Raw genomic sequence first — 41,193 nt, 5'->3', positions numbered from 1 at the left:
GTGGTGGCGAGGGGGATGCCACCGGCGAGGGCGCGGGGGCCGGGCTGGCGGCAGGGCTGGGTTTGGCGCTGCCCCCGCCATCGCCGCCACCGGGGAGCTTCACTTCGATCCAGTCCCGTCCACACTGGATCTGGATCGTGCCGTACGGTGTGAAGGTGTATTCGATCGACATTCCGCGTCCCTCCTCAGGCACTGGAAGTCACGGGGATCCCGGCCGCCGGGGTCCCCTGACACAGCCTGTCGCAGAATATCACCTTCGTTTGCAAATGCCCATCCAGGGCGGCCGGCGGCCCCCCCAGCCAACGGAAGCGGGTTCTCGACCGTTACAGGGGCTTCACGCGCGCGGCCTGGGCCAGGGCCTGCAGCTTCATGGTGTCGGCCGCGTAGAAGCGCGCGGCCTCCGGCAGCGACATGCGGGGTGGCACACGCCCGCCGACGGCCCGCACGGCCTGGCCCACGTCCGCGCTGCCCAGCGCCTCCACGACGACGCGGTGCAGGCGCGCGCTGAGGTCTTCATCCATCGCGGCGGGCACGAGCACGCCCACCCAGATGCTGGGATGGCCCACGTCGGGCGCCAGCCGGCTTTCGTCGAAGGTCGCGGCGGTGGGGAACCGGTCCAGCCGCTGCGCGGACAACACACCCAGCACCTTCATGCGGCCATCGGCCACCAGGCTGCCCAGCAAGGCGTCCACGGGCAGCACCGTGAAATCGATGGCGCCGCTGCGCAGATCGGCCAGCATGGGCATGCCGCCGCGGTAAGGCACGTGCGTGGCCTGGATGCCAGCGCTGGACAACAGCCGCTCCGTCACGAGGTGGAACAGCGAGCCCTGCCCCGTGCTGCCATAGCTCATGGGCCGCTCGCCACCCTGGCGCGCCAGGGCCACGAGCTCGTCCAGGTTGTTGGCCGGCAGGTCGGTGCGCGCGTACAGCGCCAGCGGCGAATCGTTGACCAGGCCCAGCAGGCGAAAGTCTGAGGGCTTGTAGCGGACGGCGCGCAGCGTGAGCGGCGCCAGCACGGTCTCGGAGGGCGACCCGATGAAGAGCGTGGAGCCGTCGCGCGCGGCCGCCAGCAGGCGGTTGGCGGCGATGGAGCCACTGGCGCCGGTGACGTTCTCTACCACCGCGGCGCGCCCGAGCCCCCGGCCCAGCGCGGGGGCCACGGCGCGGGCGAAGGCATCGGTCACGCCGCCGGCGGGTTGCGCCACCAGCACGGTGAGCGGGTGCGCGCGCGCCTGAGCCACCCCGCGCGGCATCGCGGCGAGCGAAGCCGCCCCCATGCCCGAAAGAGCGAATGCGCGGCGCGAAAGGTTCATGGGGAATGGCGTGCAAAAATGGCTACGAGCATTATGGATGGCAACCCAACATGAAGAAGCCCAAGAACGGCCCGTCAGCGCCTGCGGCTCCCCAGAAACGGCCGACGCAGCGCGACATTGCGCAGGCCACCGGCCTGTCGCAAACCTCCGTGTCCCTGGTGCTCAACGGCGTGGAGCCGTCCACCGTGTCGGCGGAGGCGCGCGAACGCATCCAGGAAGCGGCCAGGCGGCTCGGCTACGTGCCCAACCGCATGGCCCGCAACCTGCAGTCCGCGCGCACGCTCACGCTGGCCTGCATCGTTCCCGACATCACGAACCCGACCTATCCGGCCCTGATCCGCGGCTTCCAGTCCGCCGCCGATGCGGCGGGCTACGACACCATGATCTTCGACACCGACGGCACGCCCGAGCGCGAGCAGCGGGCGCTGCAATGGCTGTCGCAGGGGCATGTGGACGGCGTGATGGCAGTGTTCTTCCACGTGCAGGAAACCGAGCTGCTGAAGGCCACGCGGGGACGCCTGGCCGTGGTGCAGATCGAAAGCCAGGCGCACAAACCATCGCGCACCATCGACAAGCTCTACATCAACAACGCGGCGGCGGCGCAGGCCATGACGCAGACCCTGATCGACAAGGGCCACCGGCGCATCGCCCTGCTGTCCGCCCCGCTGGGCCCGGGCGCGCAGCGGCAGCGCGGCTTTCGGGCCGCCATGCGGCAGGCGGGGCTGACGGCCCGCACCATCGCCGCCGACGACTTCACCCAGGCCGCCGGTGCGCGCGCGATGGTGGCCGAACTGGCGGGCGGCGACTTCCGCTGCAGCGCCGTCTTCGCCGCCAACGACCTGCTGGCCATCGGCGCCATGTCGGCCCTGCGCGCGGCGGGGCGGCGCATTCCCGAGGACGTGGCCGTGGCGGGCTTCGATGACATTCCCGCGGCCCAGTTGCTGCAGCCGCCCTTGACCACGGTGCGCCGATCCGAGCTGTCGATCGGCCGCATGGCCGCCGAGCTGCTCATCGGCCGGCTGAACGGTGCCGAGGCGGCCGAGGGGGGCCGCAATGTCGAATTGCCTTTCGAACTCGTGCTGCGCGACTCGGCCTGAGGCCGGCGTCAACCACGAGGAAATTTCTGCAGATCGGCCACCATCAGGCCCGTGAACTCTTCGGTCATTCGAGAGCGGCTGACGTGCTGCGGGTAAGCCATCAGCACCTGCACAGGGCAACGCGGCGCGAGGGGCGCCACGTGCAAGTCCCGCGCGAACACCGAAGCCACATAGGGGTTCACGATGCCGATGCCCGCCCCCTCGGCGGCCATCAGGCAGATGGTGAACGAGTAGCTGGTGGCCACCCGCGCGGCGACGTCCACCCCGTGCGCCTGCAGCAGGCGCTGGACCTGGACCTGCGATTCGTCGTCGGCGTTCAGGGTGAGCAAGGATTGCCCTTTCAGGTCGCGCACATGCACGCGCGGCCGCTGGGCCAGCGCATGGCCCGGCGGCATCACGCACACCATCGGGGCCTGATGCAGCACGGTGCCGTCCAGCTCGGGGTGGGCCTGGGCGGCCGTGGACAGCACGGCGTCGAAGTTCCCGTGCAGCAGGCCCTCGCGCAGCTGGTGGGCGCTGGTGGTCTGCAGGTCCACATGCGCGTGCGGGTGGCGCCGGCAGAACTCGCCGATGACGCGCGGCAGAACACTGAGGCCCAGCGCGGGCGTGCAGCCGATGCGCAGCGAACCGGAGCCGGACTTGCGCAGCTGGGCCACATGCTGCTCCACCCGGTCCAGGCCCAGGAACTGGCGCTGCACGAAATCGAACAGCTCCCTCGCCTCCTTGGTGGGCACCAACCGGCCCTTGGTGTGGTCGAACAACTTGAGGCCGGTGGCCATGCCGACCTGGGACAACAGGCGGCTGACCGAGGGCTGGGTGGTGTTGAGCACGGCGGCCGCGGCCGTGGTGGTGCCGGTCTGCATGACGGCGCGGAAGGCTTCGATTTCGCGGAAATTGAGGGGTCTTGGCATGGCGGGGCGTCAGATCCACCCTATACCAGCAGTGCATAGGGTGCTCGCAAGAATGAATTATTCGGAATGATGCCCGATCCCTAGACTTTCTCCCAGGCCCCACCCCGAGGGCCCTCACAGGAGCACCATCCATGACCACCCGCATTCCCCGCCGCACCCTCGCCGCCGCCGGCCTGGCGGCCCTGGCCCTCGGCCCGCTGGCCGGCACCGCCGGGGCACAGGACTTCCCGAACCGCCCCATCCGCATCATCGTGCCGTTCACGGCCGGCGGCAGTTCCGACGTGCAGGGGCGGCTGCTAGCCGACCACCTGGGCAAGCTCTACAAGCAGTCCGTGGTCGTGGAAAACCGGCCCGGTGCCGGCGGACACATCGGCGGCAAGGCGGTGGTCGACGCGCCCCCCGATGGCTACACGCTGATGCTCGGCTCCATTGGCCTGCATGCCACCTATGGCGTGTACAGGAAGCTGCCCTACAACCCCGCCACCGACTTCAAGGTGCTGACCATCCTGGCGGAAATGCCGCATGTGGTGGTGGCCAATGAAGCGCTGGCCGTGACGGACCTGAAGTCGCTGATCGCCCTGGGCCGCAAGTCGCCCGACGCGCTCAACTTCGGCTCGGCGGGCGTGGGGTCGTCCGTGCACATGATCGGCGAGCTGTTCAAGGCCTCGGCCGAGATGCCCATGACCCACGTCGCCTACAAGGGGAGTTCCGCCGCGTTGAACGACCTGATGGGCGGGCAGATCCAGCTCATGTTCGAAAACCCGCCCACCGTGCTGGCCCATGTGCGCAACGGCCGGCTGAAGGCGCTGGCTGTCACGGGCAAGACCCGTTCCCCGGCCCTGCCCGACGTGCCCACCGTGGCGGAAGCCGCCATCCCGGGGTTTCTCGCGACCTCCTGGACCACGGTGGCCGTCGGTGCCCAGGTGCCGGATGCGCTGGCGAACAAGCTGAGCAACGACATCCGGGCCATCGTCTCCTCGCCGGCGTTCACGCAGGCGCTGGCCGCGCAAGGCATGACGCCCGTGGCCAACACCCGCGAGGCGGCCACCCGCTTCGTCGCGGCCGAGAAACAGCGCTGGGACGGCATCATCGACAAAGCGAAGCTGGTGGCCGAATGACGAGCCATCCGCAGGCACCCTGCGCGGTGCGCCGGGTCGGATCGACCGACCAGCATTACTTTTTTGGCTACTACAACAAGAGCAACTGGCACCGCGGCGGCCGCTACCTGCTGGCGCAGCAGGTGCCGTTCAAGGACGCACCGCTCACGCCCACGCTGGAGGCCGGGATCGGCTATTTCGATCTGCAGGAGGGGGCGCGATTCCGCGAGCTCGATCGCACCCGCGCCTGGAACTGGCAGATGGGCAGCCAGCTGCAATGGCTGGACGGCCTGGGCGGGCGCCAGCTGATCTACAACGTGAGGACCACTGACGCTGACGCCCGCTACCCCCACTTCGGCGCCATCATCCTCGATGCCGACACCGGCGAGCGGCGCAGCCTGCCGCTGCCGGTCTACGTCGTGGCGCCGGACAGCCGCTACGCCCTGTGCGTGGACTACCGCCGGCTCTACCTCACCCACGAGACCATCGGCTACAGCGAGCCGGGCGCCCCCTTCGAACTGCCACGGGCCCCGGCCGAGGATGGCATCCACCGCATGGATCTGGCGACGGGCGAATCGCGCCTGCTGGTGAGCTACCGGCAGCTGCGCGACTTCCATCCGAAGCCATCGATGGACAAGGCCATCCACTGGGTCAGCCACATCGAGGTCAATCCCTCGTCCACGCGCGTGCTCTTCCTGCACCGCTGGACCGAGCGGATCAAGGACGAGACCTGCTTCCTCCACCGCCTGATCACCATGAACCCCGACGGCAGCGGCATGCGGCTGCTGGAGTGCTCGGACCACCCGCTGCCGCAACTGGACGAAGCCTTCGACCCCAGCGCCGTGGGCACCTTCGACTACGAGAAGTCCGAGTACCAGATCTCGCACCCGCTGTGGCGCAACGACCGCCAGGTCATCGTGTGGGGGCCGCATGCCGGCGAGATCCACTACCACCTGTACGACGACGCCGAGGGCGGTGCGGTGCAGGTGGTCGGGCGCGACGTGCTGACGGAGAACGGCCACATGACCTTCTCGCCGGTGGACGACCGCTGGTTGTTGAGCGACACCTACCCGGACGCGCGCACGCACGAGCGGATCCTGTTCCTCTACGACATGCAGACCGGCGCGCGCCACGACCTGGGCTCGTTCCACGCGGACCCGGCCCTGAGCAAGGAGAACCGCTGCGACCTGCATCCGCGCTGGAGCCGGGACGGCCGCCAGGTCTGCATCGACTCGGTGCACGGGGAAGGTCGGCAGATGTACATCGTGGACGTCGGTCACCTGACGGGGGTGGGCCCAGACCGGTGAGGGTGTGCCTTGTGTCCGATCCGTGTCCGGACAATAATATACGATGTATAAATAAGGACACCGAATGACCACCGCACACGTTTTCATCGCCACCAGCCTGGACGGCTTCATCGCGCGCCAGGACGGCGACATCGACTGGCTGCTGCAACGCGACGATCCCGCCGAGGACCACGGCTACACCGCGTTCATCGCCGACAAGGAGATGATCGTGATGGGCCGGGGCAGCTTCGAAAAGGCACTGAGCTTCGACACCTGGCCCTACGACCGGCCCGTCATGGTGCTCTCCAGGCAGTTGGCTGACGCGCCCGTGCCCGAAGCGCTGAAGGGCAAGGTCCGCTTCTCCAGCCTCGCGCCCCGGGACGCGATGGAGCACCTGGCCGAGCAGAACGTGCGCCGGGTCTATGTGGATGGAGGGCAGGTGGTGCAGTCCTTCCTGCGCGAGGGTTTGATCGCCGACATGGTGGTCACCACGGTCCCTGTGCTGATCGGGTCGGGAAGGCCGCTGTTCGGCGCGTTGGCACAGGACGTGGCCTGGCGCCTGGTGGCCAGCCGCAGCTTTCCTTCCGGCCTGGTGCAATCCACCTACCGGCTCGCCCCATGAACCGACCACGGGGGCGCCCGGCCCAGGGGACGGGGGTGGCCCGCGACGACATCCTGACGGCGGCGCTGGCGCTGCTGGATGAAAGCGGTGGGCAAGGCTTGACGATGCGCGCCCTGGCCACGCGGCTGGGCGTCACGCCGATGAGCCTCTACCACCACGTGGAGAACCACGCCGGGCTGCTGCGGGCGCTGTCGGATCGCGTGTATGCCGAGGTGCTGGAGGGTGCGCCAGGGCTGGCCGCCCCTCGGGCAGACCTGCAGGCGATCCTGACCCGCTACCACGGCGCCGTGGGCCGCCATCCGCAACTGACACTGGCCATCTTCGCCACGCCGGAGGCCTTTGCCGGGGTGACGCGCCAGATCACCGATCGCCTGGGCCTGCTGCTGGCGCAGATCACGGCCGAGCCCGACCTGTGGCGCGACGTGCTGGTGGACCATGCCCATGGCAGCGGCCTGGCCCTGGCCTCGGCCCACGGCGATCCGAAGCGGGCCCAGGCCCTGCAGGCGGACTACCGACTGGCCCTCGACCGCCTGCTGGACCGTTTGACGGCGCCCTGACGGCGCCGGGCTCAATCGAAGGTCACCGTCGCCCTCAGCTCGTCCCTGGCTTCCCGGATCGCGGCCAGGTGCGCGGCCCGAAAGGCTTCCATCGACATCCGCTCCGCGCGCACCGACAGGCTCACCGCGGCGATCGTCTTGTCCGAGATGCTGGAGATCGGCACCGCGATGGAGCGCACGCCCAGCTCCAGCTCTTCGTCGCACTCGGCCCATCCGAAGGTCCGGCAATGCTCCACCTGGCCCGTCGCGGAGGCGATGTCCTGCACCGTCTTCGGTGTCCAGGGGTCCAGGGGGGTGGTCGCGAGGTAGCTCACCACGTCCTCGCGGGGCAGCGTCGACAGCACCGCCCGACCCAGCGCGGAGCAGAAAGCCGGCAGGCGCGACCCGATGCCCAGCCCGGTCGACAGCGTGCGCCGGCCCGTGGACCTGGCAATGATGAGGACCTCGTGGTCCAGCAGCAAGCCCAGCGAGGCGGACTGGCGCGTGCGATCGGCCAGCTTGTCGAGCACCGGCTGCGCCACCTGGGGCGCCGGTCTCGACATGAGGTACGACCTGGCCAGCAGCAAGGTGCGCGGCGCCACCCAGAAGCGTTTGCCATCGCTGTGCAGGTAGTCGAGTTCGTGCAGCGTCAGCAGAAGCCGGCGCGCCGTGGCCGGTGTGTAACCCGTCAGGCGCGCCACTTCGGACAGGTTCAGCTTGGCGTGCTTGCGCTCGAAGCAGAGCAGGACCTTCAGTCCCTTCTCCAGGGACGCGATGAAATCGCGCGGGTGCGATCGTTGGGCGTCGGTCATGGTCGCATTATTGCGCAATGCGCAAAACCGCATTGCTTCGGAACGGCCCTGTCGACAGAATTCGCTGGCTGTTCCGATGCCTCGCCCGACCAGGTGGGCACGGGGCAGGCTCCCCCAACTTTCAGAGCGCCCAACCATGATCAAGAGACGACAACTTCTAGGCATCGCGCCGCTGCTGGCGGTCCCCCTCCTCGCGCGTGCGAACGACTATCCCCGCATGCCCATCAACCTGGTGACGCCGCTGGCCGCGGGCGATGCGGCGGACCGGGCCGCGCGCCTGATGGGGCAGGAGCTTTCGAGGTTGCTGGGCACCGCGGTGACGGTGGCGAACCGCCCCGGTGCCGGCGGTTCCCTGGGCACCCAATCCGTCATCCGCGCGCCCAAGGACGGCTACACCCTGCTCTACGCGCAGAACAGCCCGCTGACCATCCGGCGCGTGATCGAACCGGATGCCGCCAACTACGATCCCTTGAAGGACCTCGTGCCTCTGGCCTTGACCACCCGCAGCCCTTCGGTGCTGGTGACCTACAAGGACGCGCCCTTCAAGACCGTGAAGGAAATGATCGAGCAGGCGCCCAAGAGCGCCCACGGCATCCGCATCGGCAACGCCGGTCCCGGCTCCGTCGGCGAGATCAGCGTGCAGTTGATGAACGCGGCCACCGGCGCCTCGCTGAGTTCCGTGAACTACAAGGGCGCGGCACCCGCCGTCACCGACCTGCTCGGCGGCCACATCGATGCCGTCGTTCTGGCGCTGGGTGCGGTCAGCGCCCACATGCGCACCGGCGCGCTGCGCGCCCTGGCCATCTCTTCGCCCTTCCCCGAGTTCCCCAACGTGCCCACGCTGCGCCAGGCGGGCTACAAGGCCGACCTTCTGGGCGTGTGGTTCGGTTTCTTCATGCCCGCCGGCGTTCCCAAGGACGTGCTCGACAAGATCGTCCCCGCCCTGGAAGAGGTCGCCCGCAACGCCAGCATCTCGGCGCAGCTGCTGCCGGCGGGGATCGTGCAGGAATGGGGCTCCGCCAGGGCCCTTTCCGAAGAAATCACCAACGAGTACCGGGCCGTCAGCGAGTTGCTCGGCCCGGCGTCCAAGAACACCAAATGAAAGCGGTTGTGATGTCAAAGGGTATTCATGTGGCCATCGTGGGCGGTGGCATCGGCGGTCTCGCCGCCGCGGTCGCGTTGCGCCATCGGGGGATCAGCGTCGCGGTGTACGAACAGTCGGGCGTGTTGCGAGAGGTCGGTGCGGGCATCTTCATCTACCCCAACAGCCTGAGGCAACTGGAGCGCATGGGCCTGGGCGATGCCCTCGCCCGCGTGGGCGCCAAGGTCGGCGCCGGGTCCGAGTACTACCGCATGGACGGCACGGTCGTGGGCAAGATCCTGACCACAGACTCCAGTGGCTGGAGCGGCATGTACGGCATGCACAGGGCCGACATCCTGAAGGTGCTGGCCGACGCGCTCCCACCCAGCTCGATCCACACCGGCCATCGGTGCGTCGACTTCAGCCAGGACGAGCACGGCGCCCGCCTGGTCTTCGAGAACGGCCATGTGGCGAACGCCGATGTGGTGATCGCCGCCGACGGCATCAACTCGGTCTTGCAGAAGCACGTCGTCGAGCCGTCCGCCCCAGAGTACGCCGGCTTCCGGGCGTACCGGGGCCTGATCTCCGCGGACAAGCTCCCCGAGTGGCGGCGCGAGGCGCACCAGGTCTGGATGGGCGATGGCAAGCACTTCATGGTGTTTCCCGTCCGCGGTGGCGAACTGGTGAACTACGTCGGCTTCGTGCCGACGACCAGCGAGACCGCCGAGTCCTGGTCCGCCATCGGCGACCGCGACGAACTCGCCGCCTCGTTCACCGGCTGGGATCCCCGCGTGACCGGCCTGCTGGACAAGGTGGAGACCTGCTTCTGGTGGGGCCTCTACGACCGCAAGCCGCTGGGCCAATGGGTGAACGGACGCCTGGCACTGCTGGGCGATGCCGCCCACCCCATGCTGCCCCACCTGGGCCAGGGCGCGAACCAGGCCATCGAAGACGGCACGGCCTTGGCCGTTCTGCTGCAGACCTGCGCCGAAGGCCGCTCCGTGAAGGACGCGCTCAAGCGCTACGAGGCGCTGCGCCGCCCGCGCACGTCCATGGTGCAGGCGGAGGCCCGCAAGAACGGCATGCGCTACGACTCCAAGTACGCGGACCTGGGCCAGCGCGATCGGGAGATCGCGAACTCCGCCACGCTGCGCAAATCGCTCTACGACCACGACATCGAGAAGGAAGCCCTCGAGTCCCTGAGCCACGATGGGGTGTCGGCCTGAGCACCCAGGCGTCGCATCGCCGCCTCCATTCGGGGGCGGCGTTGGCGACGACGCTTACTCCCACTCGATGGTCGCTGGCGGTTTGGAGCTCACGTCGTAGGTCACGCGGTTGATGCCGCGCACCTCGTTGATGATGCGGCCGCTGACCTTCTTGAGCAGCGCGTAGGGCAGCTCGGCCCAGTCGGCGGTCATGAAGTCGCTGGTCTGCACCGCGCGCAGCGCCACCACGTAGTCGTAGGTGCGGCCATCGCCCATCACGCCCACGCTCTTGACCGGCAGGAACACGGTGAAGGCCTGGCTGGTGAGCTCGTACCAGGTCTTGCCGCTGTGCGGGTCGACGGTGGAGCGCAGTTCCTCGATGAAGATGGCGTCGGCCCGGCGCAGCAGGTCGGCGTAATCCTTCTTGACTTCGCCCAGGATGCGCACGCCCAGGCCCGGCCCCGGGAACGGGTGGCGGTAGACCATGTCGTGCGGCAGGCCCAGCGCCACGCCCAATTCGCGCACCTCGTCCTTGAACAGGTCGCGCAGGGGTTCGAGCAGTTTCAGGCCCAGTTGCTCGGGCAGGCCACCCACGTTGTGGTGGCTCTTGATGGTCACGGCCTTCTTGCTCTTGGCCCCACCGGATTCGATCACATCCGGGTAAATAGTGCCTTGTGCCAACCACTTGGCGCCTTTTGTTGAAGCACCACTTGAAATGAGTTTGGCGGCTTCCGCCTTGAACACCTCGACGAATTCGCGGCCGATGATCTTGCGCTTGGCCTCCGGATCGCTCACGCCGGCGAGGTGGCCGAGGAACTGGTCGGCCGCGTCCACCCGGATCACCTTGGCGTGCAGCTTGCCGACGAACATGTCCATCACCATGTCCCCTTCGTTCAGGCGCAGCAGGCCGTGGTCGACGAAGACGCAGGTGAGCTGGTCGCCGATGGCGCGGTGGATCAGCGCAGCCGCCACGGAGGAATCGACGCCGCCGGACAGGCCCAGAATGACCTCTTCGTCGCCCACCTGCTGGCGGATTTTCTCCACCGCCTCGGCGATGTGGTCGCGCATCACCCAGTCGGGGTTGGTGCCGCAGATCTCGAGCACGAAGCGCTCCAGCAGCGCCCGGCCCTGCACGGTGTGCGTGACCTCGGGGTGGAACTGCACCGCGTAGAAGCGGCGCTCCTCGTCGGCCATGCCGGCGATCGGGCAGCTCGCCGTGCTGGCCATGAGCTTGAAGCCCGGGGGCAGCTCGGTGACCTTGTCGCCGTGGCTCATCCACACCTTGAGCATGCCGTGGCCTTCGGGGGTGGTGAAGTCGGCGATGTTCTTGAGCAGCGCCGTGTGGCCCCGGGCGCGCACTTCGGCGTAGCCGAACTCGCGCGTGTGCGAGCCTTCCACCTTGCCACCCAGCTGCTGCGCCATGGTCTGCATGCCGTAGCAGATGCCCAGCACGGGAATGCCCAGCTCGTACACCGCCTCGGGCGCCTTGTCGTCCACCTCGTACACGCTGGCGTGGCTGCCGGAGAGGATCACGCCCTTGAGCTGGCCGTCGGCGGCGAACTCGCGCACCCACTCGCTGCTGACGTCGCAGGGGTGCACTTCGCAGTACACGTGGGCTTCGCGCACGCGGCGGGCAATCAGCTGGGTGACCTGGGAACCGAAATCGAGGATGAGGATTTTCTGGTGCTGCATGGGGTGTAGGTGGGTGCGGCGAGAAAAAGAAAAAGGCCGTCTCGCTGGACGGCCTGCTGGGCGGTGGGTTTCACTCCGCCCGGTAGTTCGGGGCTTCCTTGGTGATCTGCACGTCGTGCACGTGGCTTTCGCGGATGCCGGCCGAGGTGATCTCGACGAATTCGGCCTTGTCGCGCATGTCCTCGATGCTCGGGCAACCGCAGTAGCCCATGGCCGCGCGCAGGCCGCCGGCCATCTGGAAGATGATGGAGACCACCGAGCCCTTGTAGGGCACACGGCCTTCGATGCCCTCGGGCACCAGCTTGTCGGCATTGGGGTTGCCGGTGCTGCTTTCCTGGAAGTAGCGGTCGGCGCTGCCCTGCTGCATGGCGCCGATCGAGCCCATGCCGCGGTAGCTCTTGTAGCTGCGGCCCTGGTACAGCACGATCTCGCCCGGCGCCTCTTCGGTGCCGGCGAACATGCCGCCCATCATCACGGTGTTGGCGCCGGCCGCGATGGCCTTGGCGATGTCACCGCTGTAGCGGATGCCGCCGTCGGCGATCATCGGCACGCCAGTGCCCCGCAACGCGGTGGCCACGTTGTCGATCGCCATGATCTGCGGCACGCCCACGCCGGCCACGATGCGGGTGGTGCAGATCGAGCCCGGGCCGATGCCGACCTTGACCGCGTCGGCACCGGCTTCCACCAGGGCCAGCGCGGCGGCGCCGGTGGCGATGTTGCCGCCGATCACGTCGATCTGCGGGTAGTTCTGCTTGACCCAGCGCACGCGGTCGAGCACGCCCTTGCTGTGGCCGTGGGCGGTGTCGACCACGATGGCGTCCACGCCGGCCTTGACCAGCGCTTCCACACGTTCCTCGGTGCCCTCGCCCACGCCCACCGCCGCGCCCACGCGCAGGCGGCCGGCGGCGTCGCGCGCGGCGTTGGGGAAGTTGAGCTGCTTGGTGATGTCCTTCACCGTGATCAGGCCCTTGAGCTCGAAGGCGTCGTTCACCAGCAGCAGGCGTTCCAGCTTGTGCTTGTTGAGCAGTTTCTTGGCCTCGGCGGGCGTGGTGCCGTCGGGCATGGTGACCAGGCGCTCGCGCGGCGTCATGATCTCGCTCACCGGCAGGTCGTAGCGGGTCTCGAAGCGCAGGTCGCGGCCGGTGACGATGCCCACCACCTTGCCGGCATCGACCACCGGGAAGCCGGAGACGCCCAGGTCGTCCGAGAGCTTCATGACCTGGCGGATCGTGGTCTGGGGAGAAATCACCACCGGGTCGCGCAGCACGCCCGATTCGTAGCGCTTGACCTTGGCCACGTGGGCCGCCTGTTCCTGCGCCGTGAGGTTCTTGTGCACGATGCCGATGCCGCCTTCCTGGGCGATCGCGATCGCCAGACGGGCTTCGGTGACGGTGTCCATGGCCGCGGAGACCAGGGGCAGGTTCAGCTGGATGTTGCGGGAAAACTGGGTGGCAAGCGAGGCGTCCTTGGGCAGGACCTGGGAGTACGCTGGCACCAGCAACACGTCGTCGAAGGTGAGCGCTTTGCCGAGGAGGCGCATGGGTAAAGCTCCAAAAGCGTCGATTGTAGCCGGCCGACCTTCGGGCAAACCCGCACACCCCGTCCCACCCCGGGTACCGCTCAGGCTCGAAAAGCTACCGCTCCTGCGGCTTGTGGCCGATAAAACCGCAGATGCCACCATGCGCGCAGGGGCCCGCCGCTAAACTCCGCCAATGCCTCAAAAACGCCCTTCGAAGCCGTCCTGGCGAGCCCCTCTGGCGGCGGGATTCCTGCTGCTGGCCTGCTCGATCGCCTCCGCGCAATGGGTCTGGAAGGAAGGTGATCGCAAGGTGTTCAGCGACACCGCGCCCCCCGCCAGCGTGCCCGACAAGAACATCCTCAAGCGCCCCGGCGGCGGCAGCGCCCCGATGCCCGCGCCGGCCGCGGTCGCGCCCGCCAGCACCGAGACCGGCGCAGCGTCCCCCGCGGGTGCGGCGCCTCAGGCGGCAGCCCCTCAACTGCCCACGGTCGACAAGGAACTCGAGGCCAAGAAGAAACAGACCGAACAGACCGAGGCCGCGCGCCAGAAGGCCGAGGAGCAGCGCGTCGCGCAGGCGCGCACCGAGAGTTGCAACCGCGCCAAACAGGCCAAGGCCACCCTGGATTCCGGCGTGCGCCTGGCCACCACCAACGCCAAGGGCGAGCGCGAGATCATGGACGACAAGGCCCGCACCGCCGAGGCCAAGCGGCTGGATGACGTGATGCGCGGCAACTGCGGGCCGATGCCCAAGTCCGGCCCTCAGTAACCGGCCTTCGACCCCGGGCGCCGGCGGGCGAACAGCCCCGTGGAGCGCGCGCCCTGCCCCATGAAGCGTTCGCGGCGCGCCACCTTCGGGTCCACCCGCAACCCACGCACCACCTCCACCCGATCACCCTCGCGCAACACTCGGTCCCAACCGGCCTTGCGCCCCCAGATGCCGAGCGCCAGCGGTTCGGCCTCGATGTCGGGAAAGCGCCGCAGCCAACCCGCCTGATCGAGCGCCTGGCGCAGCGTGCACCCCTCGGGCACATCGAGCACCTCTTCCACCACCTCGCGGGGTGCCGGAGCGTGCATCAGTGTGATCTTCATGGGGTGGTGATCAGTCCGCGCCGTACACCTGGTCGGCCCGCTTCACGAAAGCGTCCACCAGGCTGCCGGCGATCTTGTCGAACACCGGGCCGACCAGGGCCGCCAGGGCCGAACTGGCGAAGCCGTAGCTCAGCTTGAAATCGACCTTGCAGGCACGCTGGTCACCCTCACCCAGAGGGGTGAACTCCCACACGCCATCAAGCTGGGAGAATGGCCCGTCGACCAGCTCCATGTGCACCCTGCGGTCGGCCTCGTGCGTGTTGCGGGTGGTGAAGCTCTGGCGCAGGCCGCTGATGGCGATGCCCACGCGGGCCACCATGCCCGCCTCGTTTTTTTCCAGCACCTGGCCCTGATCGCACCAGGGCAGGAACTCGGGGTAACGCTCGATATCGGTGACCAGCGCGAACATTTCGTGTGCGCTGTGCCAGAGCAAAACGGACTTGTGAATGGTTTTCATACAATCCAACTCATTGTATTGGCCTGAAACGGCCGCACCTTCCGCTTCATGTCCACCAAAAGCAGCAAAGAATCTTCCACCAAAGGCGTTGACAGCCGCATCGCCGAGAACCGCAAGGCGCTCTTCAACTACGCGATCGAAGAACGCTTCGAAGCGGGCATGGTGCTGGAAGGCTGGGAGGTCAAGGCCCTGCGCGAGGGCAAGGTGCAGCTCACCGACGGTTATGTGGTGATCCGCGAGGGCGAGATGTTCCTCATCGGCTGCCAGATCAACCCGCTGCACACCGCCTCCTCCCACGTGAGCCCGGACGCGGTGCGGACCAAGAAGCTGCTGCTGCACAAGGAGCAGATCCGCCGCCTGGTCGGCAAGGTCGAACAGAAGGGCTATGCCCTGGTGCCGTTGAACCTGCACTGGAAGACCGGCAAGGTGAAATGCGAGATCGCGCTGGGCAGGGGCAAGGCCGAACACGACAAACGCGACACCATCAAGGACCGCGAAGGCAAGCGCGAGGTCGAGCGTGCGATGAAGTCGCGCAGCCGCTGAGGTTTTTTCGTGGCGCGGGAATAAACCCGCCACAGCCGGCGTTCATCCCTGTGCAGAGCCTGTCTGCCCATACCTTCAACGGAGAACGCCATGAAATTCCTGATTCCCCTGACCCTGGCAGCGGCCCTGCTGGGTGGCTGCGCCTCGATGTCGTCCGCCCCGGCCCCTGCCATGGCCAGCGATGGCGTGCTGGTCGGCCCCAACCGCATGACCCTCTACACCTTCGACCGCGACGTGGCGGGCAGTGGCAAGTCGGTCTGCAACGGGCCCTGCGCCACCAACTGGCCGCCGCTGATGGCCGGTGGAAACGACAAGGGCAACGGCGACTACACCGTCATCACGCGCGACGACGGCCAGAAGCAGTGGGCCCTGAAGGGCAAGCCGCTGTACTACTGGGCCAAGGACACCAAGCCCGGCGACAAGACCGGTGACGGCTTCAACAACGTCTGGCGCGTGGCCAAGCCCTGAGCCGCCCCCAGCCCACCACGGCCACTGCCACGCCGAGACATGAGACGCGCCGAGCTGATCGACCAGATTCCCGGTCTGCGCCGCTATGCGCGCGCGCTCACCGGCGACCCCTGGGCGGCCGATGACCTGGTGCAGGACACGCTGGAGCGGGCCTGCGCCAAGTGGCGGCTCTGGACGGTCGGTACGGATCTGCGGGCCTGGCTCTTCACGCTCATGCACAACCTGCACGTCAGCGGCCTGCGCCGGGTGCAACGCCGCGAAGGCAGCGGCCTGCCGGTGGACCCGGACGACGTGGCGGCCGAGCTGGTGGCGCCCGACGCCGCGCAGGACCTGGCCATGGACCTGCAGCGCTGCCTGCTGCGCCTGCCCGAAGAACAGCGCGTGGTGTTGCTGCTGGTGAGCCTGGAGGACATGAGCTACGAGCAGGTGGCCCGCATCACCGGGAGCCCGATCGGCACCGTCATGTCGCGGCTCTCGCGCGCCCGCACCCGCCTGCAGGCGCTGATGAACGCGGCGGCCCAGAGCGTGCCGCCCGATGCCTACGCTCCTCCCCATCTGAGGCGGCTGAAATAGCACCGCCCGCAAAGCCATGGACACCCCCCTCACCCAGCCGCTGACCGACGCCGAGATCAATCGCCTGCTCGATGGCGAGGTGCAGGGTGCCGAGCGGGACGCGCTGTTGCAACGGCTGCAGGGCGATCCGCACGGCCGCGAGCGCCTGGCCCACTGGCAGACCCAGCGCGACGCCATCCGACAGTTGCATACCGACCTGCTGCAGGCACCCGTGCCGCCCGGCATGCGGGAAGCCGCGCACCGCGCCAGCGATGCACAGGCCCGCGTGTCCGGCTGGTGGCGCTGGGGCGGCATGGCGGCCGGCATCGTGCTGGCCTTCGGCGTCGGTCGTTTGTCGAACCACGAATGGCCGAGCGGGCCCGCGCCAGGTTCTGCCCCCTTGGCCACCCTGCCCGCCTTCGCGCGCGACGCATCGGTCGCCCACGCGGTGTACTCCCCCGAGAAGCGGCACCCTGTGGAGGTGGGCGCGGTGGATCAGGAGCACCTGGTGCAATGGCTGTCGCGCCGCACCGGCAAGGCGCTCAAGGTGCCGCGCCTCGATGCCTTGGGCTACGAACTCGTGGGTGGCCGCCTGCTGCCGGGCGACGTGGGTGCGCGCGCGCAGTTCATGTTCCAGAACGCCCAGGGCGTGCGCATCACCTTGTATCTTGGCGCCCTCGCCCCCACCACGGAACCTGCCGAGGCCAGCGGCGAAACCGCCTTCCGCTTCGCGCAGGAGGGCCCGGTGCCCGGCTTCTACTGGGTGGACCAGGGGTTCGGCTACGCCCTGAGTGGGCCGCTGAGCCGCGACGCACTCATGGCCTTGGCCGAGGCGGTGTACCGCCAGCTCTAAGCTGCGGCCTCAGCCCAACCGCCGCAGCGGGTGCTCGTCCACCGGCCAGGGGCTCTCGAAGAAAGCCGCGACCTCCGCTGGCGTCACGTCTTCGATGCGGGCCGGGTTCCACCGAGGCGCATGGTCCTTGTCCACCGCCAGGGCGCGGATGCCTTCCACCGTTTCGCTGGCGGCGCCGGGGCGCAGGTGGAAACAGCGATGCACCATGTCGCGCTCCATGCGCAGGTCGTCGGCCAGGCCCATGCCGCGCGCGCGTCGGATCTGGTCGAGCACCACGTGCAGCATCAAGGGCGAGCGCTGGCGCAGGGTGGTGGCGGTCTGGCGGGCCCAGTCGCTGTCGGTCGCTTCGAGCGCGGCGATGATCTTCGGGACATCGGGCAGGCCGAAGATCCGGTCCACCTCTTTCGCCGGCCACGGGGCGGGCGCTGCGGTGGTGCTGAGGTGGCTCGTGCACCAGCGTTCCACCGACGCGCCGTTTTCGAACGGCGTGCGCTCGAGCGAGGCCCACAGGCCGGGCAAGCGGCCGGCGTCGATGAAGCCATCGGCCAGGCCCGCCGTGATGGCCTCGCGGCCGGTCAGCACCAGGCCCGTGAGCGCCAGGTACTCGCCCAGGCGGCCCGCGCAGCGGCTCAGGAAGTAGCCCCCGCCCACATCGGGAAACAGGCCGATGTTGGTTTCGGGCATGGCCAGCTTGCTGCGCTCGGTGACGATGCGCAGGCTCGCGCCCTGGCTGATGCCCATGCCACCGCCCATCACGATGCCGTCCATCAGCGCGATGTAGGGCTTGGGGTAGGTGTGGATGAGGTGGTTGAGCGCGTACTCCTCGGTGAAGAAGTCTTCCAGCGCTGCATCACCGGCCAGGGCCGCCTGGTGGAAGAAGCGGATGTCGCCGCCCGCGCAGAACGCGCCGAACGGGCCTTCCTTGTTGACCCCGCGCACCACCACCGCGAGCACCGCGTCATCGTCGCGCCAGGCCTGCAAGGTCTGCGTGAGGCTGCGAAGCATGTCGAGCGAGAGCGCGTTGAGGGCCTTGGGGCGGTTCAGGGTGATGCAGCCCACGCGCCCCCGGATTTCGGCAACGACATGGGTTTCGGGTGTCAGAGAAGTCATCTTTGTTCTTCCGGTCAGTCGATCATTGTGGCTGTTTGTCCACCGTCTGGATACGCGGGGTGCCAGCGCGCGAACGCCAGCCAAGCAGTTCATTGAGCACCAGCGCGCCAATGACCAGCGAGCCGCCGGTCAGCACCTCGGGGCCGGGCACTTCGCCCGCGCCGGCCCACGCCAGCAGGATGCCGAAGATCACCTCCAGCAGCGCGAGCAACGACACCTCGGGCGCCTTGAGCGAACGGGCGCACACGACGGCCAGCGCGCAGGGAATGGCCAGCTGCACCAGGCCAAGCAGGGCCAGCCAGGCCACGTCGGTGCCCGTGGCCTCGAATGGCAGCGCCAGGGGCAGCGTCGCCAGCGAGGACAGGAGGCCACCCAGCAGCACCGAGGGCACGAGGTCGATCTTTTCGCCATGGGTCTGGCCGCGTTGCACCACGGTCCAGTTGATGGCAGCGGCCACCGGCACGCACAGTGCCGCCAGGGAGCCGGCCACCAGGCCACCGGTCTGCGTGGCGGGGTCGCTGAAGGCTTGCAGGAACTGGCTGCCGTACATGTACACGATGCCCGCGCCGGCCGCCACGATGGCCAGCCAGGTGCGCAGCGCGAGCCGCTGGCCGAGCACCGCGCGCGCCACCAGCGCGGTGAACAGCGGGCCCACCGACATGATGATGAGCACGTTGGCCACGGTGGTGAAGGTCAGCGCCAGCATGAAGGCGGTGAACATCACGCTCCAGCAGACGCCCGAGATCCAGAACGCCTTGGAGCGCGCCAGCACGCCCCAATGGCGTTCGAGCACTCCCTGCTGCCCGGGGTCGTCGGCGATCTGCCCCGCCGCGCGGTCGGCGGCGCGCCACCAGGGCAGGATCACCAGCAGCGACAGCGTGGTGAAGGCGCTGCGCCAGAACGTGACCTCGAAGCGCGCCGCCGATTCGAGCTGGCGCGAGACCACCCCCGCGATCGACCACATCAGGGTCACCACGATCATCATGAACACCGCCTGGGTGTGCGTCAGGCGACTGAGGGCACGAAAGGGCATGGTCTGTTCGTAAAAAAGGCCGCGTCCCGGGAGACAACGGCCTGTGCGGAGCGATCAGCCTTCGCGGCTGGCGCGCTTGCGGTCGTGCTCCTTCAGGTGGCGCTTGCGCAGGCGGATGCTCTTGGGCGTGATCTCCACCAGCTCGTCGTCCTCGATGAACTCCACGCCGTACTCCAGCGTGCACTCGATGGGCGGCGTGATCTTGATCGCGTCTTCCTTGCCGCTGACACGGAAGTTGGTCAGCTGCTTGGTGCGCGTGGCATTCACCACCAGGTCGTTGTCGCGGTTGTGGATGCCGACGATCATGCCTTCGTACACCGGGTCGCCAGCGCGCACGAACATGCGGCCGCGGTCGTCCAGCTTGCCCAGGGCGTAGGTGAAGATTTCACCGTCGTCCATGGAGATCAGCACGCCGTTCTTGCGGCTGGCGATGTCGCCCTTGTGCGGCTCGTAGCCGTCGAAGATGTTGGCGATCAGGCCCGAACCGCGCGTCAGGTTCAGGAACTCGTTGGTGAAACCGATCAGGCCACGGGCCGGGATGCGGTACTCCAGGCGCACGCGGCCGCGGCCATCGGGTTCCATGTTCACCAGCTCGCCCTTGCGCTCGCCCAGGGCCTGCATCACGCCGCCCTGGTGCTGCTCTTCGATGTCGGCCGTCACCATTTCGATCGGCTCGTGGCGCTCGCCGTTGATCTCGCGGAACACCACGCGCGGCTTGGACACGGCCAGTTCGTAGCCTTCGCGGCGCATGTTCTCCAGCAGGATGGTCAGGTGCAGTTCGCCCCGGCCCATCACTTCGAAAATGCCGTCTTCGCTGGTTTCCTTGACGCGCAGCGCGACGTTGCTTTGCAGTTCCTTCTGCAGGCGGTCCCAGACCTGGCGGCTGGTCACGTACTTGCCTTCGCGGCCGGCCAGCGGGCTGGTGTTGACGCAGAAGTTCATGGTCAGCGTCGGCTCGTCGATCTTGAGCATGGGCAGCGGCGCCGGGTTGAGCGGGTCGGTGATGGTCACGCCGATGCCGATGTCGGCAATGCCGTTGATCAGCACGATGTCGCCCGGGCCGGCTTCGGTCACCTGCACGCGGTCCAGACCCTGGAAGGTCAGCACCTGGTTGACGCGGCCCTTGATGGTCTTGCCATCGGGGCCTTCCATCACCGCCACGTCCATGCCGGGCTTGACGATACCGGCGCTGACGCGGCCCACGCCGATGCGGCCCACGAAGGTCGAGAAGTCGAGTGCGGAAATCTGCAGCTGCAGCGGTGCGCTCGGGTCACCCTTCTGCGACGGCACGTGCTTGAGCACGGTGTTGAACAGGGCCGACATGTCCGGGCCCCACTGCTCGCCGGGCGCGCCCTCGACCAGCGAGGTCCAGCCGTTGATGCCCGAGGCGTAGACCACGGGGAAGTCGAGCTGCTCGTCGTTGGCGCCCAGTTTGTCGAACAGGTCGAAGGCGGCGTTGATCACCTTGTCGGGGTTGGCACCCGGCTTGTCCACCTTGTTGACCACCACGATGGGCTTGAGGCCCAGGGCCAGCGCTTTCTTGGTCACGAAGCGCGTCTGCGGCATCGGGCCTTCCTGCGCGTCGATCAGCAGCACCACACCGTCCACCATGGACAGGGCGCGCTCCACCTCACCACCGAAGTCCGCGTGGCCGGGGGTGTCGACGATGTTGATGTGCGTGCCTTCCCAGCTCACCGCGCAGTTCTTGGCCAGGATGGTGATGCCGCGCTCGCGCTCGATGGCGTTGTTGTCCATCACCGTGTCGACCACCTTCTCGTGCTCGGCGAAGGTGCCCGACTGGCGCAGCAGTTGGTCCACCATGGTGGTCTTGCCATGGTCAACGTGGGCAATGATGGCGATGTTGCGGATTTGTTTGCTCATGATGTGAGTTCCGGTGAGGTTTCCAGGATTTGCTGTATTTCGGAGGGGCTCAGCAGTCGCCCCGGGATCAACTCCCCGGCCTGGGTGTGGGCACTGCCCAGCAGCACGGAAGATGGGAGGGAGGATGGGTCGGAAGTCGTGTGGGGCAAGGGACCGAAGACCGCCACGCGGGCGCTGTCAGCCCACCCGCCCCGGCGGCGCACGCCGCTGAGAAAGCGCCCGGCATCGTCGGCGCCGAGCGTGACAGGGTCATGACCTTCCAGCAGGGACTGCACCGGCAGCAGCCGCGCCAGCCGGTCCTCTTCGCTCAAGGCTTCCAGCGCATCCAGTGCGATGCACTGCGAGACGTCAAATGGGCCGGTGGCGATGCGCCGCAGCGCGATGAGATGGCCGCCGCAACCCAGGGCTTCGCCAATGTCTTCACCCAAGGTGCGGATGTAGGTGCCCTTGCTGCAGCGCACCCGCAGGCGCAATTGCGGGGCCTCGCCCTGCAGCTGCATGTCCAGCAGCTCCAGATCGTGGATGACGACGTGGCGCGCTTCGCGCTCCACCGTCTCGCCGTCCCGCGCGTACTCGTAGAGCGCCTTGCCATCCTTCTTCAAGGCACTGTGCATGGGCGGCACCTGGGCAATGGGGCCGGTGAAGCGGTCGAGCACCTCGACCACCTGCCCCACCGTGCAGGTCACCTCGCGCGACTCGATGACGTCGCCCTCGGCATCGCCGGTGCGGGTCTTCACGCCCAGGCGCACGGTGGTCTCGTAGGTCTTGTCCGCGTCCAGGTGGATCTGGCTGAATTTGGTGGCGGCACCGAAACACAGCGGCAACACCCCGCTGGCCAGCGGGTCGAGCGTGCCGGTGTGGCCCGCTTTTTCCGCGCGCAGCAACCACTTGGCCTTCTGCAAAGCCTGGTTGCTGGAGAGACCCAGCGGTTTGTCGAGCAGCAGCACCCCATGCACAGGGCGCCGCTGCACCCGTGTGCGTGGCGCGTGCATGCTCATTCTTCCTTTGAACGAGAAGAAACGGCCTTGGAAATCAAGGCGTTCATGTCGGCCGCGCGCTCGGTGGTGCGGTCGAACACGAAATGCAGCGTCGGCACGGTGTGGATGTGCAGGCGCTTGAACAGGCCATTGCGCAGGAAACCGGCCGCCGCGTTGAGGCCTTGCAGGGTCTCATCGGGGTTGCCGGTCAACAGGCTGAAGAACACCTTGGCGTGCGCGTAGTCGGGCGTGACCTCCACCGCATTGATCGTGACCATGCCCACCCGCGGGTCCTTGAGCTCGCGCGCGATCAGCTCGGCCAGATCCCGCTGGATCTGGTCGGCCACGCGGAAACCGCGGTTGGGGGTGGATGATGCTTTGCGGGGCATGGTTTACAGCGTGCGAGCCACTTCCTTGACTTCGAAGAATTCGAGCTGGTCGCCTTCCTTGATGTCGTTGTAGTTCTTCAGCTTGATACCGCACTCGAAGCCTTCCTTGACTTCGCGCACATCGTCCTTGAGGCGCTTGAGCGTGTCGATCTCGCCGGTGTAGACCACCACGTTGTCGCGCAGCAGGCGGAAATGCGCGCTGCGGGTGACCATGCCGGAAGTGACCATACAGCCAGCGACCGTGCCGATCTTGGAGGCCACGAACACGGTGCGGATCTCGGCCGAGCCGATGACCTCTTCGCGCTTCTCGGGCGCCAGCATGCCGGACATGGCCGCCTTCAGATCGTCCACGGCGTCGTAGATGATGTTGTAGTAGCGCAGGTCCACGTCGTTGCCTTCGGCCAGCTTGCGCGCGCCCACGTCGGCACGCACGTTGAAGCCGATGATCACCGCCTTGGAGGCGATGGCCAGGTTGACGTCCGATTCGCTGATGCCACCGACCCCGGCGAACACCAGCTGCACCTTGACCTCTTCGGTCGAGAGCTTGAGCAGCGAGGCCGACAGCGCTTCCTGCGAACCCTGCACATCGGCCTTGACGATGATGGGCAGCAGCTTGACCTCGCCCGCCGTCATGTCGGAGAACATGTTCTCCAGCTTGGCGGCCTGTTGCTTGGCCAGCTTGGTGTTGCGGAACTTGCCGGCGCGGTAGGTGGCGATTTCGCGCGCACGGCGCTCGTCGGTCATCACCATGAAGTCGTCGCCAGCCTGAGGCACTTCGGACAGGCCCTGGATTTCGACCGGAATCGACGGGCCGGCCGCCTTGATGGGCTTGCCGTTCTCGTCGAGCATGGCGCGCACGCGGCCCGAGGTCTGACCGACCAGGATCACGTCGCCGGTCTTGAGCGTGCCGCTCTGCACCAGCACCGTGGCCACCGCGCCGCGGCCCTTGTCCAGGCGCGCTTCGATCACCAGGCCCTTGGCCATGGTGTCCACCGGCGCCTTGAGCTCCAGCACTTCAGCCTGCAACAGCACCTGTTCAAGCAGCGCGTCCACGCCAGCACCGGTCTTGGCCGACACGCCCACGAACGGGGTGTCACCGCCAAACTCTTCCGGCACCACTTCTTCGGCGATCAGTTCCGAGCGCACCTTCTCGAGGTTGATGCCCGGCTTGTCGATCTTGGTCAAGGCCACGACCATCGGCACACCCGCCGCTTTCGCGTGCTTGATGGCTTCCTTGGTCTGCGGCATGACGCCGTCGTCGGCCGCGCAGACCAGGATCACGATGTCGGTGGCCTGGGCACCACGGGCACGCATGGCGGTGAACGCCTCGTGGCCCGGGGTGTCGAGGAACGAGATCATGCCGCGCTCGGTTTCCACGTGGTACGCACCAATGTGCTGCGTGATACCGCCGGCTTCGCCCGCAGCCACCTTCGCACGGCGGATGTAGTCGAGCAGCGAGGTCTTGCCGTGGTCGACGTGGCCCATGACGGTGACCACCGGCGCGCGAGGCAAGGCCTCGGCGTCCTGTTGCGTGGCTTCCTCGTCGGTGAAGGCCTCTGGATCGTCCAACGCGGCCACGACGGCCTTGTGACCCAGCTCTTCCACCACGATCATGGCGGTGTCCTGATCCAGCGGCTGGTTGATGGTGACCATCTGGCCCAGCTTCATCAACTGCTTGATGACCTCGGACGACTTCAGGCTCATCTTGTGCGCGAGCTCGGCCACGGTGATGGTCTCGGGCACGTGCACTTCGATCACCTTGAACTCGGTCGGTGCCACGAAGCTGCTCTGGCCGGCATCGCGCGAATCGCGGTCGTTGCGACGGCCACGCGGGCCGCCACGCCAGTTGGAACGCCCGGCGCTGGTGTCGCCACGGGTCTTGATTTCCTTCTTCTTGGCCGCGTCGTCCTTCCAGGTGGAGGACAGGTTCTCGGACTTGACTTCCTTCTTGCCCGCGGCACCGCCCGGAGCGGCCGCCGTGGCGCCGGCCGTGGCGGGTGCCTTGCCCGGCGTGCCGGCTGGCTTGTGCAGCGTGCCCTTGATGCCCGCCTTCGGGTCGGCGACAGGCGCCGGCTCCGGCTTCTTGGCCACCAGGGTCCTGGCGGGAGCGGACATCATCGCGCGGATGTTCGCGGCTTCGGCCTCGGCCTTGCGGCGGCGCTCCAGCAAGTCTTGTGCGCGCAGTTCCTCGGCCTTCTTGGCCTCGGCGTTCTTGTCGGCCAGCACGCGGGCAGCGGACTCGCGCTCCAGCGAAGCCGTCTTGGCCTGGGCGTCCTTGCTCGCCTTGGCGGCGGCAGCCTCGTCCACCGACACCGGCGCGGCGGCCTCGGCGGCGACGCGCGCGGCCGCCTCAGCGGCTTCGGCCGCGGCGGCACGCTCCTGCTCGGCCTTGGCCTGGCGGGCTTCCTCGGCCTCGCGGGCCTGGCGCTTCTGCGTCAGTTCTTCTTCCTGGCGGCGCAGCAACTCGGCCTGGCGGCGCGCGTCTTCCTCGCGCCGGGCCAGTTCCTCGGTGTCGATCGCGGGTGCGGCCGGCGCGGCTTCGGCCACGGCCTCGGGCACCGCGACCTCGTCGTCGCGCTTGATGAAGGTGCGCTTCTTGCGCACTTCCACCTGGATGGTGCGGGCGCGCCCGGTCGCATCGGCCTGCTTGATCTCGGAGGTCGATTTCTTGACGAGGGTGATCTTCTTGCGTTCACCGCCCGCCGTGCCGTGGCTGGCCTTGAGGTGGCCGAGCAGCGACTGCTTGTCGGATTCGGTGACCGCATCGGTCCCGGAAGTCTTGGGCACTCCGGCTGCTGTGAGTTGCTCCAGCAGGACGGAAGTGGGCTTGTTCAGCTCGGCAGCCAATTCGGCGACGGTGGTACTGGTCATGGGTTCTTTTCTCCGCTGGGGCCTCCGCTGGTCAGTTCGTGGATTGCGCTTCGTCACCGGTGAACCAGTGCGCGCGTGCCAGCATGATCAGCGCCGTGGCCTCTTCAGGCGTCTGTGCGGTGATGTCGGTGAGTTCGTCGGTGGCCAGGTCGGCCAGCTCGTCGCGGGTGTGAACACCGGCGTCGGCCAACTTGGCGATCAGCTCGGGCGTCACGCCTTCGAGGTCGCGCAGGTCCTGCGAGACTTCCTCGACGCTTTCTTCCCGCGCGATTTCCATCGTCAGCAGGGCGTCCTTGGCGCGCGTGCGCAACTCGTTGACGGTGTCTTCGTCGAAAGATTCGATCTCAAGCATTTCCTGCAGCGGCACGTAGGCCACTTCCTCGAGGCTGGTGAAACCTTCCTCGATCAGGATGTCGGCAATTTCCTGGTCCACGTCCAGCTTGGCCATGAACACCTTGCGAATGCCGTCGGCCTCTTCGGCCTGCTTTTGCGCCGATTCGTCGGCGGTCATGATGTTGATGCGCCAGCCGGTCAGTTCCGAAGCCAGGCGCACGTTCTGGCCGCCACGGCCGATCGCGATCGCGAGGTTTTCCTCGTCGACCACCACGTCCATCGCGTGGCGCTCTTCGTCCACCACGATGGAGACCACGTTGGCCGGGGCCAGCGCGCCGATCACGAACTGCGCCGGGTCTTCCGACCACAGCACGATGTCCACGCGCTCGCCGGCGAGCTCGTTGGTCACGCCGTTGACGCGCGAACCGCGCACACCGACGCAGGTGCCGATGGGGTCGATGCGCTTGTCGAAGCTGTGCACGGCGATCTTGGCGCGCGAACCCGGGTCGCGGGCGCAGGTCTTGATCTCCAGCAGGCCTTGCTCGATCTCGGGCACTTCCTGGCGGAAGAGCTCGATCATGAAGGAAGGTGCCGAGCGCGACAGCAGGATGGGCGCGCCGCGCAGCGTCAGGTCCACTTCCATGATCATGGCGCGCACGCGGTCGCCGGTGCGGAAGTTTTCCTTGGGGATCATCTCGCCGCGCTTGAGGCGGCCTTCAACCCGGCCGCTCTCGACGATCAGGTCGCCCTTGTCCATGCGCTTGACGGTGCCCACGAAGATCTTGTCGCCGCGCGACATGAAGTCGTTGAGCAGCATCTCGCGCTCGGCGTCGCGGATCTTCTGCAGGATCACCTGCTTGGCGGCCATTGCGCCGATGCGTCCGATCGGCACGCTTTCCACCGGCTTCTCGATGTAGTCGCCCTCCTCGATGTCGGCGAGTTCATCGCGCGCATCGCTGAGCATTTCTTCGGCATCCGGGTTCTGCAGGCCGGCCTCATCGGGCACGACCAGCCAGCGGCGGAAAGTTTCGTAGGCGCCGGTGTCCGGGTCCATCGCGACGCGGATGTCGACATCGCCTTTGTAGAGTTTCTTGGTGGCCGAGGCCAGTGCGAGCTCCACGGCGCCGAGCACCACGTCGCGCTCGACGTTCTTCTCGCGGGAGATCGCATCGATCAGCATCAACATTTCGCGGTTCATTTCACTCGCCCACCTTTCCGAATAGCTTTTCCGTAATCACAACGTTTTCTCTCATTCATCGCCCGGCGCAGCGGCCGCGCCAGGGGCCTGCCGGCCCTTGAAATTCACGATCGGCGCGAGCCGCGCCTGCTGGACATCCGCCAGCCCAAAAGCCAGGGCCTGCAGCGGCACGGGCGCGCGCTTCTTGCTCACGCGCTGCCCCGGCTTGGGTTCGGGCGCATCGCTCCAGACCACCTGCCACTGCACACCGTCGTCGGCACGTTCGAGCGTGCCGCGAAATTTCTTGCGGTTCGCCGCCACATCGGTCCCCGTGGCGCCGATCGGCGCCTTCAGGGTCAGGTCCACCACGTGGCCTTCAAACCGCACGTAATCGATCTCGCGCTTAAGCGGGCGATCGATGCCCGGCGAGCCCACTTCGAGGCGCCGGTACTCCAGACCTTCCACTTCCAGCAGGTACTGCAGCTGGCGCGTGACCTTCTCGCAATCTTCCACCGTCACAAAGCGCTCGGCGGGCATCGGCTGCCCCTCCACGGGCGCCTGCCAGGGCCAGTCGATCGTCACGCGCAACAGACCGCCAGCGGAGCGTTCGAGTTCCACCAGGTCAAAGCCCAGTCCGGTGACGGTCTGCTCTACGGTGTCTTGCCAAGCCATTGCGTGTGGTGTCTGCCCAGGGTTCGCCCCCCCGGCGGTCCGTGGGGCCAAAAGCGTTCGGCCAAAAAAAATGGGCCGGTAGTTACCCGCCCATTTGGTCGTGAAGCCAGCATTGTAACGCTTCTGTGCGCTATCTGGCAACCTCGCTCAGATGCCCAGCACCCATTGGATGAGGTTCTTGGCCAGAAAGCCCAACATGCCGAAAGAAAGCACCAGGAAGAGGACAAAAGTACCAAATTTCCCCGCCTTGGACTCGCGCGCGAGGTTGAGCACGATGAACAGCATGTAGAGGATGAAGGCACCGACACCGAAGGTCAGCCCGAACTGCGCGATCTGGCCCTCGGTGAAGCCCAGGACGGTGGCTTCCATCGCTCAGCCCTGCCCGTCCCCGGCGGTCAGATCGCGGTAGGCGTGCCAGCTGGCGTGGCCCATCAGTGGAATGAGCACGATCAGGCCCAGCAGGCCCGACGCCATGCCCAGGCCGGCGAGCAGCGCGATGCACACCGCCCACAGCGTGGCCGGGCCCGGGTGGCTGGCCACGGCGCGCCAGCTGCGGAACACCGCCGCGCTCACCGCCACCGGCCGATCCACCAGCATGGGCAGCGCCACCAGGGTGGACGCGAAGACCGGGGCGGCCAGCAGCGCGCCCAGCAGCAGCCAGACCTCGAACAGGCCGATCTCGCGCACCAGCACCACGTGGCGCAGAAAATCCATCGGCTTGTGAATAGGCACGGGCGACCACAGGGTGATCAGCGCCGCCGAAGTCAGCACCCAGCCGGTGCCCGCCAGCCCCAGCAGCAGACCAAAGCGCACCAGCCGGGCGTCGCCCGAGCGCCAGAGCGCCCACACCTCGGCCATGCCGATGCGCTGCCCGCGTTCCAGCCCCCGGCTGACCGCGTACAGGCCGGTGGCCAGGATGGGCGCGACGATGAGAAAACCCGAGAAGGCGCCGGCCAGCAGCCAGAAGCGATCGCGCGCGATCCACAGCAGCCAGGCGCCGAAGGCGGTGACCAGCAGGCCATGCACCAGACCCGGCACGGGGTTGCGACAGAGGTCGGCCCAGCCCGCCGCCACCCAGCGCGCGGGCGAGGTAAGCGTGACTGGCGACGAAGGCATGCGATCCACATCCATTGAGCGCGTTATAGCCTCAGCGCCCGCGCCAGCGACTGACGCAGATCAAGAACGGTGTGGGTTCAGGCGGCGGCCTGCACCAGTGCGCGCGTGTAGGGGTGCTCGGGCGCCTGCAGGACCCGGTCCACCGGCCCATGCTCCACCACCACACCGTCCTTCATCACCATCACGTCGTGCGCCATGGCGTGGATCACGTCCACGTCGTGCGTGATCAGCAGGTAGCTCAGGCCCCGCTCTCGCTGCAGGCGCTGCAGCAGCGACAGCACCTGCTTCTGCACCGTCACGTCGAGTGCGCTGGTGGGCTCGTCGAGCACCAGCAGTTGCGGATCGACGATCAAGGCACGGGCGATCGCCAGCCGCTGCCGCTGACCGCCCGAGAACTCGTGCGGGTACCGCTGCAGCCAGTCGCTGCCGTGCTCGGGGTCGTCAACCAGTCCTACGTCGGCCAGCGCGGTCACCACCCGCTCGCGCCGCTGAGCCACCGACAGCCCTGGCTGGTGCACCTGCAGGCCCTCGCCCACGATCTGCTCGACGGTCAGGCGCGGCGAGAGCGAGGAAAACGGGTCCTGGAACACCACCTGGACGCGCTGGCGCAGGGCGCGGTCCCGGCCGGCCTTTTTCGCCTGCGTCCAGTCGGTGCCATCGATCTGCAGGCTGCCCTGGTGCGGCAGCAGGCCGAGCGCTGCCAGCGCCAGGGTGGACTTGCCCGAGCCGGACTCGCCGATCACACCCAGCGTCTGCCCCGGGGCGATCACCATGTCGGCGCCGTGCACCGCCACGAACTCGCCCTTTCTGAACCACCCCTTGAAACCTGGCAGCCGCACGGGATAGCTCACGCGCAGACGCTGGGACTTCAACACAGGCGCCGCATCGGCCCGCACCACCGGCTCGGCCACGTCGCGCTCGGGCTTGCTGGCCAGCAGCTTGCGCGTGTAGGGGTGCTGGGGCGCGGCGAACACGTCGCCCACCCCGCCCTGCTCCACCAGGTGGCCACGTTCCATCACGGCCACGCGGTCGGCGAAGCGGCGCACGAGGTTCAGGTCGTGCGTGATCAGCAGCACCGCCATGCCGTGCTGCCGCTGCAGGTCCGCGAGCAGGTCGAGGATCTGCACGCGCAGGGTCACGTCCAGCGCGGTGGTGGGTTCGTCGGCCAGCAGGAGCTTGGGCGCGCTGGCCAGGGCCATGGCGATCATCGCGCGCTGGCGCTGGCCGCCGCTGAGCTGGTGCGGAAAGGCGTTGGCGCGGCGCGCCGGCTCGGGAATGCCGGTGGAGGCCAGCAGCTCGTGGGACGCCACCACCGCCTGGCGGAGCGAGAGTCCCTTCTTGAGCTGCAGCACCTCGCGGATCTGATCGCCCACGGTGTAGAGCGGGTTGAGCGCGCTCATCGGCTCCTGGAACACGACCGCCACCTCGTCGCCCCGAACGCCACGCAGCTGGCGCTCGGTCATGGCGAGCAGGTCCTTGCCCTGCAGCAGCGCACGGCCGGACACGTCCGCGTTGTGCACCAGTCGCAGCAGCGAGAGCGCCGACACCGTCTTGCCCGAACCCGATTCGCCCACCAGCGCGAGCTTCTCGCCGGCCCGGATCGAGAAATCGATGCCATGCACGACCTCCTGGCCGGCGAACGCCACGCGCAGATCCCTGACTTCGAGCAGCATGGGCGCCGTCATTTGTCGGCCTTTCGGGGGTCCAGCGCGTCGCGCAGCGCATCGCCCATGAAGGTGAGCAGCAGCAGCGTGATCACCAGCACGGCGAACGTGGAAAGGGAAATCCACCAGGCGTCGATGCTGTTCTTGCCCTGGCTGAGCAACTCGCCCAGTGACGGCGTGCCCGGCGGCACCCCCAGGCCGAGGAAGTCCAGCGAGGTCAGCGCCAGGATGGCCGCGCTCATGCGGAACGGCAGGAAGGTGACCACGGGCGTCAGGCTGTTGGGCAGCACGTGGCGCCAGATGATCTGCCCGTTCGACAGGCCCATGGCGCGCGCCGCGCGCACGTAGTCGAGCTGGCGGTTGCGCAGGAATTCGGCGCGCACGTAGTCGGACAGGCCCATCCAGCCGAACAGGCTGAGCAGGATCAGCAGCAAGCCCAGGCTGGGCGAGAACACAGCCGAGAAAATGATGAGCAAATAGAGCTCCGGCATGGAGCTCCAGATCTCGATGAAGCGCTGGAAGGCCAGGTCGGTCTTGCCGCCAAAGAAGCCCTGGATCGCGCCGGTGATGACGCCCAGCACCACGCCGATGGCGGTGAGCGCCAGCGCGAACAGCACGCTCACGCGAAAGCCGTAGATCAGTTGCGCCAGCAGGTCGCGGCCCCGGTCGTCGGTGCCCAGCCAGTTGTCCCACGTGGGCGCCGACGGATTGGGCGATTTGGCGAAGTAGTTGATGGTCTGCGCACCATAGGGGTTGGGTGCGTAGAGGGCCCAGTTGTCGCCCCGGGTGATCTGCTCGCGGATGAAGGGGTCGAGGTAGTCGGTGGGCGTCTCGAAGTCGCCCCCGAAGACGGTCTCCGCATGGTCCTGCACCACCGGGAAATAGGTCTTGCCCTCGTAGCGCACGATCAGCGGCCGGTCGTTGGACAGCACCTCGGCGAAGAGGCTGGCCACCACCAGCGCACAGAAAATCACCAGGCTCCAGTAGCCGAGCCGGTTGCGCTTGAAGCGCAGCCAGGCGCGCCGGCTGGGGCTCATGGACACCGTGGCCATCAGTCGAACTTCACGCGGGGGTCCACCCACACGTAGCAAAGGTCGGAGATCAGCTTGGTGACCAGTCCGATCAGGGTGAACAGGAACAGCGTGCCCATGACGACCGGGTAGTCGCGCCGGATCACGCTCTCGTAGCTCAGCAGACCCAGGCCATCCAGCGAGAACAGGGTTTCAATGAGCAGCGCCCCCGTGAAGAAGGCGCCGATGAAGGCCGCCGGAAAACCGGTGACGATGGGGATGAGCGCGTTGCGGAACACGTGTTTCCACAACACCTGCCGCTCCGACAGCCCCTTGGCCAGCGCCGTCATCACGTACTGTTTGCGGATTTCCTCCAGGAAGGCGTTCTTCGTCAGCATGGACGTGACGGCGAAGCTGCCCAGCACCATGGCCGTGACGGGCAGCGTGATGTGCCAGAGGTAGTCGATGATGCGCGCGCCCCAGCTCAGCTCTTCCCAGTTGGCGGAGGTAAGCCCACGCAACGGGAACCACTGCAGCTGCCCGCCGAAGATCACCAGCAGCGCGACGCCCAGCACGAAGCCCGGAATGGCATAGCCCACGAGCACGAGCAAGGTGCTGACCAGATCGAAGCGCGTGCCGGCCCGCACGGCCTTGGCCACGCCCAGCGGCACGGCCACGCCGTAGCTGATGAGAAAGGTCCACAAACCCAGGCTGATGGACACCGGCAGCTTCTCGGCAATGAGCTGGCTCACCGGCTTGTTCTGGAAGAAGCTGTTGCCCAGGTCGAAGCGCGCGAAACGGCCCAGCATCTCGACGAACCGCGTGTGCGCGGGTTTGTCGAAACCGTAGAGCGCCTTGATCTGTTCCAGGCGCTGCGGGTCCACGCCCTGCGCGCCCCGGTAGGTCATGCCGCTGCCCTCCGCGCCGCCGGGCCCGCCCGCCGCGCGCGCGTCGGCCAGGTACTGTTCCACCGGGCCACCGGGCACGAACTGGATCACCACAAACGTCAGCAGCAGCACGCCGAACAACGTGGGCAGCATGAGCAGCAGGCGTTTGAGGATGTAAGACAACATAGGGCGTCAGCGGAAGGTCATTTTCTGGCCCACCAGGTGGTCATGGCCCAGGTCTCGGCCTGGGTGTAGGGCGGCATGCTGGCCGGCTTGTCCAGCCGCGTGGCGTTGTAGGCCATGCGGTGTTCGTTGACCGTCCATTGCGGGATCAGGTAGTGGCTGTGCGCGATCACGCGCTCCAGCGCATGGCAGGCCGGCAGCAGCTCGGCCTTGGTCCGGGAACTGGTCATGCGGCGCAACAGGGCATCGACCGCCGGGCTCTTGACGCCCGCGAAATTGCCCGAGCTCGGCATGTCCGCCGCCTTGCTGCCGAAGATCTCGACGTACTCCTGCCCCGGGTTGTTGGTGCCGGGAAAGGCGATCGAAATCATCTCGTACTCGAAACGATCGACCCGTTGCTGGTAGAGGGCGTAGTCCACGGAACGGAAGTTCAGGCGAATGCCCAATTTCTCCAGGTTGCGGATCCACGGGCCGACAGTGCGCACGCCGCCCTCGCGGCTGTCCAGGTACTCCAGCACCATGGGCTCGCCCTTGGCATTGCGCAGCGCGCCGTCGCGCACCTCCCAGCCCGCCTCGCTCAGGAGGGTGCGGGCCTTGCGCAGGTTCGCCCGCAGCGAGGAGTCCCCATCGGTGCGCGGGGGCACGGTCATGGGGCCGAAGACCGCGTCAGGCACCTTGCCGCGCCAGGGCTCCAGCAGCGCCAGTTCCTCCGCCGTGGGCAGGCCCGTGGTTTCGCAATCGGTGTTGCCGAACAAGCCATTCACACGGTGGTACGAGCTGTAGAACATCTGGCGGTTCATCCACTCGTAGTCAATGGCCAGGCCCAGCGCCTCGCGCACCCGCACATCGGCCAGCTTGGGGTTGCGCGTGTTGAGCACGTAGCTCTGGAAACCCGAGGGCAGCCGATGGGCGAATTCGCCCTTGACCAGCTCACCGCTGTCAAAGCGGCGCCCGTTCACGCGGCGGGCCCAGTCTCCCGCGGAAAACACCTGCAGCAGGTCGTATTCGCCGGCCTTGAAGCCCTCGAGGCGGGCCGTGTTGTCCTTGTAGATCTTGACCGTGATGCGGTCGAAGTTGTCCGTGCCGCGCTTGACGTTGAGATCGCGGGCCCAGTAGTTCGGGTCGCGCACGTAGATGATGTCGCGCCCGAACACCACAGGGCCGATCTTGTAGCGCCCGCTGCCGATCGGCACGTCCATGACCACCTGATCGAACGGCTTGGCCTTGCCGTCCACCACGCCCCACTTGCGGCTGAAGACGGGAATGGTGCCCACCGTCAGCGGCAGTTCGCGGTTCGGCCGCTTGAAGCGGAAGCGCACCGTGCGTTCGTCGATCACGTCCAGCCCCGCCACCTCCTCCAGCAGCGTCTTGTAGGCCGGCATGGTCTGCGGGCTCATCAGCGTGTCGTAGCTGTGGCGCACGTCGGCGGCCAGCACGGGGTCGCCGTTGTGAAAGCGCGCCTCGGCACGCAGCTTGAACGTGGCCGACAGGCCATCGTCGGCCACCGAGACATCGCTGGCAAGCAGCCCGTAGGCCGACGCGGTCTCGTCCAGCGAGGGTGTGAGCAAGGTGTCGAACACCAAGGCGGCGAGGTAGGCCGGTGCCGAACCCCGGATGGTGAACGGGTTGTACTTGTCGAAGGTGGACACCCGCTGGTTGCTCACCAGCCGCAGCTCGCCACCCTGCGGCGCGTTCGGGTTCACGTAGTCGAAGTTCGTGAAACCCGCCGGGTACTTCAGGTCGCCCCACAGCGCATAGCCATGGGCCGCCCAACTGGCCGGGCTCCACGCCACCAGGGCCACGGCCGCGCACAGCGTCGCGAGACGGCTGTGGAGGCAAGGGGCGGAACGACGCATGAGACAATTCTGAAGGATTTTTCTCTGGAGACTGAAAAATGGGTTTTCTCGCTGGCAAGAAACTGCTGATCACGGGCGTGCTGTCCAACCGATCCATCGCCTACGGCATTGCCAAGGCCTGCCACCAACAAGGCGCCGAGCTGGCGTTCAGCTACGTCGGTGACCGTTTCAAGGACCGCATCACCGAGTTCGCGGCCGACTTCGATTCCAAGCTCATCTTCGATTGCGACGTGAGCGACGACGCCCAGATCGACAAGATGTTCGCCGACCTGTCGCAGGCCTGGCCCAAGTTCGACGGCTTCGTGCACAGCATCGGCTTCGCCCCGCGCGAGGCCATCACCGGCGACTTCCTCGAAGGCCTCTCGCGCGAAGCCTTCCGCATCGCTCACGACATCAGCGCCTACAGCTTCCCCGGCATGGCCAAGGCGGCCCTGCCCTACCTGAACGACAAGGCCTCGCTGCTCACGCTGAGCTACATGGGCGCGATCCGCGCGGTGCCCAACTACAACACCATGGGCCTGGCCAAGGCCAGTCTGGAAGCATCCGTGCGCTACCTCGCCGAATCGCTCGGCCCCAAGGGCATGCGCGTCAACGGCATCAGCGCCGGCCCGATCAAGACGCTGGCGGCCAGCGGCATCAAGGACTTCGGCAAGCTGCTCAACCTGGTGGCCTCCGCCGCGCCGATCCGCCGCAACATCACCATCGAGGAAGTGGGCAACGTGGCCGCGTTCCTGCTGTCCGACCTCGCCTCGGGCGTGTCGGCCGAGATCACCTACGTGGACGGCGGCTACGCCCAGACCACGGGCGTGAGCCGTGACAGCCAGGCCATGCTCTGATATGGAAAACGCCCCACGCCACTGACGTGGCCGGGGCGCCTTGCGGCACGGAGGCCCGCAGGCCTCAGGCCTTCACGCAGTCCGCGAAATAGCTCTTGCGGCCGTCGTCGCCCACCACTTCCACCAGGCCGTGGATGTCGGTCTCGAAGCCCGGGCACTGCAGGTTGAACTCGCGCGCGAACTTCAGGTAGTCCACGATCTTCTTGTTGAACACCTCACCCGGGATCAACAACGGGATGCCCGGTGGGTACGGCGTCACCAGGCTGGTCGTGATGCGGCCTTCCAGCGCGTCGATCGGCACCCGCTCGGTGGTGCGTTGCGCGATGTGCGCGAAGGCATCGGTGGGCTTCATCGCCGGCGTGAGGTCGCTCAAATACATCTCGGTCGTGAGGCGCGCGATGTCGTAGCGGGCGTACAGCTCGTGCACGTGCTGGCACAGGTCGCGCAGGCCCATCTGTTCGTAGCGCGGGTGCTTCTGGCAGAACTCCGGCAGGATGCGCCACATCGGCTGGTTCTTGGCGTAGTCGTCCTTGAACTGCTGCAGCGCCGTCAGCAGCGTGTTCCAGCGGCCCTTGGTGATGCCGATGGTGAACATGATGAAGAAGCTGTACAGGCCCGTCTTCTCCACCACCACGCCGTGCTCGGCCAGGAACTTGGTGACGATGGACGCCGGAATGCCGTTGGTTTCGAAACGGCCGTCCAGGTTCAGGCCCGGGGTGACGATGGTCGCCTTGATCGGGTCCAGCATGTTGAAGCCAGGCGCCATGTCGCCAAAGCCGTGCCAGTCCTTCTCGCTGAAAGACACGTCCTTCTGCTTGAGCACCCAGTCGCCGGTCTCGCCCATGCCTTCGTCGGCCAGGTCGTCCGGCCCCCAGACCTTGAACCACCAGTCGTCCTCACCGAACTCGGCTTCCACCTTGCGCATGGCGCGGCGGAAATCGAGCGCTTCGAAGATGCTCTCTTCCACCAGCGCACGGCCGCCGGGTGGCTCCATCATGGCCGCGGCCACGTCGCAGCTCGCGATGATCGCGTACTGCGGGCTGGTGCTGGTGTGCATCAGGTAGGCCTCGTTGAAGAGGTGGCGGTCCAGCTTGACGTTCTGCGAATCCTGCACCAGCACGTGGCTGGCCTGGCTGATGCCGGCGAGCAGCTTGTGGATGGACTGCGTCGCGTACACCACCGACTCCATCGGCCGCGCGCGCTTTTTGCCCATGGCGTGGAAGTTGCCGTAGAACGGGTGGAAGGCCGCGTGCGGCAGCCAGGCTTCGTCGAAATGCAGGTTGGCCACGTAGCCGTCCAGCATCTGCTTGATGGCCTCGGTGTTGTAGAGCACGCCGTCGTAGGTGGACTGCGTCAGCGTGAGCACGCGCGGCTTCACGGTGGCGGCGTCCACGCCGGCCAGCAGCGGGTTGGCACGGATCTTGGCCTGGATCGCCTCGATCTCGAACTCGCTCTGCGGGATCGGGCCGATGATGCCGTAATGGTTGCGCGTGGGCTTGAGGAAGACGGGGATCGCGCCCGTCATGATGATGCTGTGCAGGATGGACTTGTGGCAATTGCGGTCCACCACCACCACGTCACCAGGCGCTACCGTGTGGTGCCACACCATCTTGTTGGAGGTGGACGTGCCATTGGTGACAAAGAAGCAGTGGTCGGCATTGAAGATGCGCGCCGCATTGCGCTCGCTCGCGCCGATCGCGCCGTTGTGGTCCAGCAGCTGGCCCAGCTCCTCCACCGCGTTGCACACGTCGGCGCGCAGCATGTTCTCGCCGAAGAACTGGTGGAACATCTGGCCCACGGGGCTCTTCAGGAAGGCCACGCCACCCGAGTGCCCCGGGCAGTGCCACGAATAGGAACCGTCTTCCGCGTAGTCCAGCAAGGCCTTGAAGAACGGCGGCTGGATGCCTTCGAGGTAGCTCTTGGCCTCGCGGATGATGTGGCGCGCCACGAACTCCGGCGTGTCCTCGAACATGTGGATGAAGCCATGCAGCTCGCGCAGCACGTCGTTGGGCAGGTGCCGGCTGGTCTTGGTCTCGCCGTAGATGTAGATCGGCACGTCGGCGTTCTTGCGGCGCACCTCGTCGATGAAGCTGCGCAGGTTCAGCACCACGGGGTCGATGTCGTCGCCGTGGCTGAACTCCTCGTCGTCGATCGACAGGATGAAGGCACTCGCCCGGCTCTGCTGCTGCGCGAACTGGCTCATGTCGCCATAGCTCGTCACGCCCACCACCTCGAAGCCTTCGACTTCGATGGCCTGTGCCAGCGCGCGGATGCCCAGGCCCGAAGTGTTCTCCGAGCGGAAGTCCTCATCGATGATGACGATGGGAAAGCGGAATTTCATGTGAGATTCTCCAGCCGTGTTCAGCCGGCTACGGGGGAAGGGCACCATCGGCGGGGACCCCAACGGTGGCAAAGCAGGCGCGAAGTGTACGGAAATCGCGTGTCTCCCTGCGGAACGCGCCGGCCTTTTGTCGCAGAATGTGGCGCAAGCCAGACATTCCTTCTGGCCAGACCCTTGGGCCGCGCCCGGGTTCCCTTGCCATTCTGAAGACAGGAGTATTCATGTCGGACTCAACCGTGTGGTGGCTGCTGGCCGGCGCCGCCGTCGCGCTGGAGCTTTTCACCGGCACCTTTTACCTGCTGATGCTCGCCGTGGGCCTGGCCGCGGGCGCGCTCGCGGCACACGCCGGCCTGGGCACCACCGCGCAGCTGATCGCGGCGGCGGTAGTGGGTTCGGCCGCCGTGGTGGGCTGGTACTTCATCAAGAAACGCGGTGCCGGCGACCCCTCGGTGCGCGCCATGCGCAGCGTCAACCTCGACATCGGCGAGGTGCTGCAGATCGACGAATGGCACGCCGACGGCACCGCGAGCGTGAAATACCGTGGCGCGCAATGGACCGTGATCCAGCGCCCGGGCAACCCGCCCACCCCAGGCGCCTACCGCGTGGCCGAGCTCGTGGGCAACCGCCTGCTGGTCGACAAGGTCTGAGCGCGAACACGCATGCGCTACCCTCGCCCCTCCTGAAACCTTTCTGAGAAGCCATTGCCATGGAAATTGCCATCCTCCTCTTCATCATCGCCGTCATCTTCATCACACGGTCCATCAAGGTCGTGCCGCAGCAGAACGCGTGGGTGGTGGAGCGCCTGGGCAAGTACCACTCTTCGCTCGCGCCGGGCCTGAACTTCCTGGTGCCCTTCGTCGACAAGGTGGCCTACAAGCACAGCCTGAAGGAAATTCCGCTGGACGTGCCCAGCCAGGTCTGCATCACGCGCGACAACACCCAGCTGCAAGTGGACGGCATCCTGTACTTCCAGGTCACCGACCCGATGCGCGCGAGCTACGGCTCGTCCAACTACATCGTGGCCGTGACCCAGCTGGCACAGACCTCGCTGCGCTCGGTCATCGGCAAGCTGGAACTCGACAAGACCTTCGAAGAGCGCGACGTGATCAATGCGCAGGTGGTCTCGGCCATCGACGAAGCCGCGCTGAACTGGGGCGTGAAGGTGCTGCGCTACGAAATCAAGGACCTCACGCCGCCCGAGGCCATCCTGCGCGCCATGCAGTCGCAGATCACCGCCGAGCGTGAGAAGCGCGCCCTGATCGCGGCCTCCGAAGGCCGCCGCCAGGAACAGATCAACATCGCCACCGGCGAGCGCGAAGCCTTCATTGCCCGCTCCGAAGGCGAAAAGCAGGCCGAGATCAACAACGCCCAAGGTGAAGCCGCCGCCATCCTCGCGGTGGCCGAGGCCAACGCCGAAGCCATTCGCAAGGTGGCCGAAGCCATCCGCCAGCCGGGCGGCCAGGAAGCCGTGCAGCTCAAGGTGGCCGAGAAAGCCGTGGAGGCCTACGGCAAGGTCGCCGCCGACGCCACCACCACGCTCATCGTGCCCAGCAACATGACCGAGGTGTCGGCGCTGATCACCTCGGCCATGAAGATGGTGGGTGTTGGCGGCAAGACCAACGCCTGACGCAACGCCAGCCTCACCACGGAGCAGCCACCATGACCTTGTCGCGCAACGTGCTGGGCGGTCCGCTGGTGCCCTGCTCTTACGACCCGCTCACCGGTTTCTACCGCGACGGCTGCTGCGAGACCGACGCCGAAGACCATGGCACGCACGTGGTGTGCGCCCGTGTCACGGCGGCGTTTCTCGAGTTCTCGCGAGAGCACGGCAACGACCTGAGCACCCCGCGCCCGCAATGGCGCTTCGCCGGCCTCAAGCCCGGCGACCGCTGGTGCCTCTGCGTGCAGCGCTGGCTGGAGGCCCTGCGCGCGGGCGTCGCCCCGCCCGTGGTGCTGGACAGCACCCACGCGGCGGCGCTGGAACACGTGTCACTGGAAGTGCTGCAACAACACGCCTGGCACAAGACGGCGGACGGCAGCCCGGCGGGATGAGCGAAATCGCCTGCTACAATCGCAGGCTTCGCGGAGAGGTGGATGAGTGGTTTAAGTCGCACGCCTGGAAAGCGTGTGTGGGCTAATCCCCACCGCGGGTTCGAATCCCGCCCTCTCCGCCAGTTATGAGTTTGAAGACGTCCAGCAACGTTCAAAACACCCCCTCAAAAGCCCTGCAAGTCCTTGATTTGCAGGGCTTTTTGTTTTCTAACGTCCAAACACGTTCGTTGACATCCAGGATTTTTTGTTGGTATGGTGTGTGGTATTTCGGTACCACCGTGTTGGTATCTCATCTACCAACAGACGCTCCATGGCCCTCACCGACACCGCCCTTCGATCCAGTAAACCGCGCGAGACGCTCTACAAGTTGTCAGACGGCCGCGGGCTGCAGTGTCATGTGACCACCCAAGGTTCCAAGCTCTGGCGGTGGGCATATCGTTTCGACGGTAAGCAGAAAATCATGGCATTGGGCTCATACCCAGACGTCTCGCTTGCGCAGGCGCGTGATCGATCAGACCAGGCGCGAAAGCTACTCGCCACCGGAATCGATCCCATGGCCCAGCGCAAAGCCACGAAGATCGCGCGACGCTTGGCGGTAGAAGACACGTTCGCGGCCATCGCGAAAAAGTGGTGGGAGAGTTGGAAGGCTGCTCGAAGCGAAAGTCATACCGTGTACGTCTGGCGCCGCCTTGAAGCCGACGTGTTTCCTGCGATCGGCAGCCGTCCTATCGCAGATATTGAAGTGCCTGAACTTGTTCTGATGATGAAAAAGATCGAGGAACGCGGCGCTCTGGACATCGCGAAACGTGCACTGCAGACGTGCTCTCAGATCTTTCGCTACGCCATCGCTCACGGAGTTGCCAAGCGAAATCCCGCCGCAGAAATCCGGCCAAGCGACGTGCTCGCCTCGCGCAAGAAGGAGCACTACGCCCGCGTGGACGCCAAAGAACTCCCGCAGTTGCTGCGCAAGATTGAGGTCTACAACGGGAGCACGATCACACGAACCGCAATCAAGTTAATGGCCATGACTTTTGTGCGCACCAAGGAACTGATAGGTGCACAGTGGTCAGAGTTTGATCTGGACGCAGCCCGCTGGGACATTCCGGCCGAGCGCATGAAGATGAAGACACCGCACATCGTGCCGCTATCCATCCAAGCCATCACGCTGCTGCGAAGTCTTCACACTCTCACGGGGCACAGCTTGCTGTTGTTTCCAGGTGAGCGCGATCATGAAAAGCCCATGTCCAACAACACCATCCTGATGGCACTGGACAGAATGGGCTACAAGCACCGAATGACCGGCCACGGCTTTCGGGGCATCGCCTCAACGCTCCTGCACGAGCAAGGGTGGCCACATGAGCATATCGAGCTCCAGCTGGCCCATCAAGAGCGTAATCAGGTGAGCGCCTCCTACAACCATGCACTCTATTTGCAGCCACGCGCGCAGATGATGCAAGCATGGTCTGATCATTTGGATGCTCAAATTTCGGGCAATGTGGTTGCCCTTCGAAGGCAGCACGCGAACTCGGAGAGCCAGCCTGTGGCTCGTGACGGCAGAAAACTCTAAGACGGAAGTAGACCGCGTACCCGCTTCGTGGGCTGCTGCCGGTTCCGTTGACACCGACCTAAGCTTCTTGAGCTTTCTCGAACTGTACGGGACTGAGATACCCGA

At 66.8% G+C, this 41,193-nt stretch carries 39 protein-coding genes and 1 tRNA gene; 18 read left to right on the top strand and 22 right to left on the bottom strand.

Annotation, left to right across the window (positions count from 1 at the left end; translation table 11 throughout):
- Positions 1 to 323 precede the first annotated feature (323 nt).
- Positions 324 to 1,313 carry a Bug family tripartite tricarboxylate transporter substrate binding protein gene (locus tag AC3WPZ_RS18105; protein WP_444686651.1) on the bottom strand — a complete coding sequence of 330 codons (990 nt, stop codon included), beginning with the start codon at positions 1,311 to 1,313 and terminating at the stop codon, positions 324 to 326.
- 50 nt (positions 1,314 to 1,363) lie between these two features.
- Here AC3WPZ_RS18105 and AC3WPZ_RS18100 point away from each other — a divergent pair, with 50 nt between their 5' ends.
- Complete coding sequence (locus tag AC3WPZ_RS18100) at positions 1,364 to 2,410, top strand: LacI family DNA-binding transcriptional regulator (protein ID WP_382325062.1); 1,047 nt, start codon at positions 1,364 to 1,366, stop codon at positions 2,408 to 2,410.
- Between the two features lie 8 nt (positions 2,411 to 2,418).
- Here AC3WPZ_RS18100 and AC3WPZ_RS18095 read toward each other — a convergent pair whose 3' ends face one another.
- A complete protein-coding gene (locus AC3WPZ_RS18095) occupies positions 2,419 to 3,321 on the bottom strand; it encodes a LysR substrate-binding domain-containing protein (RefSeq protein ID WP_382157604.1) in 903 nt (300 codons plus the stop codon).
- A 131-nt stretch (positions 3,322 to 3,452) separates the two neighbouring features.
- On the opposite strand from AC3WPZ_RS18095, the gene AC3WPZ_RS18090 reads away from it, so the two are divergent.
- The 4 genes from AC3WPZ_RS18090 to AC3WPZ_RS18075 all read left to right on the top strand — a co-directional run bounded on the left by AC3WPZ_RS18090 (position 3,453) and on the right by AC3WPZ_RS18075 (position 6,883).
- Positions 3,453 to 4,439, top strand: a complete 987-nt coding sequence (locus AC3WPZ_RS18090; protein ID WP_444686652.1) for a Bug family tripartite tricarboxylate transporter substrate binding protein — start codon at positions 3,453 to 3,455, stop codon at positions 4,437 to 4,439.
- Positions 4,436 to 5,725 (top strand): hypothetical protein, encoded by a 1,290-nt coding sequence (locus AC3WPZ_RS18085; protein WP_444686653.1) that lies wholly within the window; start codon positions 4,436 to 4,438, stop codon positions 5,723 to 5,725. The genes AC3WPZ_RS18090 and AC3WPZ_RS18085 overlap by 4 nt, the downstream gene beginning before the upstream one ends.
- Before the next feature lie 64 nt (positions 5,726 to 5,789).
- Positions 5,790 to 6,326 carry a dihydrofolate reductase family protein gene (locus AC3WPZ_RS18080; protein ID WP_444686654.1) on the top strand — a complete coding sequence of 179 codons (537 nt, stop codon included), beginning with the start codon at positions 5,790 to 5,792 and terminating at the stop codon, positions 6,324 to 6,326.
- Positions 6,323 to 6,883, top strand: coding sequence for a TetR/AcrR family transcriptional regulator (locus tag AC3WPZ_RS18075; RefSeq protein ID WP_382325068.1), 561 nt, complete (start codon positions 6,323 to 6,325; stop codon positions 6,881 to 6,883). Before AC3WPZ_RS18080 ends, AC3WPZ_RS18075 begins: the two co-directional genes overlap by 4 nt.
- Positions 6,884 to 6,894: 11 nt before the next feature.
- Here the strand turns inward: AC3WPZ_RS18075 and AC3WPZ_RS18070 are convergent, their stop codons facing one another.
- Positions 6,895 to 7,674 (bottom strand): IclR family transcriptional regulator domain-containing protein, encoded by a 780-nt coding sequence (locus tag AC3WPZ_RS18070; RefSeq protein WP_291117224.1) that lies wholly within the window; start codon positions 7,672 to 7,674, stop codon positions 6,895 to 6,897.
- A gap of 136 nt (positions 7,675 to 7,810) precedes the next feature.
- On the opposite strand from AC3WPZ_RS18070, the gene AC3WPZ_RS18065 reads away from it, so the two are divergent.
- Together AC3WPZ_RS18065 and AC3WPZ_RS18060 are read left to right on the top strand one after the other, a co-directional pair.
- Positions 7,811 to 8,776 (top strand): Bug family tripartite tricarboxylate transporter substrate binding protein, encoded by a 966-nt coding sequence (locus tag AC3WPZ_RS18065; protein ID WP_444686655.1) that lies wholly within the window; start codon positions 7,811 to 7,813, stop codon positions 8,774 to 8,776.
- A gap of 11 nt (positions 8,777 to 8,787) precedes the next feature.
- Positions 8,788 to 9,981, top strand: coding sequence for an FAD-dependent monooxygenase (locus AC3WPZ_RS18060; RefSeq protein WP_492440825.1), 1,194 nt, complete (start codon positions 8,788 to 8,790; stop codon positions 9,979 to 9,981).
- Positions 9,982 to 10,035: 54 nt separating this feature from the next.
- On the opposite strand, the gene guaA is transcribed toward AC3WPZ_RS18060, so the two are convergent.
- Positions 10,036 to 11,652 carry a glutamine-hydrolyzing GMP synthase gene (guaA, locus tag AC3WPZ_RS18055; protein WP_382157590.1) on the bottom strand — a complete coding sequence of 539 codons (1,617 nt, stop codon included), beginning with the start codon at positions 11,650 to 11,652 and terminating at the stop codon, positions 10,036 to 10,038.
- Positions 11,653 to 11,722: 70 nt separating this feature from the next.
- On the bottom strand, positions 11,723 to 13,192 hold the full coding sequence (guaB, locus tag AC3WPZ_RS18050) for an IMP dehydrogenase (RefSeq protein WP_291115661.1): 1,470 nt from the start codon (positions 13,190 to 13,192) through the stop codon (positions 11,723 to 11,725).
- A 172-nt stretch (positions 13,193 to 13,364) separates the two neighbouring features.
- On the opposite strand from guaB, the gene AC3WPZ_RS18045 reads away from it, so the two are divergent.
- Entirely contained in the window at positions 13,365 to 13,937 is a 573-nt protein-coding gene (locus AC3WPZ_RS18045; protein ID WP_382325074.1) for a DUF4124 domain-containing protein, read from the top strand.
- On the opposite strand, the gene AC3WPZ_RS18040 is transcribed toward AC3WPZ_RS18045, so the two are convergent.
- Both AC3WPZ_RS18040 and AC3WPZ_RS18035 read right to left on the bottom strand, forming a co-directional pair.
- Positions 13,931 to 14,260, bottom strand: coding sequence for an RnfH family protein (locus AC3WPZ_RS18040; RefSeq protein ID WP_444686657.1), 330 nt, complete (start codon positions 14,258 to 14,260; stop codon positions 13,931 to 13,933). The two genes, AC3WPZ_RS18045 and AC3WPZ_RS18040, sit on opposite strands and share 7 nt — an antisense overlap.
- Positions 14,261 to 14,270: 10 nt before the next feature.
- On the bottom strand, positions 14,271 to 14,717 hold the full coding sequence (locus AC3WPZ_RS18035) for a type II toxin-antitoxin system RatA family toxin (RefSeq protein WP_382325078.1): 447 nt from the start codon (positions 14,715 to 14,717) through the stop codon (positions 14,271 to 14,273).
- Positions 14,718 to 14,765: 48 nt separating this feature from the next.
- Here AC3WPZ_RS18035 and smpB point away from each other — a divergent pair, with 48 nt between their 5' ends.
- The 4 genes from smpB (at position 14,766) to AC3WPZ_RS18015 (ending at position 17,133) form a co-directional block, all read left to right on the top strand.
- Entirely contained in the window at positions 14,766 to 15,260 is a 495-nt protein-coding gene (gene smpB / locus AC3WPZ_RS18030; RefSeq protein WP_382325080.1) for an SsrA-binding protein SmpB, read from the top strand.
- A 90-nt stretch (positions 15,261 to 15,350) separates the two neighbouring features.
- Positions 15,351 to 15,728: a COG4315 family predicted lipoprotein gene (locus tag AC3WPZ_RS18025; RefSeq protein ID WP_444686658.1), complete on the top strand. Its 378-nt coding sequence runs from the start codon at positions 15,351 to 15,353 to the stop codon at positions 15,726 to 15,728.
- Between the two features lie 39 nt (positions 15,729 to 15,767).
- On the top strand, positions 15,768 to 16,301 hold the full coding sequence (locus AC3WPZ_RS18020; RefSeq protein ID WP_382157580.1) for a sigma-70 family RNA polymerase sigma factor: 534 nt from the start codon (positions 15,768 to 15,770) through the stop codon (positions 16,299 to 16,301).
- Between the two features lie 16 nt (positions 16,302 to 16,317).
- Positions 16,318 to 17,133 (top strand): anti-sigma factor family protein, encoded by an 816-nt coding sequence (locus AC3WPZ_RS18015; protein WP_444686659.1) that lies wholly within the window; start codon positions 16,318 to 16,320, stop codon positions 17,131 to 17,133.
- Between the two features lie 9 nt (positions 17,134 to 17,142).
- Here AC3WPZ_RS18015 and AC3WPZ_RS18010 read toward each other — a convergent pair whose 3' ends face one another.
- The 14 genes from AC3WPZ_RS18010 to AC3WPZ_RS17945 all read right to left on the bottom strand — a co-directional run bounded on the left by AC3WPZ_RS18010 (position 17,143) and on the right by AC3WPZ_RS17945 (position 34,292).
- A complete protein-coding gene (locus tag AC3WPZ_RS18010) occupies positions 17,143 to 18,243 on the bottom strand; it encodes an enoyl-CoA hydratase/isomerase family protein (protein ID WP_382325086.1) in 1,101 nt (366 codons plus the stop codon).
- Between the two features lie 22 nt (positions 18,244 to 18,265).
- The gene (locus AC3WPZ_RS18005; RefSeq protein ID WP_444686660.1) at positions 18,266 to 19,276 is read right to left on the bottom strand and encodes a DMT family transporter; all 1,011 of its coding nucleotides are present in this window, start codon (positions 19,274 to 19,276) and stop codon (positions 18,266 to 18,268) included.
- Between the two features lie 54 nt (positions 19,277 to 19,330).
- Entirely contained in the window at positions 19,331 to 21,157 is a 1,827-nt protein-coding gene (typA, locus tag AC3WPZ_RS18000) for a translational GTPase TypA (protein ID WP_382157572.1), read from the bottom strand.
- Positions 21,154 to 22,149, bottom strand: coding sequence for a tRNA pseudouridine(55) synthase TruB (gene truB, locus AC3WPZ_RS17995; RefSeq protein WP_444686661.1), 996 nt, complete (start codon positions 22,147 to 22,149; stop codon positions 21,154 to 21,156). The genes typA and truB overlap by 4 nt, the downstream gene beginning before the upstream one ends.
- Positions 22,150 to 22,151: 2 nt before the next feature.
- Positions 22,152 to 22,523, bottom strand: coding sequence for a 30S ribosome-binding factor RbfA (gene rbfA / locus AC3WPZ_RS17990; protein ID WP_291115695.1), 372 nt, complete (start codon positions 22,521 to 22,523; stop codon positions 22,152 to 22,154).
- Positions 22,524 to 22,526: 3 nt separating this feature from the next.
- A complete protein-coding gene (gene infB, locus AC3WPZ_RS17985) occupies positions 22,527 to 25,394 on the bottom strand; it encodes a translation initiation factor IF-2 (protein ID WP_444686662.1) in 2,868 nt (955 codons plus the stop codon).
- 31 nt (positions 25,395 to 25,425) lie between these two features.
- A complete protein-coding gene (gene nusA / locus AC3WPZ_RS17980) occupies positions 25,426 to 26,925 on the bottom strand; it encodes a transcription termination factor NusA (protein ID WP_382157565.1) in 1,500 nt (499 codons plus the stop codon).
- Between the two features lie 51 nt (positions 26,926 to 26,976).
- Complete coding sequence (rimP, locus tag AC3WPZ_RS17975; RefSeq protein ID WP_382325096.1) at positions 26,977 to 27,576, bottom strand: ribosome maturation factor RimP; 600 nt, start codon at positions 27,574 to 27,576, stop codon at positions 26,977 to 26,979.
- Between the two features lie 147 nt (positions 27,577 to 27,723).
- Complete coding sequence (locus AC3WPZ_RS17970; protein ID WP_291115707.1) at positions 27,724 to 27,945, bottom strand: DUF2788 domain-containing protein; 222 nt, start codon at positions 27,943 to 27,945, stop codon at positions 27,724 to 27,726.
- A gap of 3 nt (positions 27,946 to 27,948) precedes the next feature.
- Complete coding sequence (locus AC3WPZ_RS17965) at positions 27,949 to 28,692, bottom strand: DUF2189 domain-containing protein (protein ID WP_444686663.1); 744 nt, start codon at positions 28,690 to 28,692, stop codon at positions 27,949 to 27,951.
- A 77-nt stretch (positions 28,693 to 28,769) separates the two neighbouring features.
- A complete protein-coding gene (locus AC3WPZ_RS17960) occupies positions 28,770 to 30,377 on the bottom strand; it encodes an ABC transporter ATP-binding protein (protein WP_444686664.1) in 1,608 nt (535 codons plus the stop codon).
- Positions 30,374 to 31,408 (bottom strand): ABC transporter permease, encoded by a 1,035-nt coding sequence (locus AC3WPZ_RS17955; protein WP_382157559.1) that lies wholly within the window; start codon positions 31,406 to 31,408, stop codon positions 30,374 to 30,376. Before AC3WPZ_RS17955 ends, AC3WPZ_RS17960 begins: the two co-directional genes overlap by 4 nt.
- Entirely contained in the window at positions 31,408 to 32,439 is a 1,032-nt protein-coding gene (locus tag AC3WPZ_RS17950) for a microcin C ABC transporter permease YejB (RefSeq protein WP_382157557.1), read from the bottom strand. The genes AC3WPZ_RS17955 and AC3WPZ_RS17950 overlap by 1 nt, the downstream gene beginning before the upstream one ends.
- Positions 32,440 to 32,456: 17 nt before the next feature.
- On the bottom strand, positions 32,457 to 34,292 hold the full coding sequence (locus AC3WPZ_RS17945; protein WP_444686665.1) for an extracellular solute-binding protein: 1,836 nt from the start codon (positions 34,290 to 34,292) through the stop codon (positions 32,457 to 32,459).
- A 38-nt stretch (positions 34,293 to 34,330) separates the two neighbouring features.
- Between AC3WPZ_RS17945 and fabI the strand changes: the two genes are divergently transcribed.
- Positions 34,331 to 35,128, top strand: a complete 798-nt coding sequence (fabI, locus tag AC3WPZ_RS17940; RefSeq protein ID WP_291115724.1) for an enoyl-ACP reductase FabI — start codon at positions 34,331 to 34,333, stop codon at positions 35,126 to 35,128.
- Between the two features lie 64 nt (positions 35,129 to 35,192).
- Here fabI and AC3WPZ_RS17935 read toward each other — a convergent pair whose 3' ends face one another.
- Entirely contained in the window at positions 35,193 to 37,469 is a 2,277-nt protein-coding gene (locus AC3WPZ_RS17935) for an Orn/Lys/Arg family decarboxylase (protein WP_382157553.1), read from the bottom strand.
- Between the two features lie 221 nt (positions 37,470 to 37,690).
- Between AC3WPZ_RS17935 and AC3WPZ_RS17930 the strand changes: the two genes are divergently transcribed.
- From AC3WPZ_RS17930 to AC3WPZ_RS17910, 5 genes are all read left to right on the top strand, one after another.
- Complete coding sequence (locus AC3WPZ_RS17930) at positions 37,691 to 38,116, top strand: NfeD family protein (RefSeq protein ID WP_291115730.1); 426 nt, start codon at positions 37,691 to 37,693, stop codon at positions 38,114 to 38,116.
- Positions 38,117 to 38,175: 59 nt separating this feature from the next.
- Positions 38,176 to 39,096 (top strand): SPFH domain-containing protein, encoded by a 921-nt coding sequence (locus AC3WPZ_RS17925; protein WP_382325108.1) that lies wholly within the window; start codon positions 38,176 to 38,178, stop codon positions 39,094 to 39,096.
- 32 nt (positions 39,097 to 39,128) lie between these two features.
- Positions 39,129 to 39,521: a DUF2237 family protein gene (locus AC3WPZ_RS17920; RefSeq protein ID WP_444686666.1), complete on the top strand. Its 393-nt coding sequence runs from the start codon at positions 39,129 to 39,131 to the stop codon at positions 39,519 to 39,521.
- Between the two features lie 32 nt (positions 39,522 to 39,553).
- Positions 39,554 to 39,643, top strand: a tRNA-Ser gene (locus AC3WPZ_RS17915).
- Positions 39,644 to 39,831: 188 nt separating this feature from the next.
- Positions 39,832 to 41,088, top strand: a complete 1,257-nt coding sequence (locus AC3WPZ_RS17910; RefSeq protein ID WP_492440819.1) for a tyrosine-type recombinase/integrase — start codon at positions 39,832 to 39,834, stop codon at positions 41,086 to 41,088.
- Positions 41,089 to 41,193 lie beyond the last annotated feature (105 nt).

This window comes from Hydrogenophaga sp. FW305-3-2-15-A-LB1, from assembly GCF_058787875.1.
The sequence above is the reverse complement of the archived record's forward strand: the minus strand, read 5'-3'. Positions and strand labels throughout refer to the sequence as shown.

Bases quoted from the DNA above. Each gene is read 5' to 3' on its own strand.
- AC3WPZ_RS18105 (WP_444686651.1), bottom strand. From the start codon at position 1,313: ATGAACCTTTCGCGCCGCGCATTCGCTCTTTCGGGCATGGGGGCGGCT.
- AC3WPZ_RS18100 (WP_382325062.1), top strand. From the start codon at position 1,364: ATGAAGAAGCCCAAGAACGGCCCGTCAGCGCCTGCGGCTCCCCAGAAA.
- AC3WPZ_RS18095 (WP_382157604.1), bottom strand. From the start codon at position 3,321: ATGCCAAGACCCCTCAATTTCCGCGAAATCGAAGCCTTCCGCGCCGTC.
- AC3WPZ_RS18090 (WP_444686652.1), top strand. From the start codon at position 3,453: ATGACCACCCGCATTCCCCGCCGCACCCTCGCCGCCGCCGGCCTGGCG.
- AC3WPZ_RS18085 (WP_444686653.1), top strand. From the start codon at position 4,436: ATGACGAGCCATCCGCAGGCACCCTGCGCGGTGCGCCGGGTCGGATCG.
- AC3WPZ_RS18080 (WP_444686654.1), top strand. From the start codon at position 5,790: ATGACCACCGCACACGTTTTCATCGCCACCAGCCTGGACGGCTTCATC.
- AC3WPZ_RS18075 (WP_382325068.1), top strand. From the start codon at position 6,323: ATGAACCGACCACGGGGGCGCCCGGCCCAGGGGACGGGGGTGGCCCGC.
- AC3WPZ_RS18070 (WP_291117224.1), bottom strand. From the start codon at position 7,674: ATGACCGACGCCCAACGATCGCACCCGCGCGATTTCATCGCGTCCCTG.
- AC3WPZ_RS18065 (WP_444686655.1), top strand. From the start codon at position 7,811: ATGATCAAGAGACGACAACTTCTAGGCATCGCGCCGCTGCTGGCGGTC.
- AC3WPZ_RS18060 (WP_492440825.1), top strand. From the start codon at position 8,788: ATGTCAAAGGGTATTCATGTGGCCATCGTGGGCGGTGGCATCGGCGGT.
- guaA (WP_382157590.1), bottom strand. From the start codon at position 11,652: ATGCAGCACCAGAAAATCCTCATCCTCGATTTCGGTTCCCAGGTCACC.
- guaB (WP_291115661.1), bottom strand. From the start codon at position 13,192: ATGCGCCTCCTCGGCAAAGCGCTCACCTTCGACGACGTGTTGCTGGTG.
- AC3WPZ_RS18045 (WP_382325074.1), top strand. From the start codon at position 13,365: ATGCCTCAAAAACGCCCTTCGAAGCCGTCCTGGCGAGCCCCTCTGGCG.
- AC3WPZ_RS18040 (WP_444686657.1), bottom strand. From the start codon at position 14,260: ATGAAGATCACACTGATGCACGCTCCGGCACCCCGCGAGGTGGTGGAA.
- AC3WPZ_RS18035 (WP_382325078.1), bottom strand. From the start codon at position 14,717: ATGAAAACCATTCACAAGTCCGTTTTGCTCTGGCACAGCGCACACGAA.
- smpB (WP_382325080.1), top strand. From the start codon at position 14,766: ATGTCCACCAAAAGCAGCAAAGAATCTTCCACCAAAGGCGTTGACAGC.
- AC3WPZ_RS18025 (WP_444686658.1), top strand. From the start codon at position 15,351: ATGAAATTCCTGATTCCCCTGACCCTGGCAGCGGCCCTGCTGGGTGGC.
- AC3WPZ_RS18020 (WP_382157580.1), top strand. From the start codon at position 15,768: ATGAGACGCGCCGAGCTGATCGACCAGATTCCCGGTCTGCGCCGCTAT.
- AC3WPZ_RS18015 (WP_444686659.1), top strand. From the start codon at position 16,318: ATGGACACCCCCCTCACCCAGCCGCTGACCGACGCCGAGATCAATCGC.
- AC3WPZ_RS18010 (WP_382325086.1), bottom strand. From the start codon at position 18,243: ATGACTTCTCTGACACCCGAAACCCATGTCGTTGCCGAAATCCGGGGG.
- AC3WPZ_RS18005 (WP_444686660.1), bottom strand. From the start codon at position 19,276: ATGCCCTTTCGTGCCCTCAGTCGCCTGACGCACACCCAGGCGGTGTTC.
- typA (WP_382157572.1), bottom strand. From the start codon at position 21,157: ATGAGCAAACAAATCCGCAACATCGCCATCATTGCCCACGTTGACCAT.
- truB (WP_444686661.1), bottom strand. From the start codon at position 22,149: ATGCACGCGCCACGCACACGGGTGCAGCGGCGCCCTGTGCATGGGGTG.
- rbfA (WP_291115695.1), bottom strand. From the start codon at position 22,523: ATGCCCCGCAAAGCATCATCCACCCCCAACCGCGGTTTCCGCGTGGCC.
- infB (WP_444686662.1), bottom strand. From the start codon at position 25,394: ATGACCAGTACCACCGTCGCCGAATTGGCTGCCGAGCTGAACAAGCCC.
- nusA (WP_382157565.1), bottom strand. From the start codon at position 26,925: ATGAACCGCGAAATGTTGATGCTGATCGATGCGATCTCCCGCGAGAAG.
- rimP (WP_382325096.1), bottom strand. From the start codon at position 27,576: ATGGCTTGGCAAGACACCGTAGAGCAGACCGTCACCGGACTGGGCTTT.
- AC3WPZ_RS17970 (WP_291115707.1), bottom strand. From the start codon at position 27,945: ATGGAAGCCACCGTCCTGGGCTTCACCGAGGGCCAGATCGCGCAGTTC.
- AC3WPZ_RS17965 (WP_444686663.1), bottom strand. From the start codon at position 28,692: ATGCCTTCGTCGCCAGTCACGCTTACCTCGCCCGCGCGCTGGGTGGCG.
- AC3WPZ_RS17960 (WP_444686664.1), bottom strand. From the start codon at position 30,377: ATGACGGCGCCCATGCTGCTCGAAGTCAGGGATCTGCGCGTGGCGTTC.
- AC3WPZ_RS17955 (WP_382157559.1), bottom strand. From the start codon at position 31,408: ATGGCCACGGTGTCCATGAGCCCCAGCCGGCGCGCCTGGCTGCGCTTC.
- AC3WPZ_RS17950 (WP_382157557.1), bottom strand. From the start codon at position 32,439: ATGTTGTCTTACATCCTCAAACGCCTGCTGCTCATGCTGCCCACGTTG.
- AC3WPZ_RS17945 (WP_444686665.1), bottom strand. From the start codon at position 34,292: ATGCGTCGTTCCGCCCCTTGCCTCCACAGCCGTCTCGCGACGCTGTGC.
- fabI (WP_291115724.1), top strand. From the start codon at position 34,331: ATGGGTTTTCTCGCTGGCAAGAAACTGCTGATCACGGGCGTGCTGTCC.
- AC3WPZ_RS17935 (WP_382157553.1), bottom strand. From the start codon at position 37,469: ATGAAATTCCGCTTTCCCATCGTCATCATCGATGAGGACTTCCGCTCG.
- AC3WPZ_RS17930 (WP_291115730.1), top strand. From the start codon at position 37,691: ATGTCGGACTCAACCGTGTGGTGGCTGCTGGCCGGCGCCGCCGTCGCG.
- AC3WPZ_RS17925 (WP_382325108.1), top strand. From the start codon at position 38,176: ATGGAAATTGCCATCCTCCTCTTCATCATCGCCGTCATCTTCATCACA.
- AC3WPZ_RS17920 (WP_444686666.1), top strand. From the start codon at position 39,129: ATGACCTTGTCGCGCAACGTGCTGGGCGGTCCGCTGGTGCCCTGCTCT.
- AC3WPZ_RS17910 (WP_492440819.1), top strand. From the start codon at position 39,832: ATGGCCCTCACCGACACCGCCCTTCGATCCAGTAAACCGCGCGAGACG.